The 54542-nt window shown below is 41.1% G+C and carries 44 protein-coding genes, 2 tRNA genes, 1 other RNA gene, 1 riboswitch and 2 other annotated features; of the genes, 31 read left to right on the top strand and 16 right to left on the bottom strand.

Annotated elements, in window-relative coordinates:
- The first annotated feature begins 17 nt into the window (after window positions 1-17).
- The 10 genes from N3I35_12825 to N3I35_12780 all read left to right on the top strand — a co-directional run bounded on the left by N3I35_12825 (window position 18) and on the right by N3I35_12780 (window position 23543).
- Window positions 18-10079: an SDR family NAD(P)-dependent oxidoreductase gene (locus tag N3I35_12825; protein ID MCX8130967.1), complete on the top strand. Its 10062-nt coding sequence runs from the start codon at window positions 18-20 to the stop codon at window positions 10077-10079.
- Window positions 10080-10129: 50 nt separating this feature from the next.
- Window positions 10130-16162, top strand: coding sequence for an amino acid adenylation domain-containing protein (locus N3I35_12820; GenBank protein MCX8130966.1), 6033 nt, complete (start codon window positions 10130-10132; stop codon window positions 16160-16162).
- A gap of 67 nt (window positions 16163-16229) precedes the next feature.
- Window positions 16230-17699 (top strand): MATE family efflux transporter, encoded by a 1470-nt coding sequence (locus N3I35_12815; GenBank protein ID MCX8130965.1) that lies wholly within the window; start codon window positions 16230-16232, stop codon window positions 17697-17699.
- Between the two features lie 15 nt (window positions 17700-17714).
- Complete coding sequence (locus N3I35_12810) at window positions 17715-18668, top strand: acyltransferase domain-containing protein (GenBank protein MCX8130964.1); 954 nt, start codon at window positions 17715-17717, stop codon at window positions 18666-18668.
- Between the two features lie 39 nt (window positions 18669-18707).
- Window positions 18708-19511 (top strand): electron transfer flavoprotein subunit beta/FixA family protein, encoded by an 804-nt coding sequence (locus N3I35_12805; protein MCX8130963.1) that lies wholly within the window; start codon window positions 18708-18710, stop codon window positions 19509-19511.
- Window positions 19512-19513: 2 nt separating this feature from the next.
- Complete coding sequence (locus N3I35_12800) at window positions 19514-20707, top strand: electron transfer flavoprotein subunit alpha (protein ID MCX8130962.1); 1194 nt, start codon at window positions 19514-19516, stop codon at window positions 20705-20707.
- 337 nt (window positions 20708-21044) lie between these two features.
- Window positions 21045-21713, top strand: a complete 669-nt coding sequence (locus N3I35_12795) for an MtnX-like HAD-IB family phosphatase (GenBank protein MCX8130961.1) — start codon at window positions 21045-21047, stop codon at window positions 21711-21713.
- Window positions 21694-22761 carry an iron-containing alcohol dehydrogenase family protein gene (locus N3I35_12790; protein ID MCX8130960.1) on the top strand — a complete coding sequence of 356 codons (1068 nt, stop codon included), beginning with the start codon at window positions 21694-21696 and terminating at the stop codon, window positions 22759-22761. The genes N3I35_12795 and N3I35_12790 overlap by 20 nt, the downstream gene beginning before the upstream one ends.
- Before the next feature lie 174 nt (window positions 22762-22935).
- Entirely contained in the window at window positions 22936-23205 is a 270-nt protein-coding gene (locus tag N3I35_12785; GenBank protein ID MCX8130959.1) for a spore coat protein, read from the top strand.
- Between the two features lie 35 nt (window positions 23206-23240).
- Entirely contained in the window at window positions 23241-23543 is a 303-nt protein-coding gene (locus tag N3I35_12780) for a spore coat protein (GenBank protein MCX8130958.1), read from the top strand.
- Window positions 23544-23704: 161 nt separating this feature from the next.
- Here N3I35_12780 and N3I35_12775 read toward each other — a convergent pair whose 3' ends face one another.
- The 3 genes from N3I35_12775 to N3I35_12765 all read right to left on the bottom strand — a co-directional run bounded on the left by N3I35_12775 (window position 23705) and on the right by N3I35_12765 (window position 25681).
- Window positions 23705-24166, bottom strand: a complete 462-nt coding sequence (locus N3I35_12775; GenBank protein ID MCX8130957.1) for a spore germination protein GerW family protein — start codon at window positions 24164-24166, stop codon at window positions 23705-23707.
- A gap of 32 nt (window positions 24167-24198) precedes the next feature.
- Complete coding sequence (locus N3I35_12770) at window positions 24199-24711, bottom strand: hypothetical protein (GenBank protein ID MCX8130956.1); 513 nt, start codon at window positions 24709-24711, stop codon at window positions 24199-24201.
- A gap of 124 nt (window positions 24712-24835) precedes the next feature.
- Window positions 24836-25681: an MBL fold metallo-hydrolase gene (locus tag N3I35_12765; GenBank protein ID MCX8130955.1), complete on the bottom strand. Its 846-nt coding sequence runs from the start codon at window positions 25679-25681 to the stop codon at window positions 24836-24838.
- Window positions 25682-25917: 236 nt separating this feature from the next.
- Here N3I35_12765 and N3I35_12760 point away from each other — a divergent pair, with 236 nt between their 5' ends.
- Together N3I35_12760 and N3I35_12755 are read left to right on the top strand one after the other, a co-directional pair.
- Window positions 25918-26055, top strand: a complete 138-nt coding sequence (locus N3I35_12760) for a hypothetical protein (GenBank protein MCX8130954.1) — start codon at window positions 25918-25920, stop codon at window positions 26053-26055.
- 590 nt (window positions 26056-26645) lie between these two features.
- The gene (locus tag N3I35_12755; protein MCX8130953.1) at window positions 26646-27398 is read left to right on the top strand and encodes a TMEM165/GDT1 family protein; all 753 of its coding nucleotides are present in this window, start codon (window positions 26646-26648) and stop codon (window positions 27396-27398) included.
- Between the two features lie 51 nt (window positions 27399-27449).
- Here the strand turns inward: N3I35_12755 and N3I35_12750 are convergent, their stop codons facing one another.
- The 3 genes from N3I35_12750 to N3I35_12740 all read right to left on the bottom strand — a co-directional run bounded on the left by N3I35_12750 (window position 27450) and on the right by N3I35_12740 (window position 29165).
- Window positions 27450-27692: a hypothetical protein gene (locus N3I35_12750; protein ID MCX8130952.1), complete on the bottom strand. Its 243-nt coding sequence runs from the start codon at window positions 27690-27692 to the stop codon at window positions 27450-27452.
- 165 nt (window positions 27693-27857) lie between these two features.
- Window positions 27858-28190, bottom strand: a complete 333-nt coding sequence (locus N3I35_12745; protein MCX8130951.1) for a hypothetical protein — start codon at window positions 28188-28190, stop codon at window positions 27858-27860.
- A gap of 171 nt (window positions 28191-28361) precedes the next feature.
- Window positions 28362-29165: an N-acetylmuramoyl-L-alanine amidase gene (locus N3I35_12740; protein MCX8130950.1), complete on the bottom strand. Its 804-nt coding sequence runs from the start codon at window positions 29163-29165 to the stop codon at window positions 28362-28364.
- A 541-nt stretch (window positions 29166-29706) separates the two neighbouring features.
- On the opposite strand from N3I35_12740, the gene N3I35_12735 reads away from it, so the two are divergent.
- The 3 genes from N3I35_12735 to N3I35_12725 all read left to right on the top strand — a co-directional run bounded on the left by N3I35_12735 (window position 29707) and on the right by N3I35_12725 (window position 33121).
- Entirely contained in the window at window positions 29707-29871 is a 165-nt protein-coding gene (locus N3I35_12735; GenBank protein ID MCX8130949.1) for a hypothetical protein, read from the top strand.
- Window positions 29872-30250: 379 nt separating this feature from the next.
- A riboswitch (cyclic di-AMP (ydaO/yuaA leader) is annotated at window positions 30251-30446 on the top strand.
- Window positions 30447-30661: 215 nt separating this feature from the next.
- Window positions 30662-31552 carry a 4-hydroxy-tetrahydrodipicolinate reductase gene (gene dapB, locus N3I35_12730; protein ID MCX8130948.1) on the top strand — a complete coding sequence of 297 codons (891 nt, stop codon included), beginning with the start codon at window positions 30662-30664 and terminating at the stop codon, window positions 31550-31552.
- A 133-nt stretch (window positions 31553-31685) separates the two neighbouring features.
- Window positions 31686-31743, top strand: a sequence feature (sodium ion sensor (DUF1646 type); this cis-regulatory element may regulate processes involved in with the transportation of sodium ions).
- A gap of 82 nt (window positions 31744-31825) precedes the next feature.
- Complete coding sequence (locus N3I35_12725; GenBank protein MCX8130947.1) at window positions 31826-33121, top strand: ArsB/NhaD family transporter; 1296 nt, start codon at window positions 31826-31828, stop codon at window positions 33119-33121.
- Window positions 33122-33165: 44 nt separating this feature from the next.
- Here the strand turns inward: N3I35_12725 and N3I35_12720 are convergent, their stop codons facing one another.
- The 7 genes from N3I35_12720 to N3I35_12690 form a co-directional block, all read right to left on the bottom strand.
- Complete coding sequence (locus N3I35_12720) at window positions 33166-33876, bottom strand: metallophosphatase family protein (GenBank protein MCX8130946.1); 711 nt, start codon at window positions 33874-33876, stop codon at window positions 33166-33168.
- A gap of 71 nt (window positions 33877-33947) precedes the next feature.
- Complete coding sequence (gene trxB, locus N3I35_12715) at window positions 33948-34865, bottom strand: thioredoxin-disulfide reductase (protein MCX8130945.1); 918 nt, start codon at window positions 34863-34865, stop codon at window positions 33948-33950.
- Between the two features lie 107 nt (window positions 34866-34972).
- On the bottom strand, window positions 34973-36049 hold the full coding sequence (gene arsB / locus N3I35_12710; GenBank protein MCX8130944.1) for an ACR3 family arsenite efflux transporter: 1077 nt from the start codon (window positions 36047-36049) through the stop codon (window positions 34973-34975).
- A 39-nt stretch (window positions 36050-36088) separates the two neighbouring features.
- Window positions 36089-36427 (bottom strand): metalloregulator ArsR/SmtB family transcription factor, encoded by a 339-nt coding sequence (locus N3I35_12705; protein MCX8130943.1) that lies wholly within the window; start codon window positions 36425-36427, stop codon window positions 36089-36091.
- Window positions 36428-36607: 180 nt separating this feature from the next.
- Window positions 36608-37600 (bottom strand): bifunctional glutamate--cysteine ligase GshA/glutathione synthetase GshB, encoded by a 993-nt coding sequence (gene gshAB, locus N3I35_12700; protein MCX8130942.1) that lies wholly within the window; start codon window positions 37598-37600, stop codon window positions 36608-36610.
- Window positions 37593-39080, bottom strand: coding sequence for a glutamate--cysteine ligase (gene gshA / locus N3I35_12695; protein ID MCX8130941.1), 1488 nt, complete (start codon window positions 39078-39080; stop codon window positions 37593-37595). Before gshA ends, gshAB begins: the two co-directional genes overlap by 8 nt.
- 119 nt (window positions 39081-39199) lie before the next feature.
- Complete coding sequence (locus N3I35_12690) at window positions 39200-39508, bottom strand: helix-turn-helix domain-containing protein (protein ID MCX8130940.1); 309 nt, start codon at window positions 39506-39508, stop codon at window positions 39200-39202.
- Window positions 39509-39636: 128 nt separating this feature from the next.
- Between N3I35_12690 and N3I35_12685 the strand changes: the two genes are divergently transcribed.
- From N3I35_12685 to N3I35_12670, 4 genes are read left to right on the top strand one after another with little or no spacing between them, the layout of a single operon-like run.
- The gene (locus tag N3I35_12685; protein ID MCX8130939.1) at window positions 39637-40830 is read left to right on the top strand and encodes an aspartate aminotransferase family protein; all 1194 of its coding nucleotides are present in this window, start codon (window positions 39637-39639) and stop codon (window positions 40828-40830) included.
- 12 nt (window positions 40831-40842) lie between these two features.
- Window positions 40843-41289 carry a MarR family winged helix-turn-helix transcriptional regulator gene (locus N3I35_12680; GenBank protein ID MCX8130938.1) on the top strand — a complete coding sequence of 149 codons (447 nt, stop codon included), beginning with the start codon at window positions 40843-40845 and terminating at the stop codon, window positions 41287-41289.
- A 16-nt stretch (window positions 41290-41305) separates the two neighbouring features.
- On the top strand, window positions 41306-41800 hold the full coding sequence (locus N3I35_12675; protein MCX8130937.1) for an arsinothricin resistance N-acetyltransferase ArsN1: 495 nt from the start codon (window positions 41306-41308) through the stop codon (window positions 41798-41800).
- A gap of 37 nt (window positions 41801-41837) precedes the next feature.
- Window positions 41838-42269 carry a C-GCAxxG-C-C family protein gene (locus N3I35_12670; protein ID MCX8130936.1) on the top strand — a complete coding sequence of 144 codons (432 nt, stop codon included), beginning with the start codon at window positions 41838-41840 and terminating at the stop codon, window positions 42267-42269.
- Window positions 42270-42304: 35 nt separating this feature from the next.
- Here the strand turns inward: N3I35_12670 and N3I35_12665 are convergent, their stop codons facing one another.
- Entirely contained in the window at window positions 42305-43081 is a 777-nt protein-coding gene (locus tag N3I35_12665) for a DUF6062 family protein (GenBank protein MCX8130935.1), read from the bottom strand.
- A 262-nt stretch (window positions 43082-43343) separates the two neighbouring features.
- Between N3I35_12665 and N3I35_12660 the strand changes: the two genes are divergently transcribed.
- From N3I35_12660 to ssrS, 3 genes are all read left to right on the top strand, one after another.
- Complete coding sequence (locus tag N3I35_12660) at window positions 43344-44231, top strand: 8-oxoguanine DNA glycosylase (GenBank protein MCX8130934.1); 888 nt, start codon at window positions 43344-43346, stop codon at window positions 44229-44231.
- 132 nt (window positions 44232-44363) lie between these two features.
- On the top strand, window positions 44364-44624 hold the full coding sequence (locus N3I35_12655) for a DUF3343 domain-containing protein (GenBank protein ID MCX8130933.1): 261 nt from the start codon (window positions 44364-44366) through the stop codon (window positions 44622-44624).
- Between the two features lie 129 nt (window positions 44625-44753).
- Window positions 44754-44967, top strand: a non-coding RNA gene (gene ssrS, locus N3I35_12650) — 6S RNA.
- Between the two features lie 43 nt (window positions 44968-45010).
- Here ssrS and N3I35_12645 read toward each other — a convergent pair.
- Window positions 45011-46480: a hypothetical protein gene (locus tag N3I35_12645; GenBank protein MCX8130932.1), complete on the bottom strand. Its 1470-nt coding sequence runs from the start codon at window positions 46478-46480 to the stop codon at window positions 45011-45013.
- Window positions 46481-46693: 213 nt separating this feature from the next.
- Here N3I35_12645 and N3I35_12640 point away from each other — a divergent pair, with 213 nt between their 5' ends.
- On the top strand, window positions 46694-47626 hold the full coding sequence (locus N3I35_12640; protein MCX8130931.1) for a hypothetical protein: 933 nt from the start codon (window positions 46694-46696) through the stop codon (window positions 47624-47626).
- Between the two features lie 85 nt (window positions 47627-47711).
- Here the strand turns inward: N3I35_12640 and N3I35_12635 are convergent, their stop codons facing one another.
- The gene (locus tag N3I35_12635; protein MCX8130930.1) at window positions 47712-48080 is read right to left on the bottom strand and encodes a phage holin family protein; all 369 of its coding nucleotides are present in this window, start codon (window positions 48078-48080) and stop codon (window positions 47712-47714) included.
- Window positions 48081-48354: 274 nt separating this feature from the next.
- Window positions 48355-48591, top strand: a binding site (T-box leader).
- Window positions 48592-48702: 111 nt separating this feature from the next.
- On the opposite strand from N3I35_12635, the gene cysE reads away from it, so the two are divergent.
- The 8 genes from cysE to N3I35_12595 all read left to right on the top strand — a co-directional run bounded on the left by cysE (window position 48703) and on the right by N3I35_12595 (window position 54303).
- Window positions 48703-49365 carry a serine O-acetyltransferase gene (cysE, locus tag N3I35_12630; protein ID MCX8130929.1) on the top strand — a complete coding sequence of 221 codons (663 nt, stop codon included), beginning with the start codon at window positions 48703-48705 and terminating at the stop codon, window positions 49363-49365.
- Between the two features lie 31 nt (window positions 49366-49396).
- Window positions 49397-50797 (top strand): cysteine--tRNA ligase, encoded by a 1401-nt coding sequence (cysS, locus tag N3I35_12625; GenBank protein ID MCX8130928.1) that lies wholly within the window; start codon window positions 49397-49399, stop codon window positions 50795-50797.
- A 297-nt stretch (window positions 50798-51094) separates the two neighbouring features.
- The gene (locus tag N3I35_12620) at window positions 51095-51517 is read left to right on the top strand and encodes a Mini-ribonuclease 3 (GenBank protein ID MCX8130927.1); all 423 of its coding nucleotides are present in this window, start codon (window positions 51095-51097) and stop codon (window positions 51515-51517) included.
- 130 nt (window positions 51518-51647) lie between these two features.
- Window positions 51648-52466: a 23S rRNA (guanosine(2251)-2'-O)-methyltransferase RlmB gene (gene rlmB / locus N3I35_12615; GenBank protein MCX8130926.1), complete on the top strand. Its 819-nt coding sequence runs from the start codon at window positions 51648-51650 to the stop codon at window positions 52464-52466.
- A 190-nt stretch (window positions 52467-52656) separates the two neighbouring features.
- Window positions 52657-53166 (top strand): NYN domain-containing protein, encoded by a 510-nt coding sequence (locus N3I35_12610; GenBank protein ID MCX8130925.1) that lies wholly within the window; start codon window positions 52657-52659, stop codon window positions 53164-53166.
- 192 nt (window positions 53167-53358) lie between these two features.
- Window positions 53359-54003 (top strand): RNA polymerase sporulation sigma factor SigH, encoded by a 645-nt coding sequence (gene sigH / locus N3I35_12605; GenBank protein MCX8130924.1) that lies wholly within the window; start codon window positions 53359-53361, stop codon window positions 54001-54003.
- A gap of 137 nt (window positions 54004-54140) precedes the next feature.
- A tRNA-Gly gene (locus N3I35_12600) sits at window positions 54141-54214 on the top strand.
- Window positions 54215-54227: 13 nt separating this feature from the next.
- A tRNA-Thr gene (locus tag N3I35_12595) sits at window positions 54228-54303 on the top strand.
- Window positions 54304-54542 lie beyond the last annotated feature (239 nt).

Genomic DNA, 54542 nt, shown 5'->3' with positions numbered 1-54542 from the left:
TGATACAGGACAGCAAGGTGTCCATAGTGTTGACCCAGGAAGGGCTGAAGGACAAGATACATCTGCCGGCTGCGGGACTCAGGAGGGTTAGCCTGGACAGTGAATGGAAAAAGATAGAGAATGGGGCCAAAGGGATAAAACATCTTGCAAGGGAGGTATGTCCCGGCCACCTGGCCTACGTCATATATACATCCGGAAGCACCGGAAAACCTAAAGGGGTTATGGTACTTCACAAAGGCTTGACAAACTTTCTGATATCCATGGGCAATACACCGGGACTGGTGTCACAGGATGCATTGCTTGCCATAACAACTTACTGCTTTGATATTGCAGGGCTGGAATTGTACCTGCCTTTGATAAAAGGTGCAAAAGTATATGTTTGTAATGCTGAAAAGATTAAGGATGCAGAGAAGCTTAAACAGGAAATCAAAAGACTTAGGCCAACAATAATGCAGGCAACGCCTGCTGCATGGACGATGCTTTTCAGAGCAGGCTGGAAAAATGAAGAGGGTATCAAAATTCTTTGTGGTGGGGAAGCACTTCCTGAAGCACTGAAGCATCAATTCCTTCAGAACAACTGTGACGTGTGGAACATGTTCGGACCGACAGAAACAACCATCTGGTCTACAGTCCAGCATATAAGGAAAACCGAGCCGGTCACTATAGGCAAGCCTATAGCAAATACTAAAGTTTATATACTTGACAGCCACCTGAATCCGATGCCCATAGGCATGCCGGGTGAACTTCACATTGCAGGTGACGGGCTGGCCAGAGGGTACCTGAATCAACCGGGGCTGACCGTAGAGAAATTTATAGACAATCCCTTTGAACCGGGAACAAAAATGTATAAGACAGGTGATCTGGCCCGCTGGCTCTCTGATGGAAATATTGAATTTCTTGGCAGGCTGGATTATCAGGTAAAAATCCGCGGACACCGTATTGAACTGGGGGAGATTGAAGACCAGCTTCTTTCTCATCCGGATATTGAAAACTGTGCCGTAGTTGTCAGAAATCAGGAGGACACCAAGCAGCTTATAGCATACTATGTTTTAAAAAACAGGAAATCGGAAATGGCGGACAGCGTCAGCAGCCGTACTGGACCAAACCGGCTGCGCGGCTTTCTGGAAGCCCGGCTGCCGGAATATATGATGCCCGCGTTGTTTATACCGTTGGACAAGATACCTTTAACACCAAACGGAAAAATTGACCGGAAAGAACTGATGAACCGTAAGATAGAACTGGCAAGGAATCATAAGGTAAGCGCGCCACAATCGGAAGTAGAAAAAAGTGTGTTGAAAATATGGAAAGATGTTTTGAAAGTTGAAAATATAAGTACGGAAGACGGTTTCTTTGATATAGGAGGGGACTCTGTTCTTGCGGTCACAGTAGTTCAGAGGATAAAGACGGAGCTGGACGTTGATCTTGCGGTGACCATGCTGTTTAAATACTCCAATATAAAAGAGCTCAGTGCTTATATAGCAGAGAAGAAGGGGAATGACAACAGTTTGAAATGGGAACAAAAAGAAATAACTGCGCAATTGGATATCAGAATCAAAGAAAGCAGGAAACAGAGTGATACAGGGGATTATCCCCAATATCTTGAGGATAGTGTGGCAATAATCGGAATATCATGCCAGTTCCCGGGTGCGAAAAACCATTTTGAATTCTGGGAAAATCTGCACAATGGCTCAGAAAGCGTCAGGCTGCTGTCAGAAGAGGAACTTGCTGAAACCGGGCTATCTAAAGAAATAATCAATAATTCCAATTATGTTCCTGTGCAATCGACAATTGAAGGGAAAGAATTATTTGATTCAGGCTTTTTTAATATTTCCCACAAGGATGCAGAGTTTATGGATCCACAGTTGAGACTTTTGCTGGTGCATTCATGGAAAGCTGTTGAGGATGCCGGTTATACTCCGAAGCAGATCCCTGAAACAGGTGTTTTCATGTCTGCAAGCAGCAGTTTTTATCAGGCTGCCCTGCGTGGAACAAAAACAGATGATGTACTGAAGAATTCGGATGAGTATGTATCGTGGCTTTTAGCCCAGGGTGGTACTATACCGACAATGGTTTCATATAAATTGGGATTGAAGGGGCCCAGCTTTTTTATCCATTCCAATTGTTCTTCATCTTTGGTAGGGCTTCATTCGGCTTATAAGAGTCTGAAATCCGGAGAATCGAAATATGCACTGGTAGGAGGTGCAACCATATTTCCTTCAGCCAATCTGGGATATATGCACCAGAACGGTTTGAATTTTTCCAGCGACGGACATGTCAAAACCTTTGATGCTTCAGCGGATGGAATGATAAGCGGTGAAGGAGTTGCCGTCATCATGCTGAAAAATGCCCTGGATGCCATAAGGGATGGTGATAATATCTATGCTGTACTAAGGGGAATAGGGATAAACAATGACGGGGCTGACAAGGTTGGATATTATGCTCCAAGTGTCAAAGGACAGGCTGATGTCATCCAGAAGGTGCTGAATACCACGGATATCAATCCGGAGACCATCAGCTATGTGGAAGCCCACGGAACCGGGACAAAGCTAGGAGATCCTGTTGAATTTGCTGCGCTTAGGGATGTTTACATGCAATATACTGAAAAGCGCCAGTACTGTGGGATAGGGTCGGTAAAAACAAATATAGGACATCTTGATACGGCTGCAGGGCTGGCAGGCTGCATCAAGGTCGCATTGAGCCTGTATAATAGTGAAATACCCCCATCAATAAACTATAACGAGCCGAACCCCAATATAGATCAGAAGGAATCCCCGTTTTATGTTGTGGATAAGCTGAAGAAATGGGAAACCTCTTTGCTGCCACGCAGAGCGGCATTAAGTTCCTTTGGAATCGGGGGAACCAATGCCCATGCAATTTTTGAGGAATATATCAGAGCAGGGAATCATGAGTATATTGATGAAGCAGCTTCCGGTAAAGGATATGTGATTCCTCTGGCCGCAAAGAACAGAGACCGCCTGAATGAATACGCAAGGATACTCTGTGAATTTTTAAAGGCTCCAGGGAAAAAACAACTGAATCCGGCGGAAGTTTCATACACTCTTCAGGTGGGGCGGCAGGCCATGGAAAGCAGGGCAGTCTTTTTAGTAAATTCTCTTGAGGAGCTGATACAAAAGCTGGAGAAGTTCTTGCTGGGAAAGGAAGATATCGAAGGGTGCTTTACAGGGGACTCGAAGGTATCAAACCAGACAGTACAACTATTCCGTAATGATGAGGATTGCAGGGATGTAGTTGAAAAATGGATGTCAAAAGGAGAGCTTGAGAAGCTTGCGGATATTTGGACAAAAGGGCTGCAAATCGACTGGAGTTTAATGTATTCAGGGAAAAAACCGCTTAAAATCAGTCTGCCCACATATCCCTTTGCCGGGGAACGCTTCTGGGCTCCCGATATTAATGCAAAAAAAACTGCCGGAACTTTTACCGGTATTGACAAGGCAGCTTTGATTCATCCGCTGCTGCACCGGAATACATCTGATTTTTCCGAGTATAGGTTCAGTACAAATATTACGGGACAAGAATTTTTTATTGCCGAGCACCTTGTAAAGGACCAGGCGGTATTGCCGGGCGTAACTTATCTGGAAATGGCGAGAGAGGCAGTAAGCCGTTTTGCAGGAATTCTTGCCGGACAACAGGCAGGTATTCGCATAAAGAATGTAGTATGGGTCAGACCTATTATTGCCGGTGCACAGGAAATACAGGTACATATTGGCCTGATGCCGCAGGAAGACGGAGAGATTTTCTATAAAGTATACAGCAATCCGCATGGAGATGAGATGGGAGAAGTACTGCACAGCCAGGGGATTGCAGAGTTTTATCCCATGTCAGATATGCCGGTACTGGATATTGAGGAGTTACTGGCGGGATGCAGCCAGGATGGCTTTGATACGGAAAAGTTTTATGAATCCATAAGGCAGATGGGCATTGACTATGGGCCGTGTTATCAGGGACTGCAAACCGTATATTTGGGACAGGATTATGTATTGGCCAGGCTCAGCTTGCCTGAATCGGCATCCGAAACCTGGGGGGATTATGTATTGCACCCCAGTCTTATGGATTCTGCTATACAGGCTGCGGTGGGTCTGCAAAAAGGCTCAGCGGATTTTATGTCTTCCGGACGTGAAGCGTCTGCCAAGGTGACTTTGCCTTTTGCCCTGGAGGATGTGGAAGTATATAAAGGCTGTACAAAGTCAATGTGGGCCTTCATACGCAATAGTGGGGGAAGCAGCGGAGATGGCGGAATCAGAAAGCAGGATATTGATATATGTGATGACAGCGGAAATGTATGTGTCAGGGTGATTGGTTTTTCATCGCGGGCGCTTGAGGGGGGTGAACAGCCTGGAAACATGTCAGGAACAGCTTCTGCAAAAGATGCTGCAAAGCCTTATGCAGGAACTGTCATGCTGACTCCGGTATGGGACACCTGTGTTGTCAAAAAGGGGCGGCTTTGCCCAAGGACGGAAGAGCATGTTGTGATTGTCGGAGGAACAGGTGGAGATATTACCGGAATTAAGCAGCTTTATCCCGATGCTAGTGTATTGGACATCAGTAACGATGAGTCTATCGACAGCTTTGTAAGGAAATTTGAAGCTGAGGGGTCGATCGGACATATTGTCTGGATAGTACCACGCCGCCTGAAAGGGCTTATGGATGATGTACGGATAACAGAGCAGGATGGAGGGGTTTTATGCTGTTTCAGGATGATAAAAGCACTGCTCCGGTTGGGATATGGAAGCAAACCTCTGGGATGGACAATAATTACAACTCTTGCACAGCCTGTATTTGAAGCAGAAACAATAAATCCGGCACACTCGGCTGTTTATGGTCTTGCAGGAACACTGGCCGGAGAATACAGGAACTGGAATATACGGTTGATTGATATGGATACGGATTCCCAGTGGCCGTTACAGGAAATATTTACTATCCCCTTTGACACACCCGGAAAGACCCTGGCATACAGGAAGGGGGAATGGCATGAGCAAAAGCTCGTATCTTTGCAGCAGCCTCCGGTGAAGAAGACTTTGTATACAACAGAAGGGGTGTATGTGGTAATCGGAGGAGCCGGCGGCATAGGAGAGGCATGGAGCGAATATATGATCCGTACCTACAGAGCAAAAATCATATGGATTGGCCGTAGGGAAATAGATGAAAGTATCCGGGCAAAACTGGACAGGCTGGCAGCTTTGGGATCGGCTCCCCAATACATTGCGGCGGATGCAAGAGACATCAAAGCTCTGCAGCGGGCCTATAGAGAGATTAAAAAGCAGCATGCGAAAATAAACGGAGTAATACACTCTGCCATCGTATTGAAGGACCAGAGCCTTGCAAACATGGAAGAGGAAATATTCCGGGATGTACTTGCCGCAAAGATAGATATATGTGTACGTACAGCTCAGGTTTTTAAAAACGAAGCCCTGGATTTTGCGTTATTCTTTTCCTCAGTTAATTCATTTGTTAAGTCTCCGGGACAGAGCAACTACAATTCCGGCTGTGCATACAAAGATGCATTTGCGCGCCAGCTTTCCAATGAGTGGACATGCCGTGTGAAGGTAATAAACTGGGGATTCTGGGGAAATGAGGGGGTAGTTGCCTCGAAGGAATACAAGGATAGAATGTCGGAAGCCGGCATTGATTCCATTAAAGCCCCGGAGGCGATGGAAGTTCTGGAAACTCTACTGGCGGGACCCGTAAACCAGATCGCGTTTTTAAAAATTACAAAGGCCCTTGGTGTGAAGGGGGTGGACTCCGGTGAAGTAATAAAGGTATATCCTGAAGTTGTAGAGTCAAGAATTAATTGCATATACAACCTCGTTTCGGCTTCTGAAGAGCAGGAGGGAGGTATTGGACTCACCCCTGCGGATAGTAAACATGATGACAATGAAATGACTGAAAGTATAAAGGATTCCCTGGTAAAAACCGCAGCCGAAATTCTTATGGTCAGCTCCGGTGATGTTGATATGGATGTGGATCTCAAGGAATATGGCTTTGATCACGTGAAACTGGAGGAATTTGTTGAGACACTGAACCAAAGGCTTAGTACGGGAATATCCCTCCAGGTACTTTTTGAGCACTCAACCTTGGGCAGTCTTGCAGCATACCTGAAGGAGAAAACCGGGGGTATGCCTGCGGACAGACTCCTGCAGTATGACTCAGGTACTGATGCAATAGCTGGTTCTGATATCACGGATATGTTTTCTGAACTGATGTATAAAGGCAAGGAAATGGAAGAAATGCTTTGCAGATTGTTGTGGAGCCAGCTACAGTCCTTAGGCCTCTTCCGGGAAAAGGAGTTTTTACTAAAAGGGCTCGGCTTTAAAAACGGGTTAGATGATATGTATGAAAGATGGCTCATGGAAAGCCTACAGGTTCTTTCAAGGAATGGTTATCTCATATGTGATGGAGAAAAATTCTCTGTAACTGACATGGCCCCAGCCAATATGGATGAAGCGTGGGCGGAGTGGAACGGCAGGAAGGAGGCCTGGATTAAGGATCCGGATATGAAAGCCCAGGTTATCCTGGCAGAGGCGACAATGCGAGTATTGCCGGAAATACTGACAGGAAAGAAAAAGGCAACCGATGTTATGTTTCCAAACTCCTCTATGGAATTAGTGGAGGGTGTATATAAAAGCAATGCAATTGTGGATTTTTTCAATGGAGCTGTTGCCGGTATTCTAGAAATATACATAAAAGAAAGGATCAAGGCTGATGCCCGCGCCAGGGTACGGATTATAGAAATAGGAGCAGGTACGGGCTCTACCAGTGTTAAGGTGTTTGAAAAGCTCAAGCCTTATGCCGGACATATTGAGGAATACTGTTATACAGATATATCGAAGGCCTTTCTGATACATGCAGAAAAAGAGTATGGCAGCGCGAATCCCTACCTCACCTATAAGCTTCTTAATGCAGAAATGCCTATAGACGGGCAGGGTATTGATGCCGGAGGGTATGATGTTTTAATTGCGACAAATATCCTGCACGCCACAAAAAACATACGGCATACTTTACGGAACATAAAAGCCGTATTAAGGAAAAACGGATTATTTATACTGAATGAAATAATAAGAAACAACCTTTTTTCCCATCTGACCTTTGGACTTCTGGAAGGTTGGTGGCTTTATGAAGATTCACGGCTGCGCATTCCGGGCTGTCCTTTACTGACACCCGAGACTTTCAAAGAGACATTGGAAACCGAAGGCTTCAGGAGAGTATGCTTCGCTTTCGAGGATGCATGTGAGATGGGGCAGCAGATTATTATTTCCGAGAGCAACGGGATTATACGGCAAAAACAGGGAGGAGGGCAGGCTGTGGAAACTGAACGGATTACTACTGATGCAGAAGATAGGAAAAACCATGCTGTAGTGGAAAAACAACAGAATAGTTTGAATGCTGTAAAAAATAAATCAAATACAGTCATGCAAGTGCCCGGTATAAGCGACCAAGTGATAGAAGAGCATGTGCTTATGGTAATAAGGGAGAGTGTAGCTGAGGCTGTAAAAATGGAAGAACATAAAATACAGGATGAAAGCAGCTTCTCTGAGTACGGTGTGGACTCCATAATAGCAGTTAACCTTGTGAATATGCTCAATAGGAAGCTGAACCTGACACTACAAACAACGGTGCTCTTTGATTACAACAATGTAAAACAACTGGCCGGTTATATTGCAAGAGAGAACAAAAGCGCCCTGTCAGCCATTCTGAAGGTAAGCACGCCGTCAGGTAAAGGTCTTGGGCCTTCAGGGGAAAACCCGGCGCTTGAAAACCCTAAGAAATCCATATCTATACCCGGTGAGTGGAGAAGGAAGCAGCCGGATGAACGGAAAACAAGCGCTTACAGTGCCCCTCACATAGAAAAAGTATCAGGCAGGGTGGCGAAACAGGATGGAATTGCAGTAGTCGGTATGAGCGGCCGTTTTGCAAAATCCAGGACAGTCTATGAATTGTGGGAGCATCTTGCAAAAGGTACTGATTTGATGGGAAAAGCATCCCGCTGGAATATACGGGAATATTTCAAGGGTAAGGAAGGTATATGCGAACATGGCAGCTTCCTCGAGGATATCGACCTTTTTGATCCGCTCTTTTTCAATATATCAGAGCTTGAAGCAACCTATATGGACCCCAGGCAGAGGCTTTTCCTGGAAGAATCATGGAAGGCTCTGGAAGATGCCGGTTATACAGGAGCGGTGGACGAAGGACTGCAGTGCGGCGTATATGCAGGTTGTGGACGTGGAGACTACGACCAGTTGTTTGGAGACAATCCTCCGCCTCAATCCTTCTGGGGAAACGACAGCTCGGTTATTCCTGCACGTGTTGCGTATTACCTGAATCTGAAAGGCCCGGCGGTATCCATAGATACAGCTTGTTCCAGTTCGCTGGTTGCAATTCATATTGCCTGCCAGGCATTAAGGGCTAATGAAATAAATATGGCCGTAGCCGGTGGAGTTTATATGAATTGTACTCCCGGTATATATCTGGTAGGAAACCGTGCAGGTATGCTTTCACCCACAGGATGCTGCTACGCATTTGATGACCGGGCAGACGGTTTTGTTCCCGGGGAGGGTGTCGGAGCTTTGGTATTGAAGAGACTTGAAGATGCTGTTAATGACGGTGACCATATTTACGGGGTCATACGCGGAACCGGAATAAACCAGGATGGCAGGACCAATGGTATTACTGCACCAAGCGCTGTCTCCCAGGAACGTTTGATACGCCATGTATACGATACGTTCAATATAGATCCGGAGCACATCCAGATGGTGGAAGCACACGGAACTGGCACCAAACTTGGTGATCCTATTGAATATGATGCAATAACACGTGCTTTCAGAACATATACTGATAAAAGTCAGTTTTGCGCCATAGGATCAATAAAGACAAACCTAGGGCATGCCGCCCATGCAGCAGGGGTAATCGGAGTTATTAAAATACTTTTGTCATTGAAAAATAAGCAGATTCCACCTTCTCTCCACTTTGAGAGCGGAAATGCGAATATCCGGTTTGATGATAGCCCGTTCTTTGTGAATACGGAGCTCAAGGATTGGATTGTCAGGCCGGGTTCAAAGCGTTGTGCTGCGGTAAGCTCCTTCGGATTCAGTGGAACAAATGCCCATGTTGTTATTGAAGAGGCTCCTGTACTGGACAGAGTGCATAGTGAAAAGCCGGGATACCTTATGGTACTGTCTGCAAGAACCCACGAACAACTAAAGCAACGTGCCGTGCAGTTGATTCAGTTCTGTGAGCATGAGGAGCAGGTGGATCCGGGTAATTTGAGTTTTACACTACTGGTGGGACGGAAGCATCACAATCATCGGTTGGCGTGTGTTGTCAGAAATATGGATGAGTTTATAATGCTTTTGCAAAAGTGGCTGGAAAAGAAAAACTTACCACAGGTTTATTCTTGCGAAATTGTTGAGCACAGCCGCAGGGAGCAGCCTATTTTAAGGCGTATGGGTAATCAGTGCATCAGGGAATGTGCTGACGGTACTGATACTAGCGACTTTATTGAACAGTTGTCAGCTATTGCCGAACTGTATGTTCAGGGCTATGCTCTGGAGTTTGAACAGATGTTCCCAAAGAATCAATATGTAAGAATTCCGCTGCCAGAGTATCCGTTCTCCTATAAAAAATACTGGGTTCCTGAGAAGAATAGGCCAAAAACTGTAGGCTTGCCGGCAAATAGGGATTTGCCAGAGAGTTACATTGAAAGAAGGGCAGTAAATACTACTGGAGACATTGTAAACAAGAATCAGGATGAAAGCAGCAATACAGCAGATAGTTATACAGCACCGCTCAACATGCTGGAAAAAAGAATTTCGGATATATGGAAGGAAGTACTCGGCATGGAGCATGTAGGCATTTATGATGATTTCAATGATATGGGCGGGGATTCGATTATGGCAACCCAAATTATTTCAAGGCTGGAAAAGAGCTTCCCCTTCGAAATCAACCTAAAAAACATATTTGGCGCTTCAACTGTGTCCAGTATGGCTGAAATTGTGGAAGAAGTGCTGATTGATAAGATAGAAGAGCTTCCAGAGGATATGCTGGAACAGTTGAGTCTATTGTAAAAAAGAAATCTGGTTAAGGAATATGAAAATACAAAATAGGGGGATTAAATATGTCTAAAGATGAGATACTTCAAGAACGTAAGGCCAGGCTATCTGCAGAAAAGCTGGCCCTGCTCGAAAAACTGAAGGGTTTTAAATCGGATACTGCCGCTACGGCTATACAGCCACGCCCGGGAAATGAACCTGTTCCGTTATCTTATGCACAGCAGAGACTGTGGTTTTTAGACCAACTGGTACCTAATAATCCTGCTTATAACGCGATTGTGGAATTTTGCATGTCCGGTGAAGTAGATACTGTAATACTTGAGAAATGCATCAATGAAATAATAAGCCGGCATGAAGCACTGCGTACTACTTTTAAGAGCATAAACGGGCAGGCATACCAGGAAATCTCACCAAAGCTTGAGTTGAAACTGCCTGTAGCAGACTTAAGAGAATATAGTGACAGCGAAATGGAAAAGCAGATGCAGAAGCTGAAAACAGTAGAAGGAAGACATGTTTTTGACTTGACCAAGGGGCCTCTCATACGTACTTTGTTATGCCGCTTAGACGAAAACAGGCATATACTGCTTGTGAATATCCATCACATAGTAGTTGACGGATGGTCAATTGGACTATTATTGAAAGAACTGATGACCCTGTATATGGCATTCTCGGCAGGAAAGCCTTCGCCGCTTCCGGCACTACCTATACAGTATTCCGACTTTTCCGTATGGCAGCGTAAATGGCTGCAAGGGGAGATTATCCAATCACAGCTTTCTTATTGGAAAGAAAAACTCGGCAAGGAGAGAAGTGCACTGGAATTGCCGGCTGACCGTGTAAGGCCGCCTATTCAATCCTTCAGGGGCGGGAACATAAAGTTCCGGATTCCGCCTTCAGTTACAAAACGCATTAAGGAACTGTGCGAACAGGAAAATGCAACACTTTTCATGATACTGATCACTGCATTGAAGGTATTGCTTTACAGATATACGAACCAGGAAGTCATTATGGTAGGAACACCGATAGCCAACCGCAACAGGGTTGAGGTAGAAAATCTTATCGGATTTTTTGTTAACACTATAGTGCTGAAAACCGATCTCTCCGGTAATCCGAGCTTTAGAGAATTATTGGGGAGGGTTCGTGAAGAAGCCAATGATGCGTACAAGCACCAGGACCTGCCCTTTGAAGTACTTGTGGATGAACTGCAGCCCGAACGCAATCTGAGCCAGAATCCGCTATTCCAGGTGTGTTTTGTCCTGCAGAATATTCCCATGCCTAAAAGAACAGAGGTTTCCGAATTGAAATTGTCTGTAGATGCAATAAATGAGGTACGCAACGATACCTCCAAGTTTGATCTGTGGATTGAGGTCATAGATAAAGTTGATTATCTTGATGCGGATGTGGAGTATAATTCGGATATTTTCAACGAGTCTACTGTTGCTAGAATTTTAGAAAGTTACAAAATCCTCCTGCAGGGGATAGCTTCCAATCCGGAGAAGGGGATAGCTTATCTTCCCGTAATGTCCGAAGAAGAAAAACAAAAGCTGCTGTATGAATGGAACGATACTGCAGTTGTATACCCGCAAGGGGATATGTGTCTCCATGAAATCATCGAGCGTCAGGTTGATAGGACTCCGGATGCACCTGCAGTCCTCTTCCAGGATAATAAGCTTACTTACAAGGAACTTGACCGGAAAGCAAATCAAATGGCAAGCTATCTGATTAAAAAGGGAGTGGGACCGGAGACCTTGGTGGGAATATGTATGGAGCGTTCCCTTGAACTTATTGTCAGCCTGTTGGGAATCTTAAAGGCCGGGGGAGCGTATGTTCCGCTGGATCCTTCATATCCGGCCGAGCGTCTGGCTTTTATGCTGGAAGACTCAAAGCCTCCATTAATACTGACCCAGCTGAAGCTAGCAAATACTATTTCTGCAAACAACTCTGAAGTTGTATGTATAGATGCGGATATGGAAGTATTAAGCTGTGAGAGCCAGGACGGCAGTGGCTGCAGGACGGCAAGTGGTAATCTTGCTTATATGATTTATACGTCAGGGTCTACGGGCAAGCCCAAGGGCGCTATGAATACCCATAAAGGAATAGTAAACAGACTTTTGTGGATGCAGGAGGAATATGGGCTGAATGAGACAGACCGTGTCCTTCAGAAAACCCCTTTCAGTTTTGACGTATCAGTCTGGGAATTCTTCTGGCCGTTAATAACGGGAGCTTGTATGGTGCTGGCTAAGCCTGAAGGCCATAAGGACCCTTCGTACCTTTCACGACTCATACAAAAAGAAGGAATTACAACAATCCATTTTGTTCCCTCCATGCTCCAGGTTTTTCTTGAAGAAGAGGGGATTGAAAACTGTGATACGTTAAAGCGTGTTATCAGCAGTGGCGAGGCATTGTCGTTCTCCACCCAGGAGCTCTTCCACAAACGCCTAAAGGCCGGCTTGCATAATTTGTACGGACCTACTGAAGCTGCAGTAGATGTTACCTATTGGGCGTGCCGCAGGGGAAGCGAACAGCGCATGGTACCCATAGGTCGTCCTGTTGCCAATACGCAGATTTATATTCTGGATAAGAATCTGAATCCCGTACCGACAGGTGTTCCCGGCGAATTACATATAGGCGGGATTCAGGTCGCCCGCGGATATCATAACCGCCCTGAACTGACTGAAGAAAAATTCATACCCGATCCTTTCAGTGGAGAAGAGGGAGCACGCCTTTATAAGACCGGTGACTTGGCCCGTTATTTGCCCGACGGTAATATAGAGTACGTTGGAAGGATAGATTTTCAGGTTAAAATCAGAGGTATACGTATAGAACTTGGGGAGATTGAAGCTGTCCTGGAGGAGCATCCCGGTGTGCAAAAAGCTGCCGTTGTTGTCCAGGAATATGAGCATATGCCTGACCACAAGCAACTAGTAGCTTATGTAATTTCCGATCTGCAGGAGAGGGCAGAGGAGAAAGGCCTGCCTGCAGAAAACCTGCATGATTCACAGGTATCCGAGTGGGAAACGGTATTTGACAAGGCATACAAAACCAATACTGAAAATATTGAGGCGGACTTTAATATTTCAAGCTGGAACAGCAGCTATACGGGTCTCCCGCTGCTTGCAGAGGAAATGCGTGAGTGGGTGGATGCTATAGTTGGACGCATTCTGGCATTAAAACCGGAGAAGGTATTGGAAATAGGCTGTGGTACGGGGCTGCTATTGTCCAGGATTGCCCCCCGGTGTGATAAGTATTGGGGAAGCGACATCTCGTCAATGGTTCTTGATTATGTCAGAAATAACCTGATTGAAAAGAGAAAGGATTTGTCGCATGTAAAGCTGCTGAGAAAAAATGCAGATGATTTCAGTGTATTTGATGATGAAGGGTTCAATGTAGTTGTACTCAACTCCGTTGTACAGTACTTCCCTGATGTGAACTACTTCCTGAGTGTGCTGAAGAAGGCTGTACAGATGGTTAACCATAATGGCGGAGGGGCTGTGTTTTTAGGTGATATACGCAACTTTTCCCTGCTGGAAACCTTCCATACTGATATAGAGCTTGAAAAGGCGCTGTCCTCTCTTACTATAGAACAACTAAAACAGCGGGTTTCAAAACGCATAAGGCAGGAGCAGGAGCTGCTGATTGATCCCGAGTTTTTTCTGGCACTTAAAGAACAACTGTCTGAAATATCCCATGTGGAGGTTCAATTGAAAAGAGGCAAATACCATAATGAACTGACCCGGTACAGGTATGACGTCATTCTTCATGTCGGAGGAAGTCCTGCAGCAGAGAGGGAAGCCATAAATTTTGACTGGCACAAGGAGGATATGAATATTGACAGGCTTGAAGAAATATTAAAAAATGATCCTCCCGAACTACTGCATATTACAAACATACCCAATGCAAGGAACCAATCCGTAAACAGAAAATTATCCATACTGAAAAAACTTGAGCCTGGAGAGAACGTGGAAAAGATAAGACATATATGCAGCCTGCAGGACCAGGACGAAGGTGTGGACCCTGAGACAATATGGGGTTTGTGCGACAGGCTGGATTATGGCGCTGATATTGTCTGGTGCAGTGGAGCGGCTGACGGAAGTTATGAAATTACTTTAAAGCATAAATCGGTTTTACAGCAGAATCCTGCGGTAATTGCCCAAAGCGGACTGAAAAAGAACTATCATAGACTGGACAGTTATGCAAACAATCCTTTGCTGGATAGAATTGCAAACAGACTGGTACCGGAGCTTCGCGGGTATCTGAAGGAAAAGCTGCCTGACCATATGATACCGTCAAGCTTTGTAGTAATAAAAGAGATGCCGGTAAATTCAAACGGTAAACTTGACAGAAAAGCATTGCCGGCTCCGGTTGTGGAGTTGCCGGATTCAGGAGAGAACATTATGGCGCCTGTTACTCCGGCAGAAAAGATTCTGGCTGAGGTTTGGGCTGAGGTTTTAGGTTTGGAGCGTGTTGGAACCAATAATAACTTTTTCAGTCTGGGAGGGGACTCCATCCACAGTATCAGGGTGGTAGCCAGGGCAAAGCAGAAAGGAGTCGAGATAACACCGCAGCATATGTTTAAGTACCAGACTATATCTGAACTAGCTGCTGCTTTGGAATCGGAAACCTGCACAGGTGAATTGCAAGTGCAGGATGATTTCTCCGGATTTGATTACTCAGAGAGGGACAGGAAAAAGATTAAAGAAATATTAAGCAGTGGTGATATTGAGGATGTATACCCGTTGGCTCCATTTCAGGAGCATATGCTGAACCGCTATCTCTCATCACCTGAAACAGGGCTGTTCCTTGTTCAGAACATGATGATAGTGCCTTTTTCAGGAGGATGGGATATAGATTTTTACGAAAATGTGTGGCAGGCATTGGTAGACAGGCATGAGGCGCTAAGAACCTCTTTTGTCTGGGAGGAGCTTGACAAACCGCTTCAGTTGGTACATAAAAACGTGAAGATATCACTTGCATATGAGGATTGGCGTGAGATATCCGAAGAAATGAGAGATGCGAGGCTGGAGGAGTTTTTAAAAGACGACCGTACAAGGGGAATCGAGCTCGGCAAACCAAGGGGAATACGTGTATTTATCGGACAGATGCAGGACTGCAGCCTGCTCCTCTTCAGTTTCAGCTACATGTGCCTTGATGGGTGGAGCTTTAATACAATCTTTGATGAGTTTGACAAAATATTAAATGCCTTCCTAAAAGGTCAGACCGTTAATTTGAAACAAATTAGAAAATATAAGGATTGTGTCGCTATAATACAAAAAGAAGACCTTTCACAGATAAGAGCTTTTTGGGAAAACAAGCTCAGGGATTTTGACCGGCCTACTCCTCTTGCCAGCGGTATTCCGGGAAACAAGCCTGATAATGAAAGCGGATTTGCCCGTCAGTGCATAAAAATGTCCAGGGAAACCTCGGATAAGCTCAGACAGCTGGCCAGAGAGTACCGTTTGACACTTGGTACACTGGTACAAGGCACATGGTCATTGATTCAAAGCTATTATTCACGGAGGAATGATATTGTCTACGGAATTATCATAAACGGCCGCCCTGTAGCACTGAAGGGTGTTGAAGATATGGTAGGGCCTTTCCTTAACATCATTCCGCTGCGTGTCAGGATATCCAGCAGTGATTTGCTGCTGGAATGGCTTAAAAACCTGATGGCACAGATAGTTGAACTCAGCAGATATCAGAATACTCCGCTGAGAAGGCTCCAGGAGTGGAACCTGATACCGGCTGACAGGCCCTTTGCCCAGAATTATCTTGTGTTCCAGAACGCGACAGTAGAAGAACTAAATGCAAAAACGCCAAACCACTTCTTTGTATCCAAAATGGGATTTCCTTTGAGAGTGGATCTTTATCCGGAGAGTGAGCTGGCTTTGCACATGTCTTACTACAGGAATGTTTTCAATGATGAGTCGATTTCCTGTCTGATAAGGAATTTCCAACAGGTATTGGAAGATATTCTGGTTAATCCGGTACAAAAGCGCATATCTGATATTTGCGATTTGATTGAAATGCCCCCAAAGGATTCAATCAGAAATCCCCGAGTCTTCTATGAAGGAAAACTGCGTATTGACGATATCAAGGGGTGATATAAATCAATACGTGTACGTTCTGCTGCATTATAGAGACATAAATATTTTGAAAGGGAGATAAAAAATGGAAGAGAAAAAGGATATTAATATGAATGCTGCTGCAGATACTGAAAATCAAACTATGGTGCCGGGCAGTGAAAAAACCGTAAAAAAGCAGGAGGCCATATCAGGGATTTTCGAAGGGCCTATAGCATCTACCACTTTAAAACTTAGTATTCCAATAATAATCAGCCAGTTTCTTGCCTTCGCCTATATAATAGTGGACACTGTTTTTATCTCAATGATAAACAGACAGTCAACCGCTATGATCAGCGGCACGGGCCTGGTATATCCCATTTATTCGTGTGTTATAAATCTAGCAACCGGTTTGCTGCTAGGTATCAGCTCATTGATAGCCCGGGGCATTGGTGAGAAAAATGACAAGGTAATAAATAATGCTGCGGATTCAGGACTATTTCTGGCCATAATTATAGGAGCGTTCACTCTGATTTCCGGCCTGATTTTCGGGGGGGATATGGTTCATTTCATTGCTGGTAGCCAGTTAACAGCGGAAACAATACAATATGGTATTGATTACTTCAATTTCCTGCTTCCGGGTATGGTGCTGCTGTTTTTAACACATGCGTTTGTCGGTATCTTGCAAGGGGAAGGTTCTATGAAATACCTTGGGATATCCATATTTCTGTCAACAGCATTCAATATAATACTTAATCCGGTTTTGATTTTTGTATTCGGGCTCGGAGTAAGGGGATCCGCTCTTGCAACTACATTGGCAATAGGGTTGACTGAGTTTTATTTCCTGTACTTGTTTTTAAGGAAAAAGACAGTTATACCAATCAGATGGAGGGTTTTTCAGGCAAGCATAAAACAGGTTAAAGAGATTTTGCGAATAGGTATTCCGGCCTCACTGGGACTGTTTTCAATCAGTATTTCCTCCATTGTCTTGAACAACATAGTGAGCTCCATAAGCCAGGAGGCAATGAACTCATGGGTACTGGTTACCAGGCTGGATCAGATATTGATTATTCCTGGAGCAGCCATTGCTGCAACAACAATAACCATGATAGGCCAAAATTTCGGGCGCGGTAACCTGGAGAGAGCACAGAAAATATTCAAGGTTAATCTGATGTTATGTGCTGCCATTTGTGCGGGTGTCGCACTTTTGTACTTCATTACCTCTCCTGGTATTTACAGCTTGTTTTCTTCCAGGCCTGAGGTTGTAGAAGGCTGTATAAGACAGGTAAGATTGCTGGCATTTACAACTATCTGGGTAGCGGTTTCAATGGTGGTTTCATCTACATTCCAGGCTACAGGCAGACCTATTCCGGATCTGGTTCTGGTAATTATCCGTATGGGTATAATCTCAATTCCATTATCACTGCTTTTGATACATTATGCTAAAATGGAAATGTATGGAGTATTCATAGGGGTAGGAACAGGGAATGTGATTTCATTTATCATAGCTCTCCTTTGGGGAAGAAGCTATATAAAAAAGCTGCATATAAAAGGAAAGGGAATAGGAATAGGGGCATAATCGGAGGATGAATATATGAAAAAACCTATAGTTTTTATGTTTTCGGGCCAAGGGGCGCAGTATTACAATATGGGCCGGGAGTTGTTCTTGATGGATTCAGCGTTTAGAGGCTGGATGAAGAAGCTGGATGAAATGTATCAGGACATGACAGGTGAATCCGTAATCAAAGTGTTGTATGACGAAAAAAGAATGAAGATTGAGGTTTTTAGTCGATTACGGTATACACACCCTGCGATTTTTATTTTAGAATACTCGATAGCAAAGGCTGTCATGGAGAGAGGTATTTACCCCCAATATGTTTTAGGAGCCAGCCTGGGTGAATTTGTATCGGCAGCAATTTCTGGTGTAATGAGCTGTGAGGACGCCTTGGAGTGTGTTGTAAAACAGGCGGAAGCAATGGAAAAGCACTGCGAAAACGGCGGTATGCTTGCTATAATCAATGATACCAAAATATTCGAAGAGGAACCGGTACTGTATCAGAACTCGGAGCTGGTTTCTGTAAACTATCACTCACATTTTGTAGTGTGTGGAAGCCTTAGCGGATTGGAAAAAATTGAAAGATACTTGAAAGCCAAAGTATATGTATTTCAGAGGTTGCCGGTATCATATGCCTTTCACTCGTCTATGATTGATCCTGCTGGGTTTGATTTTAAGGAGTTTATTAAAACCAAACCCTTGAGCAGCCCCCGTGTAAATTTTGTTTCATGCCTTACAGGAGGCAGGGAGGAATCTGTTGACTACGGATATTTCTGGGATGTGGTGCGGAAACCTATTAACTTTATTAGTGCTGTAAAAGAAATTGAAAAAATGGGGGAATGTATATACATTGATATGGGGCCGTCGGGTACTCTTGCGAACTTTGCAAAGTACAACCTAGGCAGTAAAAGCCTAACCGATATTTACTCCATTATTACTCCATTCAATAACGAAAAGAATCTTATTAAGCTGGTAGAGGCAGTAGTTGTATGAGCATGAAGGAGAACCGTGATTTTCGAAGGAGATGAGATTTTGAATATTATAGTGTGTGTAAAACAGGTTCCTGTAAGTACGGAAGTCAGGATGAACAGGGATACAAACACTATCATCCGGGAAGGTGTTGAGTCCACCATAAATCCTTTTGACTCATATGCAGTTGAAGAGGCACTCAGAATAAAGGAGAAGCTTGGAGGAAAGGTATCGGTACTAAGTATGGGAATTCCTTCTGCTTCAGGGATGCTAAAAGATATTATCGCACTGGGAGCGGATGAAGCTATCCTGCTGAGTGACAGAGCATTTGCCGGATCGGATACCCTTGCTACATCCTATGTACTTTCAATGGCTATAAGAAGAATTGCCGATTATGATATTGTCATATGCGGTAAACAGGCCAGCGATGGTGATACAGCTCAGGTAGGACCCAGTTTGGCAGAAAAACTTGGAATTCCCCACACAACATATGTTAAAAAGATAGAGGAAATCAGGGGTGGCTATATAAAATGTCAAAGGCTTTTTGAAGAGGGGTTTGAGATAATTGGCATGACTCTGCCTGCTGTAATTACGGTAGTAAAGGGGATCAATGAGCCGAGGATGCCTTCCATCAGAGGTGTGCTGAGGGCAAAGGCGGTAGAGGTCAAAAGGTGGACAGCGGATGATATCAATGTGGATAAGGAAAGATGCGGCTTGAAAGGATCACCTACACAGGTAGTTAAAACCTTTATTCCGAACTATGAGGTTCAGGGGGAAATGATTGAAGGAGAACCCCAAGAGCAGGTAAGGAGATTAGCTGATAGGCTTATGTCAATGCAGTTTATGAAAGTAACTAACCGGGGGTAAAAATGTATAATTTATATATCAATAAAGACAAGTGTACAGGCTGTAAGCTCTGTACATATACGTGTCCTTACGATGCAATAAGGATTAAAGAGGAAAAAGCTTCAATCCTGACTGGCTGCACACAATGCGGTGCATGTATTACGTCATGCAGGTTCGATGCGATAGATTATTACAATCATGGAAACGAAAAGCCGGCGGATATATCTGAATATGTGGGAGTCTGGGTTTTCGGGGAGATAAGGTACGGTACTGTGAGCAATGTGGTTTTAGAGCTTCTGGGAGAAGGCAGGAAGATTGCAAATGAGCTTGAGGTTAGGCTCTCTGTAGTCTTAATGGGCTATGGCATTGAAGAAACTGCGAGGGGACTTATAGCGTATGGTGCCGATGAAGTATACATGATTGACAGTCCACAACTAAGACTTTTTAATGATGAGGCGTATACGGATATTTTTGTTCAGCTTGTGCAAAGGTATAAACCGGAGATCGTACTTATCGGCGCAACAACATATGGACGTTCCATTGCTCCCAGAATTGCGTCCCGGCTTGATACAGGCCTTACTGCGGACTGCACGTCATTGGAGGTTGACCGGGAAAAAAGAGTACTGTTACAAACGAGGCCGGCCTTCGGTGGGAATATTATGGCTACGATAATATGTCCAAATCACAGGCCGCAGATGTCAACCGTAAGGCCAAAGGTTATGAAAGCGCCCAAACCCGACTTCAAAAGGGTGGGAGAAATAATTAAACCTGATGTTCTGATACCAAAGAAGCTGAAAGTCGAGATAGAGGACATAGTAAATCTATCAAACCAAATGGTAAATCTCGCAGATGCAGATATTATAGTTTCTGCAGGACGAGGTATAGGGGACAGGAAGAACCTTAGGCTTGTTGAAGAACTTGCAGAGGTTTTAGGTGCTGCAGTAGGTGCGACACGCACTATTGTCGATGCAGGGTGGATCGAATATAGCCATCAGATAGGCCAGACAGGCAAAACCGTAGGGCCCAAGGCTTATTTTGCATTTGGAATATCCGGAGCTATCCAGCACCTTGCAGGCATGTCTACTTCGGATGTGATAATAGCAGTAAATAATGACCCCGAGGCGCCTATCTTTAAAATAGCGGATTTTGGTATTGTGGGTGATGCTGTAGAAATATTGCAGGCTTTGATAAAGGAACTAAAGATCAGGGTCAGTTAATAGTGTGAAATCATCTGCTAAAGTCTGTCATGCTAGCACAACCATGCTGGAATAAGTCTGTTGAATGGGATATCCGGGAATTATTTGCCCGGATTTTTTGTTTTACATGGAAACTACTTTTTTATATTTCTAATGTGAGTAAAGTTTCTCTTTGAACTATGACTGTCGTATAAATTAGTGGTAAAATGGGAAAGGATAACAAAGTTGACTAAGGAGCAAACCGGGTTTACTAAATTTACTTGCAGGAACAGGTTAATAGCAAGCAATATAAAAAAATGATTCAACAAAAGGGAAAATGGGAAGAAATCATTCGACAGGAATGGATTGGGGGCTGAAAATGAAAAGATTCGCATTTGTATCTGATTTTGACGGAACACTGACATCAAAGGACTTTTACCATATAGTTATTGAGAAATACTTAGGTGATAAGGGAAGGGAGCTATACTTCAACTGGAAAAAGACAAGGAAAATAAACGTGGAGTTTTTAAACAAAATATTTGGTTCCACAGACTTAAGTGAAAGGGATTTGCTTGAAGAGATTCTTAAAATACCGATTGATGATAACGCTGCGGGGTTTATGAGGAAGGTAAAGGACGCTGGCGGGGACTTTTATATAGTCAGTGCAGGAACATCTTATTATATAAATATTTTATTGAATCATCTGCAAATAAAAGATGCTCATGTCATATCGATGAACGGAGTATACAAAAACGGTGGTATTGAAATAGTGCCAGACCCAAGTAGTGATCACTATTCTGAGGTTTTTGGACTGGACAAGAGGAAGGTTGTCGAAGGTTTGCGTAAAGATTACGGTTATATCTTTTTTGCAGGTGACAGCGAGCCTGATCTGGGTGCGGCAAAAGCTGCGGATACGGTATATGCAAGAGGTGAACTTAGTGAGCTTCTTGCAAGAGAAGGTATCCCGTTTATTCCTTTTACCGACTTTTATCAGATAGAAAAGGATCTCGTAGAAAAGAGGTGGTTTTATGAAGGCTCAGACACATAAAATATCTATTCCGGTAATTCTGGAAGTAGGAACAGACAAGCTGAAAGAAATGGGCCGGCTTATTACCAAGGCCGGAATTAAAAAGATTTCCTTGTTTTTAGGTGAAGGAATCAGGGAATTATTTGGGGAGATAATCTTTCAGACTTTAAAGGAGAGCCCTGATTTACGCTTGCTGGGAGATTTTGACTGCGACCGGAATTCCATGGAGTACATAATGGAAAAAGCCTTCTCTATTCCCTCTGAAACGGAAGCTATAGTGGGGATAGGTGGGGGAAAGGTACTTGACGTAGCAAAATACATTGCCTTTTTAAACGATATGCCTTTTATCAGTATTCCTACATCTACGGCCCATGACGGGTTTGCAAGCTCCGGCTGCTCCCTGTATATTAATGAACGCAGGACATCGGTTCATGCACGGATACCCTATGGCATCATTGTTGATACTGGCATAATAAAAAAATCACCTGAGAAATTCATTTATTCTGGTATAGGTGATATCGTGTCCAAAGTAACTGCTGTTTATGATTGGCAGTATGAGGAACAGCAGGGTATTACCAGGGTAGATGACCTTGCTGTTATGATAGCCAAAAAATCAGTGAACAGCATTGCAAGGATGCCTTATAGCGATATCAAAGAAGAATTTTTTATAAAGGAACTTGTGGATTCGCTTACCATGAGCGGCATTGCCATGGAGATAGCCGGCAACAGCTCACCTGCCAGCGGCAGTGAACATCTTATATCCCATGCCCTTGATAAAATGACAGATAAGCCTCAATTGCACGGGATACAAGTAGGTATCGCAACCTATATAATGAGCATTGTCCATAACCATCGTCATGAAAGAATAAGAAAATTTCTGACGGATACAGGCTTTTTCAGCTTTGTAAATACTCTTGGATTAAGTGCTGCAGACTACGAAAAAGCCATTGATACGGCACCATCTATAAAACCGAACAGAATGACCTATATACATATCCCTGAGTATAGGGAAAAGGCAAAAAAGGTTATGTATGAAGATAGCATACTCGCTCAGATATTCAATATTTAGGATAAATAACAGCCTGTAAAAGTTAATTTTACAGGCTGTAAAAATTTTAGCTGCCTTTAGAAGAGAATTACTAAAGTGCTTTTGTTTATTTACGATATTAGTTTTTTGTGAGTATTTTTATTATTTTTGAGAATAATAATGCGGGAATCAAATAAATTAAGGAGGTGTGCGAATATGCCAAATAACAGAATTGCACCACATGAAACCTTTGAACTGCACGAACTTCTGACATTTAAAAACGTGTGTGCTACCAAATCAGCAACGATGGCAGGTCTGGTAAAGGATCAGGAGTTGAAATCACTGCTTCAGACTGATTTTACTGCTGCACAGGGTCATATAAGAGAATTGCAGGGCTTGATTCAACAATCGGATCTGGGTGCTGCAATGGGGACTGCAGGAACTACAACAGGGACAACTACAGGAACCGGCACAAACATACAATAATGGGTTTATAGCAAAAATTGAGAGAGGGTGAATAAATGACAAATATGATACAGAATATGGCTGGAATGGGTAATATGACTGAACAGGTAATAGCTACAGATTTTTTGCTTGCTTCAAAAACAGCGATAAAGAGCTATGCCATGGCTCTTTCTGAAACTGCATCACCACAGGTAAGAGATGTATTACGCAGACAGTTGGATGTGGCAATAGGAACACATGAAAGAATCACAAACTATATGATGGATAAAGGTTATTATCATGCATATAACCCTCAGGAGCAAATAAGGGTGGATATGAAAGCAGCAGATAATGTTTTGAATATGCAGCAGCAAGGGTAAGCGGAATATCTTGATATAAAAGCATGAAGCAGCTTCTAACAATTTTGGTTAGAGGCTGCTTGCTATATATTTCATATTTTCAGATTATAAGAGAAGGTAAATAACCCACTCAATAAAATATTTTAGAGTGGGCTATTTGTTAGATGAGATCTCCTATTCCGCTACTGCTGCCCCTGTTGTCCTTGTTGTCCTTGCTGCCCTTGCTGCCCTTGCTGCCCCTGCTTGTTCTGCCCCATATTCATCAGCATCTGAGGTATTTTATCCATCATCTGTCCCATATTAGCTTTTTGATCTACAGGAAGAAGTGATACATTATCCTTATCAATTACTACAATAGCATCGGTACTTATTCTTGCTCCAAGACCAAGAGCACCCATTCCTGCATTCATTCCGGCTCCCTGGGAAGCACCTGACTGGTTTGCTCCGGTATTATTCTGCTGATTTTTTGCTGCTGAATTACCACTACCGTAGCCAAGTGTTACGGACATTATAGGGACTAATGTTTTATCACCATAAGTTACAGGTTTGCCCATGACACCTTCTTTTTTTGTGAAATCTTCGAGATTGTTAAAAAGCGTATCAAGATTCTGTGTAAATGTCTGTCCTTGCTGTTGTTGATCCATTATTTTTCTCCTCCCCTATTTTTTATGAATAATTAATCGCCAGAACTGTTTTTATGCGTTCTGTAAAGGTTCAAAAGTGCCGAACCCAGGTTTACTTTAGCAGTTGCATCAACATAAATATAGTCATTGTCTGCAACAAAATCCGGGTTTTGATTAACTGAATCTATATTTATGAATTGTGAAGCTATATTTATGGCTCCACAAGCAACCCCTGTGATGAATGGATCTCTGAAGCCGTATGAAACGCTAACATTGGCATCAGTAGTCTTAACCTGCCTTATCAGTTCCAGTTTGTTTGCTCTAATCTTTGATTTACCCACTCCCAATTCTCTTTTCATTATGTTCCTATTAAGCAGATAGACTGAAAGCATCAGTTTGGGGCCTTCATTTGTAATTACTGCCTTTAAAAAAGGGTATAGCCACAGTAGTGTCAGGTTTATATTCTCCTTATCGGAATTGAATGTAAAAATAATTCTGAGAGCAGTTATAAACAACAAAATAACGAGGAATATTACGACTGCCAATAAGGTTAAAACTATGTTCATGGAAAATACCTCCATGCTCAAGAATCGTTTGATATATGTCTTAAATAGTTTAACCAGTCAAAAACTAAATATAGTTTTTAATTTGTTCATATATATCCATTTACAGGCAAACAAGCTTTGCGGGTTAAAGTTCGATCTGCATTCCTGTATGCATATAGCTTATTCTGTCCTGCATTACTTCTTTCAGGATTTTATAAGCCTTATCACCTGTGCAATGAGCAGTATATGTTTTTTCTATATTATAGGAATTCATCATTTTCCCCAATTTGATTATGTAATCTTTAGGTTCTCCAAGTATGCTTTTAAAAGGAAATCCCATTAGATGAAAGCCTCCGATGACAGCTTGAACAGGCATTGAGGGAAAATGCTGTTTTACAGTATCTATCATGTTTGTTATCCCATTATGACTGCAACCGGTTAGTATTACTAGTTTTCCTCCGTTATTAACGGCTAATATCTGCTCATGGTCGAAACTATCCCTCTGAAAGCTGTTATTAATCTTAACCAGAAGTTTTTCGGCTGATTTCCCCAAGGGTATATTACGGGAAGTAACGCCGGAAAATAGGTAGACATCCTTTGTAATTTCCAAAAAACTGTCTACATATTTTAATCTGTCTCCGTGTTTATGGAATACCTCCTTTGGAACGCTTATGTATTCTTTTACGAAAAGCATTTTAAAATAAAAATCCTGACGGGCGTTTTTACTTATGTATACTTTTGCTTTTTTATTCATATCGAGAAACTCTTTAAGTCCTCCACAGTGATCGTTATGGGCGTGGGACAGTATTACTGTATCAACCTTCTCGAGGTTTAATCCCATTTTTTCAGCATTTTCTATAAACCGGCCTGAATACCCTGTATCAAATAGTATGGTTTCATTTCCTTTCTCAATATACATAGAAAGCCCATGCTCGTTTTTAAGAGCACTGTTTTCGGCTTTCTGATTTTCTATTAGCATACTTATACGCATATTATTCATCTCCATATCTATGACATTATTGTATGAACATATATTCATATGTATTTTACCTGTAAATGCGTAATTTGTCAACATAACACCTTAACTAATACTGGTTGCATCATGTGTGAATTAGTGTCAGGCATAAACATCTGCTTATAAATTTTAGATCATATATAGTAACACTTAGAAATAAGGGCGAATATCATGCTATTGATAAGAATATGTTTATGAAAGGAATGGTTTTAATGTCAAACAAGGGATTTATTGGTGGCTTATTCGATAATGACGAATTGCTTTGGTTCATAATTCTTTTCCTGCTGCTCTTCTATTGCAACTATAATCATGGATATGGTACTGGTCCTGTAGCGGGTGCTGCTTGCTGATAGACAATTTATTAAAAAGGTAATGAAAAGGGCTGAAGAGAGAGGAAGCGGCTTTGGCTGCTGATGTATAGCAAAGAGGGGGATAACACCTCCTCTTTGTTTTGCATTATGCTGCAATATTTGCAACAATAGTATTATAATCTATAGAAGGAAAAAGTCATAATACATGAATAAGTTTATTAAGGGGTTGACAAATTTGTTTTACTTGGTATAAGATATTTTTGTTAAGAGGGAGTAGTTTTAATTACAAAGTCAACATACTGGTGAGGCTGTGCCAAACCTGGCTTTGTAGCCGGATAAGGAATTTGGAAGAACTGAATTATTTCAGGGTATTCTGATTACAGGTAGCGAGACTTTTAGCATAATCCGTTTATGGGGTTGTGTTTGAGTCTTTTTTTATTGTCTAGGAAAGTCCATTTTTGTTATTATTTTAGATTCTTGAAGCGGTTAAAGATAAAGCTTTTGTGAGATAATGCAATAGATTTCCTGGACGATGGAATTTCGAATTTATGCGCGTGCCAGCTTTTCATCAATACTTCGGAAGAGCACAAGTGCAAACAAAAGAAAATTAATGTGAAGGGACTGATTGCATGTATTCTACTTTAATTGCATTTCTTTTTTCGGTAGGGGCAGTTACTCTGGCTGAGATGGGGGATAAAACCCAGCTTTTGGCTATGGCGTTTGCCACTCGTTACAAGGCCTCCAAGGTATTAATCGGGGTTTTTATAGCTACGGTGTTTAATCATGCACTTGCCGTTGCTGTAGGAAATTTTATCACAAGATTCCATTCGATTGAGATATGGATACAAGGTGTGGCGGCTCTTTCGTTTATCTTTTTCGGTCTATGGACAATACGTGGAGATAAACTGGAAGGTGAGGAGAACAGGCCTTCAAGATTTGGGGCGGTTATGACCGTGACCATTGCGTTTTTCATTGCAGAACTCGGTGATAAGACTCAGCTTGCAACAATAGCGCTTGCAACAAAATTTCCAAACGATCCGGTGGGGATACTGATGGGAACAACTACAGGTATGCTCATAGCGGATGCAATTGGTATCTGCATTGGTGTGGTCATGTGCAAGAAAATACCGGAAAGAACTATTAAACTTATTTCGGCAGGTGCTTTTATATTATTCGGTTTTATCGGCTGTTTTCAAGTTTCGACAGGGGAATTGGGAATCAGTATACCGGCAACATTGGGGATACTGTCGGTGCTGGCGGTTGTTACCGGAATAGCAGCTTATTACATACTTAAAGGTAGTTCAGTAAAGGACTCCGGGAATAACGAAGTAACGGAATATTGCAGGATGAAAAACAGAAACCCCTTGCCTGACAAGGAATAGCGTAATTCTATGTAGGAGGATTGGCCAGAAGAACCAATCCTTTCTGTTTGCTTATGCGAGTTCCACCGTTCCACCAACAGATCTTATGGAATTCATTATTCCCATCAGGTCAACGCCGGAGCACTTTCCACCCAGGAAGGGCAATCTGATTATTACACAGATACCACTTGGGGAGGATAGCTCTATCAGGTTTAACAGGTTAATAACTGCTCCTGCAGGGATGAAAATCCTAAGAACAGTTCCCGGCAATTGAGGACATGGCTGTGAATGAGTATTGCAGTTTTCTTTTGACATATATCACACCTCCATCTGCTTTATATTATCAGTCTATGAATAATACAAAGAATTGTTACCATAAAGAGTTGTAAATCAATTATTTCTTTTGCAAAATGAAGATGGACTAATAGATAAGGAATCAATAAAAAAACTCACGTTAAGTGAGCCTTTTTGGATCTTGCATCAATACATTTCTACCGTGCCTCCTGCTTCTTGTATGGAGTTAATAATTTTAGACAGTTCCGATGATACAAGCTTAGAAAAACCTCCACCCTCTATGAAAGGCAGTCTTGCTTCAAGGCTGACTCCACTAGGGGAAATCAATTCAATTATGTTTAGAAGCTCCACTTCTGTACCGGCAGGAAGTGATATATGTAAAACACTTCCGGATGAAGCGCTATCAGCTGATGGAGGGCTTATTTTGGAGGTATCATACCTGGTTTTCCCTTTTCTTTTTTTGCCTGAAATCAGATAGAAGCGTTGCATGTTATCTTCCAGTGCTTCCCTATACGTCATTGTCATATCCCCCTTTATGTTTTATACTATTTGCTTGCGTCAGGCCTACAGGCCGCTAAGTAATTAAGCGGCACTATAAAACTGTTCTTTTTTTAAGAACAATTTTATTATATGTAGCACAGCATTCAAATGTTAACATAATTGAATTGTCCAGGATATGTGAATAGATTATTATTTTCCAAGTACCATCCATTTGCCGGAAGCATCTTTTCCTGCTCCCATTTCCTCCAATGCTTTTAGTACGGCAGCCTCTAAGGCTTCAGCAGTCTTCTGCCTGAATGTTTCGGTAGATAGTTTTTCCCTGTCTGAACTGTTGGAAATGTAGCCGATCTCTGCAATAACTGCAGGCATGCTTGTCCTCCGCAAAACTGCCAGCTCGGGCCTGTAGATGATACCGTTATCATAGGTTTTAAGCTTATCGACAAGCTCGTTCTGAATGATTCTTGCCAGCTTCTTATCTGTCATTGTATCAAATCTATGATTGGCTGCAGCTGCATAAAGTGTTTCCGTCCCCTTGTATTTGGGGTTTCCGGGCATTCTGTTATTATGTATACTGATGAATAACGCAGCATTCAGAGTGTTCGCCAACTCAGCTCTTTCTCTAAGCCCTATAAATTCATCCTTTTCTCTTGTGTATGCTATCCTGATGCCGTGCTTTTTTAGAAGAGGGCCAAGCCTGAGAGCTATACTCAAATTTATATTTTTTTCTTTGACACTTCCATAGTATGTCCCCCAGTCTTCTCCCCCATGCCCTGCGTCTATAACTATTACTACTTCCATTGGCTCAGCTTTTTTTTCAGGGCTGACCTGTGGGGCCTTGTCTTCAGACGGGGATACCTCTGAAATTCCGGCAGTTTTCGCAGCGTTGCATGAGGACAGTATACCTAAAAGTACTATTGTCATCAGAACAAATAGTAAGACCGGGAAGTATTCCGATAATTGTTTTTTCGCATATGTATTCCTGTTTAAAAACATATATTCACCATGTATTTATGAAATTTATTGAGAAATATAAAAAGACTGCTTATGTAACATTATACTGTTGGATAAAGGCATGTAACCTGTGTGCCGGTCTGCTATCCCAACTAGTATAATTATATATAAAAGCAGTCTTAAGTCCAATTGTATATTATTACATTAGATAATTATATCTGTATATTACTAAATCTATTGGTAATCCATGCTTTGACAGAGATTAACCATATTTTCGGTTCACGATTGGTATGTTTGAATTGATACCTGCCATTAAATTTTAGCAGTTAATAATTCTTAATCGTTGCATGCGGGTCCACGGCATCCCCAGAACAGTAAAAGGAACAGGATAATAAACCATAGAACTTCATCATTGTCAAATACTCCGCCTAAAAAACCTTTGTTTCCCATAAAAATACCTCCTTAATCTAGTCTCAATATGTATTTTATTCGAGAGCTAAGTATTGTGTTACACCTAATGAAGTTTGCAGTCAAAGTATTTATTTCTTTAAATCACAAAGAATATTTATAGGAGGTGATTTTGATGTCAGACAGGGGAACGAGCAATTCACCCAATACTAGGAATCCACAGCGGCCTTCGAGTAAACCGTCGAGATTAGATCAGTATGCAGATAATGTATTTGATGTAAATAAAGACAAGAGTGAAGGTGTGACATCTAGAAAGGAAAAGCGCAAATGGATGAAGTAGGGCAGTCAGGGAGTATTTCCCTGACTGGTTTCAAAAGAAGAATTCATTTCAAAAGTGGAGGAACTCATCTCTCGTGGAGATGGGCCTTTTAGTATAGCGGTTGCAGATATTGATAATTTTGAGAATATTAATTAGATTTATGGGTATCCTATTGGCGATGAAGTTATTAAAAAGTTGATTTCAGTGTATAGCCAGAATTTGGCGGACATAGACTAAATAACTAGACACGGGGATGAATTGAACATACTTCTTGTAAAAAGGGCTCTGAGAGAAGTTTTAAGGGAAGCACTTGATGATTTATTCAAGAAATATGGCAGATGAGCATATAATTTAGTATATGCATCATATAGCTGGGAACAATTAATATAAACTGAATATAATATAAACTGCGCTGAATCTGTAAAGAGCGGGAGAACCAGACAGTTCCGGACTGACAGTTGGAATTGTTTCAGCGAATAATATTCGCTACATTGGGGTGAATGACGATTTTGTCCATAGGACAGTATATCGTTTAGGGTCAACTCTTTCGATCCGAATCCGTCAGCTAATCTCGTAAGCGTTGGAGGAGAAGGTGATTGATATGCTTTATTGATTATACCCTTTTACAGGTATACGTTTTTTGCATATAAGCCATAGAGACTTCTCTGTGGCTTTAATTATGCATAATAATAAGATATGATAATTAAATTTATGCATTGTGCAGGAAAAACTTAAGAATGATTGCCGGCAGTATAGGATATACATCTTATATTAAGATGACACTAACCTATTATTATTTGGAGGTTTTGATATGATCAAGGTATGTTTGATAGGATTGGGCAAGACTGGGAAGGAGATAGCAAAAACTCTTCTGAATCAGGAAAATATAGAGCTTGTATCTGTGATTTGCAGTTCTGGAAGCCTCAAAACAGGGAAAGATCTGGGTGAAATACTAGGTTGTAAAGACACAGGTCTGGTTGTTCAGGGGCCTGATAACATAGAGCAAACAGTTTTTAGAACAAAGCCTGATGTGGTAGTGGATTTTTCAAAACCAGAGGCAACTATCAGAAATGCAAAGCTGTTTTCTAAAATGAAGGTCAATATTGTCATAGGAACAACGGGTTTTTCTAAAATTGCTCTTCAAAAACTTTTTGTCCTTACACGCAGATACCATAATGGAATTGTGTACGCACCAAACATCACGTTAGGAGTAAATGTGCTTATGCTTCTGACTAATCTCGCTTCCAACATTTTGAACAATTATGATTTTCAGATAACAGAGGTCCATCATAAAAACAAAAAAGATGCACCTTCAGGTACTGCTCTGAAAATTGCAAAGGAAATAGAAAAGGGATTAAAGTTTTCCGGGACAACAGATGTAAAAACCGATATTCCTATCAATGCTGTCCGTGCAGGCGGTGTTGTAGGAAAGCATGAAGTGATGATAGTGGGAGAGGATGACAAGATTGAAATATCTCATGAATCATTTTCGAGGCAGGCATTTGCCAAGGGAACAATACATGCTGTCAAATTTGTTTATGGCAAAACAGGGTATTTTGAAATGAATGATGTACTTGATTTAAAAAGGGTATTGAATGATTATGTAGAGAAAGAGAATCATGTTCTTAATAAAAGGTATCTATACTATAAAAGGAACATGAGCGGTCAGGAAGTATCATTATATAGTGAAACAGGTTTTTAGTATGAAGAGATCAGATACAGGGGGATGAAATGAAACTTGTTATGAATGTGGAAGGATATGAAAAAGTATAGAATAATCATTGATTTACTTTTCTATATCGAATATAATAATATAAGATTTTAATAATGTGACCGGTTGGGCGGATTGGATTTATCCGTTTTCAAGAGTTTTGGCTTCTGGGGTGGGAAGCTCATGTAAATGAGCATTCCGCCTTTTTTGGTGTGTGCATCTTTTTATGATGCTTGATAATACTATTTTTGGAGGTAAATATTAATGAAGGATTTGAATCTTATTTTATCTTTAGTGATATTCATTGTAACGTATATTCTGATTATCCTAGAAAAGGTAGACCGTACTGTTGTGGCTTTACTAGGTGCGTCACTGATGGTTCTGACCAAGATAATCACACAGGAACATGCTTTTAAGGAAATTGATTTTAATACTTTGGGACTTCTTATAAGTATGATGGTCATAGTAATGATAATGAAAAAGACTGGTCTGTTCGAATATCTTGCCATACGAACTGTTAAAGTTGCAAAGGGAGAGCCTTTAAGGATATTGATACTTTTATCGATAATAACAGGCGTACTTTCAGCGATGCTGGATAATGTCACTACCATACTTCTGGTGCTTCCTGTAACAATAAGTATTGCAAAGGATTTGCGTTTGAATCCTATTCCTTACATCATTGCAGAGATATTTGCTTCTAATGTAGGTGGAACGGCAACTCTTGTAGGAGATCCGCCCAACATAATGATTGGGGGCTCGGTCGGCCTCAGTTTCATGGACTTTATCATAAATGATGCAGTTATTGCTATTCCTCTGCTGCTATTGACCACTTACATCTTTGCTTTGATATATAGAAAGAAACTGGTTACAAATAATGATGCGAAGCAAAAGATAATGTCTATGGATGAAAATGAAGCAATAAAAGATAGAGGGTTAATGACAAAAAGTTTAGCAGTACTGGGGCTTACAATTCTGGGATTTGTACTTCATGGTACGTTGCATCTGGAATCGGCTACCATAGCCATTGCGGGAGCAGTATTACTGCTGCTTTTGACCAGTGTAGGGACAAATGCAAAGGTTAAGGTCAGCAGTATTCTTGAGGAAGTGGAATGGAAAACAATATTCTTTTTTGTAGGACTGTTTATACTTGTAGGTGGCATTAGGGAAACAGGAGTTATTAAGATGCTGGCAGAAGGAGTGCTGGATATAACGGAAGGTGATTTGATGCTTACAGCTTTAGCTATACTTTGGGTGTCTGCCATAGCATCGGCATTTGTCGATAATATTCCGTTTGTAGCAACAATGATTCCTATGATAAAAGATATAGGTGCAATATCCGGAATGAATATAGCACCCCTCTGGTGGGCACTATCCCTAGGGGCATGTCTGGGTGGAAACGGAACAATTGTCGGAGCCAGTGCAAATGTAATTGCAATAGGAATGGCTGAAGATGCGGGACATAAAATTACCTTCGGTAAATTCTTTAAAGTGGCTTTCCCCGTGATGCTCCTTACTATCGTCATAAGCTCTGTATACTTGTTCTTCAGATATTTGATATGACATAATGCGATAGTAAAAGACCCGGCTAACCGCCGGGTACTTTACTATCCTTTTCTTAGCAGACAGGCAAATTCATCCGGCAGCAGTCCGGTATTTTCGATAGCTGTTGCAGTTTTCTCGTAATCATAGGGTACTTCTACAATGTCAACGTTTATGTCAGTGTCATTGATATTTAAAATCACATATGTTGCATTAGGATTACCGTGTTTTGGCTTTCCTGCCGATCCTGAATTTACTATGTGCTTTCCGTTTATTACGTTATAGTATGGCTTGTGAGTGTGCCCGCATATCAGAATGTCTTCTTCCAGTTCTTTTGTGACTTCCTTCACCTCATCCGACTCTTCAAATAGGTATTCATTAATCTTCCGGGGGCTGCCGTGCACCAGACAAATGCTGTACTCACCGGCTTTCAGCGTTACCTTTCCTGGCAGCTCTTTCAGGTATTTTCTGTTCTTTTCGGTTATTGTTTTGTTTGTAAACATAACAGACATTCCTGCCAGCTCCAGCTGCTTTTCATCCTTATAGTCACATCCGCACACCAGCTCGCTGTTCCCTATGGCCTTATCATAGTTGCCCTGTACAGAAAGAATATTGTTGGCCCTTATCATATCTATCACTTCATTTGGAAATGGGGCATACCCTACCATATCGCCTGTACAGAGTATCAGGTCAACATCCTTCTTTTTTATGTCTTCTATGACACTTTCCAGTGCATATATATTGCTGTGAATATCCCCAATTACCGCAAATTTCATATGTGTCTCCTCCTTGAATAAAATTTCCAAGAGTAATCTGGTGATCATATGTATTGCAGAAATACATGTGATTACCAGGTATTATCACTTATATAGCGCTCTGCCGAATAGGCGGCTGTCGCACCATCGGAGGCGGCTGTTATCACCTGCCGCAGCGGCTTTTCTCTTATATCCCCTGCCGCAAATACACCAAATATATTGGTCTGCATATTTTCATCGGTTACAATGTATCCCCACTGGTTCAATTCTACCTTTCCTTTTACAAGATTGGTACTGGGGATGTTTCCAACGGCAACAAACAAGCCATCAACCTGAACATCAAAGACTTCATCTGTTCTCAGATTCCTTAGTTGTAGCCCTTCAACACTGAATTTACCGTATATATCTTCAATTACAGAATTCCAGATAAATTCCACTTTACTGTTTGTAAACATAGCATTTTGCAGGACTTTTGCAGCCCTAAGAGTATCTCTTCTATGGATAAGGTATACCTTCGAACAGAATCTGGATAGATACAGGGCGTCTTCGGCAGCAGTATCTCCGCCTCCTACAACTGCCACTGTCATATTCTTAAAGAATGCGCCGTCACAAGTTGCACAGTAGGATACTCCAGAGCCTGTCAGCCGTTTTTCACCAGGAAGCCCCAAAAGCCGCGGGTAGGCTCCCATGCACAGGATAACAGCTTTGCACTGGTAAAGGGCATTGCTGGTCTTGATGGTTTTTGTAACTGTATCCAAAACCGTATCAATAACATCTTCATATATTATTTTTACCCCGAAATGTTTAGCCTGATCTTCCATGTGCATTGCAAGCTCAGCCCCTGATATCGGTTCCTTAAACCCCGGGTAGTTTTCCATCTGGCTGGTTGTTGCCATTTGTCCGCCCGGGAATTTTTTTTCTATGAGTAATGTATCAAGCCCAGCTCTTGATGAATATATAGCAGAAGTAAGTCCTGCGGGGCCGCCGCCGATTATGATTACATCATACATAATATATACCTCTTAAATAAATTTTATTATTTTTCCATATTACATTTCTGCTTATATAAGCCATAGGCACTTAAGTATATGGAGGAAAATATATTTTCAGTCTGACATCATGGTTTGCTTGGCAGCTCATCTTCCTTGAAATATTTGCGTCTAAATATCAAAGCAGCATTAACTAAAGCTATCATGACAGGAACTTCGATCAGTGGGCCTATTACGGCTGCAAAGGCTTGATCGGAGCCTATACCGAATACGGCGACAGCTACTGCAATAGCAAGCTCAAAATTATTACTTGCTGCAGTAAAGGAGAGTGATACTGTCCGGTCGTATTTAAAACCGCCCTTGTAAGACATGTAAAAACTGACAAAAAACATGACGGCAAAGTATATCAGTAAAGGAATGGCAATCCGAACAACATGGCCTGGAAGCGCTACTATGAGCTGCCCCTTCAGAACAAACATTACAACGATGGTATACAGCAGTGCAATCAGTGCCAGAGGTGATATTTTTGGTATGAATACCTTTTCATACCAGTCCTTGCTTATAGCGGCGATCAGACTGAAACGTGTAACAAACCCTGCCGCAAAAGGAATTCCCAGGTAGATCAATACGCTTTGAGCAACACTCCATATTGTCACCTTTTCCAAACCTTCCACTTTCCAATCCAACCCTAGAATTCCAGGTATGAATTTTACAAAAAGGTAAATAAAGAAGGAATAGAAAAGTATCTGGAATATGGAATTAAGCGCAACTAAAGCGGCACAGTATTCATTGTCTCCCTTTGCAAGTGTATTCCATACAATTACCATTGCTATACATCGAGCCAGGCCTATAATGATAAGGCCGACTGCATAGCCCGGAAAATCCGGAAGTAAGAGTACAGCCAGTACAAACATCAGGACCGGCCCGATTATCCAGTTTTGTATGAGTGAAAAGGTGAAAACTTTTTTATCTTTTGTTACTTTGCCTATTTCTTCATACTTTACTTTCGCAAGAGGCGGATACATCATGATTATGAGTCCTATTGCTATAGGCCATGAAATGGTACCGGTACTCATACCTTCCAATGATTCTGCAAGGTCAGGGAACAGATAGCCGCTTGCAATACCTATTGCCATTGCAAGGAATATCCATAATGTCAAGTATCTGTCCAGGAATGAGAGTCTGTCTTTATTTTCTATCTGCATAAATTTAGGCTCCTTTCGATTTTTTGCAGCACTTTGTAGTCAGGTGCAATGAGTTTTTCTGTTCCGTATCCAGTCATCCAGGCGCTGCAAGTCTTTTAAAAATTGGTCCAGGCTTCTCAAATTATCAAATACCAGATTATCAAGAAACTTGTTTTCGGTATCTCTTATCAAAGAGTAGTATACCCACTGGGCATGTTTTCTGTCTGTTACCAAACCTGCATTCTTTAGGTATGTCAGGTGTCTTGATGCTTTGGCTTGTGTAATCTGCAAGGTTTCCATTATATCACATACACACAGCTCCTTTTCATACAGTAGATTCAGTATCCTTAGCCGGGTTACGTCAGATAGGCACTTTAAAACGTTTAAGAGATTTTTCATTGGTAAACCCTTCCTTGACATTCTGATATATTCTTGTATTCGTATAAGCGATTATACTATTATTATATACAACATGAGCAACAAATAAAACTGTATTGTGCTAATTTTGTGTTAATTTCTGGTTAATGAGAAAAGCTACCCGCGAATCCGGCGGGTAGCCCGAAAGTATCGTAGTTTTCTTCAAACCTTAAATCCCAGCAAATCCAATACCTTTTTCTCTACATGCCTGTTTTTGCCCTGGTATGGGAAATTGTGAATATGCAGCGCGGGATTGAAATTCAGTTCAATGACACTGTGGTTTTTACCGTCAGGTTCTTTATATATATCTTTAATGATGATATCAGCACCGCAAATTTTTGCTCCTACAGATTTTGCCGAGTTAATGGCAATTGTCTTATAGGCATCCATAATCTCATCCGTATAGTCGATGCTGTCACCACCGGTACTTATGTTGGAATTTTCACGGAGGTATACTGTCTCTCCGGGGGCGGGGATATACCTGATGTCCTTCTCCTGAAGTCTTAAATATTCCTTTTCCACATCCCCAAGGTTTATTTTTTCCAGTGGTGTTACATAACCTTTTCCCCTCAGGGGATCTTTATTTTTTACGTGTACCAGGTCCTCGACGGTATGCACGCCGTCACCTGTTACATTGGCAGGCACTCTGTGCAATATGGCTGAAACCTCATCGCCAATGACCAGGAATCTAAACTCCCTGCCGGGAATAAACTCTTCTATAAGGATAGAGCTGTCATACTTCAATGCTTGCACGACAGAATTTTGATAGTTTTCCTGTGAATGGAGATTTTTCAAGATAACAACCCCCTTGCCGAAGTTGGTTGATTTGGGCTTTATTACTACATCCTTGCCGATGAAGCGGGGAAATCCGTTCATGGCATCCTGCAATGATTCTGCAGTAATTCCATCAGGTACACTAATACCGTTTTCTTTTAAGATAAGCTTTGTTACTTCCTTGTTTTCCATTATCAGAGGAGCAATATATGTATCAGCAGATGTTCTGGTGGCTTGCTTTACATATTCACTCTTACCTTCCTTGCTTAACCTGATGAAATTATCACTCCGGTCCAGTACTTTAACGTTGATTCCCCGGGATATCGCCTCCTTTATGAGTATTTGTGTGGAAAGCTCCAGAGTTTCGTAATCTTTACTTATCACTTGTCTTACCTCCCAATATTTTTTTAGGCTGTTTGTTTATTATTGCTCTCCGGATACCGAAATCCAGATAGCTTTCATTGTTTTTCCTTGTTTCCGTATATATTTGTGCTGATGGAAGCAGCGAGGGATCAATGATCTTTTTGTGTTCTTTTTCAATGCATGCTTCGTATGTATGGCCTCCCATGCCTTGATCCATCATTAAAGCAATAGCTCTCAGTTTTCTGAATATATCAGTGCTCCACTTTTTTATTGTAATTTTACTATTATTGTATTTGTAAAGTATTAATCCGGGCTTTCTACCGGATAGTGCTACTATATGGTGGTTTTTGTTGACCTTTTCCAGCTCTGTATGTGAGAGTGGCTTACTCTGTTCAAATAAGCAGAACAGCATGAATACCTGTAGAAAATATAGCTGATTTAAACTGATGCCGGTTCTTTCAAAGGGATTCAGGTCAAGAATCCTGACCTCCAGATACTTCACTCCGTTTTTTTTCAGGGAATTTAGTTGTGAGTCTCCATTACGGACAATCTGTTTGGGGCGTATGGATGAATAAAACTCACTTTCCTTTTGCAGTATGTAGTCGTTTAGCTGAAGCTGTTGTCCGTTTCTGAATACACCCAGCATCGAAAATTTTTCACTTTTGGTAGCCATCAATTTGCGGATACCGTGACTATATTCCTCAAGGCTGTTGTAGTACCCTGTGTAATTATCGGGTGTAGCGTTTGAATAGCCAAACCTGCTTACCCGCAGGGAAGTCGAATACTGTTCGTATCGGTCTTCTGAGATACAGCATTCGGGGCAGCATTTTGATATTTTCTCAAGCTCTTTATCTAATGTCGAGTAAAAAGTGGGGTGAGCAGAAGGGGATGCTCCAAAAAGATATATTAACAGCCACCTGTACCTGAGATAATTCCTGATCAAGGCAAAATACAGCATGTTTTTAAAAGTTTGTTTCTGCACACCTTTGCCTGTTTGTTCATACAGATAATCAAACATTTTGTCACCGAGAGAAAAGTTGTAATGAATCCCGGAAATCATCTGCATTTTTTTTCCGTACCGCAATGCAAGTCCGGTTCTGTATATTTCTTTTTCTTTTCCTTCAGCGGTATTGCTGAATCTTGCAATGGGGATTTTGTCTTCATCTGGAAGTCTGGGAGGCATACTGAGGGGCCAGAGCAATTCATCGCCGATTTGATTTTCAGCTACGTTTTGCAATCTTTCCAGGTACTCGTATGTCTTTTCTACGGAATCAAAAGGCGGTGTTATTAGTTCCAGCTGACTTTCAGAGAAGTCTGTAGTTATTTCCGAATTTTCAAGTTTATCTCCGAATGCCGGAGGATGGGCTGTTAGTGCAAGATCACCTGATACTGTGACTCTCTGTGACTCCTTTTCCAGGCCCCAATTCCCATCCAGCAGCAGTTTGCTTTTATCATCGGATGCAAATAATTCGGATAATTGTGTGAAATTCCAATTCATAATACCCTCCTAGCTATTTGTTATTCCAATAGTTTTACAACAATCGAACAATTATGCTAAAAAAATATGCTGCAAATAATCTATTGTTTCATAACAATCGAACAATTTTGGCAAAAAAATCACTTTAAAAAATCTCTTATGGCCTGCACTGCGTTCATGTTGATTTTACACACAAAGCACTGTCCATTTCGGGTATAGGAAATAAGACCCGCATTTTGCAGTTCCTTAAAATGGTGCGATATGGTGGAACGTGACAGGGACATGGAACAGCATGCTTTTGTAAAGCATTTTTCTATACCTCCGATACAGGTATAGTCACCATTATTACCGTTGTCAGATTCACACCAATCATATAAAAGCCTGAAAAGATTCAGTCTCTGTTCGCTTGATAGTGCTTTGAATATCTTTACTAAATCGGTTGCTTCCATAGTTCTATAGTAATCGAACAATCAAAAAGTGTCAAGGCGTAATTTAATTACAAAATAACAGTTGCAATATACAACAGTTTAATGTTACAATAATTGCAATATATAATTAATGCAGCTGGAGGGAAATTATGCAAAAAACTGATGAATTACTCGCGAATGCAAAAAATCATATACTATATACTGCTGCCAGACCCGATAAAGTAATGGAACATGGAGAAGGAATGTATTTGTGGGATACTGATGGCAAATGTTATCTGGATTTTATCGGAGGGTGGGCGGTAAATTGTCTCGGACATAGTCCTGAGGCTATTTCAAAAGCATTGGCAAAGCAAGCATCTGTTCTGGTAAATGCAAGTCCTACATTCTATAATAAGCCCATGATAGAGTTTGCAACACTGCTTACAGAAAACTCTTGCTTTGACAGGGTGTTCTTTCTGAGCAGCGGAGCAGAGGCTAATGAAAGTGCGATTAAGCTTGCAAGGAAGTACGGGGCAAAACACCTTAATGGCGCATACGAGATTATTACTACTGTGAATGGCTTCCACGGACGTACTTTGGCGACCATGTCGGCAACGGGGAAGCAGGCATGGAAAGATTTGTTTGCTCCAAAGATACCGGGTTTTGTCCACGTCGGGTTCAATGATATTGAAGCCATAAAAGCAGCGATAACTCCCCTGACTTGTGCTGTTATGCTTGAACCTGTCCAGGGTGAGGGTGGAGTAAATCCCGCTGATGAAGCATACATAAGAGAATTAAGAAAAATTTGCGACGAAAAGGGTATCCTGCTGATTTTTGATGAGATTCAGACCGGTATAGGAAGGCTTGGAAACCTTTTTGCTTACGAACAGTATGGCGTTGAGCCGGATATAATGACACTTGCTAAAGGAATAGGAGGGGGATTCCCCTTGTCTGCAATGTTGACAAAGGAAAAGTATAATATTTTTGAAGCAGGGGATCAAGGAGGGACTTACTCCGGACAGCCATTAGCCATGACCGTAGGCTACGCGGTAGTAAGTGAAGTCATAAGGAGGAATTTGCCCGCTGAAGCAAAAGAAAAGGGCCAGTATATAATCAAAAAACTCAATGAGATTAAAGATGTATATGGTATAAAAAATATACGGGGAAAGGGTTTGCTGATAGGTTTTGACCTTCCCGGGGAAAATGGTCAGGATATGGTGCGTGAGTGTTTGGCGGAAGGGCTTATTGTCAATTCGCCCAAGCCTTCCACTATGAGGCTGATACCCCCATTGATTGTAGAGTTCACGCATATAGATGAGATGATGGATATATTGTGCAGAGTATTGGATAAGGTAATCAGGTAGGAGGAATGGCAGATGAAGACACCTGTAAATGAGAAGGTTCTCAGGGAAGCGCTAAGAATTCTTGTAAGAAAGCTGGGCATATTGGAAAAAAGTGAATTTACCAGTTGCGAAATAACACTGGCCCAATGTCATGCAATAGTTGAAATGGGAAGGACAGAGAAGATTTCTCTTAATGAACTGGCAGAGACTTTAAACCTTGATAACAGTACCATGAGCCGTACAGTGAACAACCTGGTAAATAATGGACTGGCTGTGAGGGAAACGGACCCTGAAGACAGAAGGTATGTGACAATCAAGCTTACGGAAAAAGGGCAGGAGTTGTTTATGAGTATTGAAGAAAGTATGGAAGTGTATTATAAGAGAATTTTTACTGCCATACCGGAGGATGACAGGCAGAAGGTATTGGAGAGTATGGATATACTGCTCCGTGCAATAAATGAAAGCAAATGCTGTGAATAAAAGGGTGGTGGGTTAAATGGCTTATCTTGCGCGAACAGCAGAGAAAACAGATATTCCCGCAATAACTGATATATATAACCAGGGAATTCAGGACAGGGTAGCAACTTTCGAAACAGCGTTAAGTACGGTAGAGGAAAGAGTGCACTGGCTGCTTGAAAGAAGTGAAAAACACAAGGTGCTCGTTATTGGGAACGGATCCGGCGAGGTTTACGGTTGGGCATCTTTGAATGTATATAATTCAAAGTGTTGTTACAGCGGGACTGCCGATGTGTCTATATATATCCGGAGGGATATGAGAGGAAAGGGCCTGGGAAAGCTTCTGATGAACTCTCTTATAAAAGAAGCCGTAAAACAGGGATTTCATAAACTGATTTTGATGGCACTTGCTTCTAATGAAATGGGAAAGAGGTTGTATGTTAAGTCGGGCTTCAGGGAAGTAGGGGTTTTTGAAAAGCATGGACAGCTTGATGGCATGTGGCTGGATGTTGTCATTATGGAAAAGTTGCTGTAATAAGAATCTTGATATTTAGAAAAGGTAGGTTATGGGTATGGGCAGAGCGGAAAATGCAGTTGAGTATTTTTCAAAAGGTTTTAACTGTTCTCAGGCAGTGTTATCTGCTTATTGTGAGGAATTTGGACTGGATATGGATACTGCTATGAAGGTTTCATGCGCTTTTGGCAGTGGGATGAAGATGGGAGAAACTTGTGGAGCTGTGACGGGTGCGCTTATGGTAATCGGGCTCAAGTTTGGGCAGGCAAAGGAAAATGACTGGGAATCCAAGGAAAAGACTTATGCTATGGTAAGGGAATTTATAAAAAGATACAAGGAAATAAATAACTCGGTGATTTGCAGAGAACTTCTGAATTGTGATATAAGTACTGAGGAAGGAATGAAGGAAGCAAGGGAGAAGGAGTATTTCCGGTGTATTTGTCCAAGGCTGGTCAGTGATGCTGTGAAAACTCTGGAAAGTATGCTGTAAAAACAAGGTATGCGGTGCTTGTCCGCATACCTCGTTTATTTTAAATCGCAATAGCCTGTTATCTTTTGAATGCTTCTCGGTACGGCATCTCTGGAGTTTCCCCATGGTTCGTCGTTATAACGGTAATCAAACTTTTTAGTAAACCAGTTTACTTCACTTTGAACCCGTTCCATGTTTTCAAGCTGTATTTTTATAAGATTTTCTGTAAAGATGGCCATTTCTTTTGTATTAAGATACTTTTTTGTACCTTCCAGAAGGACTCTCGTATGCTTCAGGCAAAACCCCTTTTTTGAGTTGAACAGAGCTTTGAAATCTTCTTCCTTGAACCATAAATACAGTATTACATCAACGTACCTATCCAACGTAAAGTTCAGCTTGTTACATACTGCACATCTGTTTTCGAGATTGGATAATTCACTAATAAGCTGGTCTACCAGTTTTTCTGTTTCAGTCTGTTTGGAAGAGATCTTGTTGGATAGGTTTTTTACCAGGGATATTTCCGAGTCTTTTTTTAGCGCACCTGATTTGGACTCATACATCTTTTTGAGTTTTTTGTTTTGTTCTGTGAGGTGAGTATCAAGAATCAGTCCCAAACCATGCCTTTTGGATTGCTTCGCATAAAGAAGCTCGAAATGTTTTCTGCAAAAACCGTTTTCATTAGTCTCTATCCTGCCTTCGGGTTCCATCAGGGATGGTCCTAAAACATATTCCACATATTCATCTTCGAGTTTCCTCTCAAGAACGCATACAGGGCATTCACATTCTTCACGGAAGGCTTCTGTCACAGGTATTGTATATATTCTCTCTTTCATAGCGTATTTCCTATTCTTGATTTATTATTTAGTCAGGTGTTAATTTGCTGAATTTTATTGCAAGTAGTTTTATTTTTTATTAATTATAGCAGAAAAAACAGGGAATATATATAGTAAGTTAGCAGGGGCGCATTTTTTTGATATGGCCCGGATTTTTCCAATGGCTTATGGTACGATACTAAGAGCCTTTAAATTTGACAGATGGTGGTTAGATACGCCATAGATGTTTACTATGCAGTGCTGGCTGGGGAGATGATGATTATTGGATTATAAGGGATATAAGGTGACAGAAGAGAAGGACAGGCTTATTGTGGAAGGTACAAGGGACTTTAACCCTGTGCATATATTTGAATGCGGGCAATGCTTCAGATGGATGAAAGAAGCAGACGGCAGCTATACGGGAGTTGCCAGGGACAAGGTAGTCAATGTAAGCTTTGATGGAGGGACGCTGATTATCAACAACTCAAGCTTACAGGACTTTACGGATATATGGTATGATTATTTTGACCTGGAAAGGGATTATTCCGCTGTCAAAGAGTGTTTGGGCAAGGACGATATAATGAGGGAAGCTATAAAATTTGGTTACGGCATAAGGCTTTTAAGGCAGGATATATGGGAAACACTTATCTCATTCATCATATCTGCAAATAATATGATACCCAGGATCATGAGAACGGTTTCTGCTATTGCAAAGGTATATGGCAATGAGCTGGTTTATAATGGCAAATCCTACTTCTCCTTTCCGGATGTGAAGGCTCTCTCGGGTTCAAGCGTAGAGGATCTTGAATTCTGTAAAGGTGGCTTCAGGTGCAAGTATATAGTAAATACATCCCGTATGGTGATGAATGGTGAAGTGAATCTGACGGAACTTAAAGATATGACCGCTGATGCCGGTAGAAGCGAGTTGACAAGATTTCCGGGGGTAGGAAACAAGGTAGCTGACTGTACGCTGCTTTTCAGTGGAACCAGGTATGATGTGTTTCCTACAGATGTATGGGTTAAGAGGGTTATGGAAGAGCTGTATTTTAAAAGGGAGGCCAGTTTCAGAGAAATACAGGCATTTGCAGCGGATTATTTCGGCGGATTATCCGGTTTTGCACAACAGTATCTTTTTTATTATGCCAGAGAAAATAAAATAGGTGTAAAATAAATATAAATACAATCAAACAAATTATGTAACACCCTAACTTTTCTTTCAGTATGATGTTATTGAAAGATGCAGGACGCTGAACGGCTGCCTGTGATTTCAGACAGCATATGCATGCTAAGGGAGAGTGGATTTATGTACTGCTTGGCATTGTTTGATTCAGGTAATTACGCTTTTAGGTTATGCAAGATACTGGAGACAAAAGGTTATGTATTTGAGGTTATTTCGACACCATGTCAGATAGCAAAAGGAGGATGCGGATATAGTCTGAAATTTCCCATTGAATACTTGGATATTATCGTAAGTGAAGCTGTATCCAGCAGGATGTACATAAGGGAAGTCTATAAGATAATACCTATGTTTTCAAAAAACAAGTACGAGAAGATGTATATTTGATTCATTTTTTAAGTATAACGGAGTATTTTGGAGTTTATTTCAAATATATTCTTTAAAAGTGTTTTAAACATCTTCAGGTTTATTGAAAAAAAACAAAAAGTGATGATATAATAAGTGATACAGAGATGATAAATCCTGAAATGCACGGATAAGCCTATTATTTTGAACCTACATCAGACATAAGGGAGTCCGGAGTTTGTAAACAGATATCAGGCCTCAAGCTAATTCCGACATTCGAGCTTAAACGAATGCAACGGCAGAGGAAGGTTGATGTGTACAGCAGGGCACCCACCTAGCTAAGGCTAGGTGTCAAAATATAGGTGAACGGCATTTTGGGGCTAACACTTTTAGAGAGTTCTCACAGTAGAGCTCTCTTTGTTTATGTATTAAAATTTTTTCAGCCTGAATACTCTTCCTGAGCCTTCTTTTTTCTTGTTATTTTTTTTGTTTTCTTCAGAAGAAGCATGGAGGTTGACTGTATCAGAAAGAAGACTGTTTTTCTGCTCTTCATACGATATATTGCCGTAATTATTTCCCGTTTTTAAATTGCTTATTTTCTCATAGTAGTCATCGAACTTTCTGAATACCTGCTTAAGCTGATTTACTTCATTTTCAAGCATATTAAGCTTCAGTGAGTTTTTTATCATTTCTTTTTCCATGCTCTGCTGAAGTGCTTTTAGCTTTGTTATGCCTTCATCCGTATTTATGTTTGCCTCCTTGAGTTCATCGACACTTCCTTTTAATAATTTTAGTCCGTCAAGGAGCATAGTGCGCAAGTCTTCAGCAGACATATCCGAAACCGTACTTTGCGGTTCCTGATAGAATGCCAGCCGGTACCCGTTGATCAAAGTTCCCGGTATTCTGGGGGCAATAATTTTTTCCACCTTGGGTGAAATGTTTGATTTATAGGAAAGGCATACAAGTTGCCTGCCGGCTGGAAATTGGTATCTGGATGCTTTTGTCCAGCTTTTGCCGGTGTCATCCGAGGTACAATGGTAAATAGTATCATCTCTGACCCAGAATATTATCAGTTTGCTTCCGGTAAGAATCAATGATGCATTTTCAAAGGGATAGGACGAACTGTGTATTATTATTTCGTTGGACCAAATGTTTTTATCCGGAAGCTTCTGTTGATAGACTAAATCCAGTTGTTTGGCTGAACGCCGTTGATAACACAGATGGATTATATTCTTATCATCAGTGATGACGCAGGGGGATTCTGTATTTCCGTTATATCTGGTTATGGGAGTGAAGTCGCTCCAGCTTTTTTGCATGAAGTTATATTTCTTATATCCTGTCTGAAAATAATTTCCGTCCGATGACTGATAGAACACATAAATATTTCCCGAAGCATCATACGTCGATGAATAGGGAATATCACTTTCTGCTACATAATCAATCACTTTAGGTGTATTTATATTTCCGCTGCTTAAAATCTGATGTGCCAGAATAACTGATGTATTGTGTCTAAGGGTATACAAAATATGGACAGTGCCCTTAAAAGGTATAAGTGATAAATGTTTATCATAACAACTTGGGTTTTTGCTATTTAATACGGGGTAAATTTTGCTGTCTCCATCTGAAACCAGGATGTATACCAGGTTCCCCTGAAAATTTTGAGCTATAAGATGAATATAACCTTCAACATCCATATCCGCATAAAAAAGGTGATGCACATTTCCCTGTATCAGGTTCGATTCCGTCCATGAATTCCGTTTGTTTAAAGTGCTGCAACAGATGCCGGATCTGTCATCATAGTAAAAATTCCAGACCTTTCCCGATGATTGCCTGAATATATATTGTGTTTTATTTGGGTTATACATTTTGCTCAACCTTTCTATATTAATGCGAAGCAAGCCTGGAAGAACCCCCTTAACTCTATCCTTCACCCTCGCATTACATTTATATGATTTTAAAATAGATTTTATCTTTTGTTTGGGTTAATAATTCAAAAATAAAAATTATTAAATTCCATCGTGCGTTGTATCACAAAAAACAGTAATAACATATTATGTAATTGACAGTGAATTTAAAACACAATAGAGAACATGAAGAAAGGGGATGTGAGTATGGGTCACGAGCATGACAAAGTTGTTGCCGGTCTGATTTGCGAAAGAGATCTTTGCAAAATCAGGGAAGCTGTTTGCATACAGGTAGAAAAAGTATTCGACTCCTGTAGAGAAAAAGACTGTATAGAAAACGCAAGAGTTTTATTCAGAAATACTGACTGCATAAGGAGAATAATACATAGGGCTATCAATGTAAAGGCCAGAAGAGCCGAAGTAGTGGATGTATACGCTGATATTGAACCTGTACCTTTTAAGAGGGGGTTTTATACAGTTGACATTAAGTACTTTATCAGGGTTACTCTTGACTTCTTTGTACCGAGAAGAAACGGTGGAACAAGAGTTATTACAAAAAACGGCTTGGTTTTATATGATAAGAAAGTTATACTTTTCGGTTCCGAAGGTAGTGTAAAAATCTTTAAAGCTCACTATGTAGAAGGCGGTATTGATGATCCTGTCAGATCAAGATTGCAACAGGATAATCTGCCGATTTCCAAAGTGGAAGTTGCAGAACCTATTGCCTTAAACGCAAGGATTGAGGAAATCTGTGAAAAATTTGATGACCACTGCTGCTGTGTAGACCAGATGCCAAGGAATGTTGCCGATTTGTTTGATGATGACGACGATGATGTAGATGACATAGAAGGTATATTGGATGATGATTTTGCACGCAGAAGAGTTGTCGTTACACTTGGATTATTCTCCATTATTAAGCTGGTTAGATTTGTGCAGCTTGTAATACCGGCATTTGATTACTGTGTACCAAATAAAGAGTGCGTAGCTGCTACTGAAGAAAACCCATGTGAATTATTTGAGACAATCGAGTTCCCTGTGGATGAATTCTTCCCTCCTCAGATTTTTGATTTTCCGGGCGCACTAGAAGCACAGCAGGATATGCACGAAGGAATGGACAATCATCATCACCATGGACACTAAAAACGTGAAATCTTAGTATTGCAATATTTGCTAAGGCAAAAAGGGATAGCTCTCACTATCCCTTTTTATTCATTTGATATATCGGTCACATAGCTTTGCCTGGAATAATTGCATCGACTATACCGTATACCAGTGCGCCAATGATTGCGCCCCATATAGATACATCAAAACCTGCAACGAGCGCTGAAGTTAAGTATATTATTACGGCTGCCATAATAAAACCGGTAATACCTCTGCCGAAAGGAGATGCATTCAGTCCAAGTAGCCTGGATGCTAAATAATCCAGTCCCGCTAGTACAGCAGATGCTATAATAAGTGACCAGATGTTGGATATTCTGAATCCGGGTGTTAAAGCTGCCGTAATAGCTAGTACTATAGCTCCTACAAGTAATCTTATTATGAAGTGGGTTGCACCGGATGCGGCGGTTCTTGTTCCATTGTATTGATCAGCCATTTAATCACATCCTTTCAAAGTTGGCCTAGAGTAAAGGATTGTAATATAGGTAGAATTACAATCTTCATTCAAATATATTATTGATTTTTTAACAGATGTTTATTCAGGTATATGATATGAATAAAAGTTACATTATTTCAAAACTTTTTTAGGTTGAAAATATACAAATTGATTTATTAATCATAAAAACGGGTAAAATATATATTACATAATTGCTTAAATTATTATTTACTTAAAATGTTTTATTTGTTAAAATTAAAGAAATTATATAGTGATAAAGGTAATGAATGGGTAGAGTATCTTGGATACACCTTAAGAGAGGGACTGCCAAAAGGCTGAAAGCAGTTTCAGGTATGTATATAAGGGAAGTGCACCCATGAATCTGAAGCTGAACATATAAAGTAGGCTTTCACGGAGAAGCACCGTTATGCAGAGTACAATAAAAGAATTATTGTCATTAAGAAGGATGTCCTTGAATTAGAGTGGAACCGCGATTAACCCCGCCTCTATAATATATATTTATAGAAGTGGGTTTTATTTTTTTGCAGGTTAAGGGTCAAAGCTGAACTTAATTTTTATCCCTCACAAGGGAGTAGTCAAAATGTTTTTGCGGAGGTGGGTCATGTTTAAAGAACTTTTATACGATGCCAGGTCAATTGCAGAGAGGGATCCTGCTGCAAAGGGAACTCTTGAGGTAATGTTGCTGTATCCGGGATTTCATGCGATATTCTTTCATCGTTTTGCCCACTGGTTTTACAATAAGAAAATGTCTTTTTTAGCAAGACTTGTATCACAGATTTCCAGATTTATTACCGGAATAGAGATACATCCCGGAGCTGTAATCGGAAGAGGACTCTTTATTGACCACGGTATGGGAGTAGTTATTGGAGAAACAGCTGAGATCGGTGACAACTGCACTATTTATCATGGTGCTACTCTCGGAGGAACCGGGAAGGATAAAGGGAAAAGACACCCTACTATCGGTAATAATGTTTTGATCAGTGCAGGGGTGAAAATTCTCGGACCATTCAAGGTCGGGGATAATTCAAGAATAGGAGCAAACTCAGTTGTGCTAAGTGAGGTAGAGCCCAATACTACAGTTGTGGGGGTTCCTGGAAGGGCAGTAAGGAGAGGCAATGTAAGAATAGCACCATCTATAGAACTGGATCAGATACACAACCCGGATCCGGTTGCTCAGGAATTATGCAAGCTGCTTATGAGGCTTGAACATCTGGAAAACACAGTAAATGAAAAGGCTGTCTGCAAAAGCGAAGACCGGCAATAGGATCAGGAAGACGGAAGGGGATTTATTTTAGATGAAACTTTACAATACATTGACAAGAAAAAAGGAAGAATTTATACCTACAGACAAGAATGAAGTCAGAATGTATTCTTGCGGGCCTACAGTCTACAACTTTTTTCACATTGGAAATGCAAGACCGTTTATCATATTCGATACATTGAGAAGATACCTGTCCTATAAAGGATATGGTGTTAAGTTTGTACAGAACTTTACTGATATAGATGACAAGATGATAAAGAGAGCAAATGAGGAAGGAATAACGGTAAAGGAACTGGCGGACAGGTTTATAAAAGAATACTTTGTGGATGCAAAAGGACTTGGGATAGGAGAAGCCACAGAACACCCAAAAGCTACTGAGAATATAGATGCTATCATTCAGTTGATTAAGACTCTGGAAGAGAAAGGCTTTGCATATGCAGTAGACGGGGATGTATATTTCAGTACTAAAAAGTTTAGGGACTATGGAAAACTGTCGCATCACAATCTGGAGGAGCTCGAGCTGGGTTCCAGAATAGATGTGGATGATAGAAAACAAGACCCTATGGATTTTGCGCTGTGGAAGGCTCAAAAACCTGGAGAACCTGCGTGGGACAGCCCGTGGGGGAAAGGCAGGCCAGGCTGGCATATTGAATGCTCAGCTATGGCTAATAAATATCTTGGTGAGACAATAGACATTCACAGTGGCGGTCAGGATTTGATATTTCCTCACCATGAAAATGAGATTGCACAGAGCGAAGCTGCAAGCGGTAAGCCTTTCGCGAGGTACTGGATACACAATGGTTTTATCAATGTAAATAATGAGAAAATGTCAAAGTCTGCAGGCAATTTTTTTACTGTAAGAGATATCGCAGAAAAATTTGATTATGAGGTAATCAGGTTCTTTATGCTTTTAGCACACTACAGAAGTCCCATAAATTTCAGTGCCGAGCTTTTGGAACAGGCAAGAAACGGGCTTGAGAGAATATATAACTGTCTGAATAACTTGCAACACTTGAAGGCTCATGCGGCAGATGCTGAAATGACACAAAGCGAAAGGGAATTCAGTTCCGTACTGCTTAGTCTGAAACAAAAGTTTACTGCTGCAATGGATGATGATTTGAATACCGCAGATGGTATTGCGGCAATCTTTGACATAGTAAGGGAAGTGAATTCAAATATAACTTCGGTGTCAAATCCTTCCGAAGCTATTATTGACTTCAGCTATTCACTTATTATGGAACTTACCGGTGTTTTGGGTATAGCTCAGAAAAAAGAGAGCAGCCTTGAAAGTGAAGTAGAAGACCTGATCAGTCAAAGACAGCAGGCAAGGAAGGAAAAGAACTGGAAGCTGGCAGATGAAATCAGAGATAGGCTTAAAGAAATGGGTATAATCCTTGAAGATACACCGCAGGGGGTAAAGTGGAAAAGAGCATAGTCATGCTGTGGGATATATAAAATAGCTGAAACTAATGGTTTGCCAGATATAGCAAATTGATCAAAGGGGATTGTACGACGACAATCCCCTTTTTTGATTTTTGTAGCGGCTGTTCAATCTATAAATTTTACGAAAACCACACAAGCGGTTAAGTTAGCCTAAAGTTAGAAGAAAGTCGAACAACCGTAAATGTTTACTTGTCCTTTTTCATGGTATATAATATGAAAATAGTAAAAAACTATTGCTGTTTATAGCTGGAATAAAATAATTACAAATATTATAAGGTTGATAATCTTAATGCTGAATGATTTTTTCAAAAGTGTGTCGGATGGGTTTAAGACAATTGAAAAGGATGCAGGCCAGTATAACCCCTTGGTACTTGCATATATAGGGGATGCCGTATATGAGGTGTTTGTGCGCACTTTGCTGGTAAGTAAGAGCAATGCGCCGGTACACAAGCTTCATAAATATTCTATTGAGTATGTAAAGGCGAAAGCACAGTCAGATATAGTACATAAACTTCTGGAACACTTGACTCAGGAAGAACAGGATATTGTAAGACGGGGAAGAAATGCAAAATCCGGAACCATACCTAAAAACGCTGATGTTACAGAATACAAATATGCCACAGGATTTGAGTCGCTTATAGGGTATTTATATCTGAAAAAGGATATTAGCCGGTTAATGCAGATTCTGAGCTTGTCTGTTTCGGATAAGTAAGTTTGGACTATTCTGTTGTATAGTTCCAATTTTTTTGTTAACCGTAACCAGGGAAATGACTGGTTATTTTTATGCTTGCAGTGGGCATGATAAATGTAAAGTGTAATATATAATAAAGGAAGTGTATCGGATGCCATATAAAAAAGAGAGAATGCCTAACAGGGAGGGCATAAGACAAAATACAGGTTTTAAGCCTGAAAGAGAAGAAGTAAATGAGGGACTGGATAAGCTTGAGGGACGGAACTCTGTAATGGAGGCATTAAGGTCGGAACGTTCCATAAATAAGATTTTTGTTGCCAAAGGAGAAAGGGAAGGGTCAATAAAGCAGATTATAGCTCTGGCAAAAGAAAAAGGTATAGTTCTTCAGGAGGTAGATAGGGTCAAGCTTGACAATTTATCCCAGACACATTCGCATCAGGGGGTTATTGCTTTTGTAGCAGTAAAGGAATATGTAGAAGTGGATGATATTTTGAAAATTGCTGAAGAGAGAGGAGAACCTCCTTTCATAGTTTTGCTGGATGAAATTACCGACCCTCATAATCTTGGGTCTATATTAAGAACAGCTGATGCTGTAGGAGCGCATGGAGTAGTGATACCAAAAAGAAGGTCGATAGGACTAACTGCTACAGTTTCAAAAGCTTCAGCAGGTGCTGTCGAGTATGTGCCTGTTGCCCGTGTAACTAACCTTGCTCAGACTATTGATTACCTTAAAAAGCAAAATATATGGGTTGTGGGTACAGATGTATCAGGTGAAAAGCCTTTCTTCAAGAATGATTTGAAAGGCGCTATTGCACTGGTTATAGGCAGTGAGGGAGAAGGTATGGGAAAGCTTGTCAGTGAGAAATGTGATTTTATTGTAAATATTCCTATGAAAGGCCGGATATCCTCGCTGAATGCAGCTGTAGCAGGGGCTGTTGTCATGTTTGAGGTGCTCAGGCAGAGAGGCTGATAAAAAGGTTCATACATAACTAAAAAAGGCAGCTTTTTCAGACTAAGTAAATTCAGCCAGGATTTATTGTTGGAAATTAGCTTTAAAACGATTATAATACAGATATGTCAGTTATCACATAATTGGGAACCAAGTAATAAGACTGCAGGATGAGGACTTGGTTCTTTATTTTTGTTAGGAAGATGGGTTCATGGAGTATTTAGTTATTGACGGCTACAACGTAATAAATGCTTGGAGCGATCTGTTTGATCCCAGTGCAGACTCCCTGGAGGATTGCAGACTCAAGCTGCTTGATATCCTGTCAAATTATCAAGGCTATAAAAAGAATAATATAGTGGTTGTCTTTGACGCTCATCTTGTAAAAGGAAGTCAGGAGAAAAAGGAAAATTATGATAACCTGACAGTTATATATACAAAAGAGAATGAAACTGCCGATAACTATATAGAGAAGTTTGTATACAACTTGGGAAATATTCATACCATCAGAGTTGTAACGGCAGATTATCTGGAACAGACTATGATTCTGCGCAAGGGCGGTATAAGGGTTTTGCCAAGAGAATTGAGATCAGAACTGCGCCAGGCGGGAAATAATCTTAAGGTAAACATAACAAATGCAGGTGCTAAAGATAATACCATAATGTCAAACCTAAAGCCGGAACTGCTTGAAAAGCTTGAAAAGATGCGAAGGAGTAAGTTTTAGCTTGACACATCACGTCCTCTTAAATATAATTATGGATGTGTAGCCTTTTCCGGGCTTGCGATATGCTTTTTTGGCCTTATTGTTACGGATGTACTTGCTTATTGATACAAATTTCCTTAATGCTGGTATTTGGATTATTATAAACTTTTAACAAATTTGATTGATTACTGAGATGTATAAGGGGGCGTTATTTTGAAGTCAAATGCACAAGCTGGAGTGCCGCATACCTTTACTACAATGCTTGATGAGGAAATAATTGAGGATGCAAGGTCTGGTAATAGTAGAGCCCTCGAATATCTTATCAATAAGTATAAAAGCTTCGTCCGTGCTAAAGCAAGAACTTATTTTCTTATAGGAGCCGATAGGGAAGATATCATTCAGGAAGGAATGATAGGTCTTTATAAAGCCATAAGGGATTTCCGCGAGGACAAGCTCTCATCCTTCCGTGCTTTTGCCGAACTTTGTATAACCAGGCAAATCATTACTGCAATAAAGACAGCAACAAGACAAAAACATATTCCGCTAAATTCGTATGTTTCTTTAAATAAACCCATTTTTGATGAAGAGTCGGACCGTACTCTTATGGATGTTATAAGCGAGGAAAGTATTACCGACCCTGAGGAAATGATTATAAACCGCGAAGAGTTCAACGGCATCGAAGTAAAGATGGGGGAAATACTAAGCGAACTGGAGTGGGAAGTGCTATCGCTGTATCTTCAAGGGAAATCCTACCAAGAGATAGCCGAGGAACTGGACAGGCATGTAAAATCTATCGACAACGCGCTACAGAGAGTAAAACGTAAATTGGAGAAATATCTTGAAGAAGGAAAAGTTTAATTTGATTTAATGAGGGTATTAAGTACTGGACTTATAAAGTTATTTGTGCTATAATTCCTTTCGTTGCGGATATTGGTGGGTATAAATGTAGCAGACATTGCAGATGATAATTGTTGGATAAGGTATCCGTTAGACTTGCGGGTGTAATTCAATGGTAGAATATCAGCTTCCCAAGCTGACTGCGTGGGTTCGATTCCCATCACCCGCTCCAACTTCATATTTGTGCCCTCATAGCTCAGTCGGCAGAGCGCATCCATGGTAAGGATGAGGTCACCAGTTCGATTCTGGTTGAGGGCTCCAGTGAAATTAAGGGTTTCAAGACTTCGGTCTTGAGGCCTTTTTTGTTTTTACCCTTACAGAATAATTTACATATCTTAATTATGCTGACCTTGCCCCATTGACCTGCTCCCCTAAAAGGATACCATTCACAAAGTTAGTCCGGATGATATAATTAATATTATCCGGGAGGAAAGAACGATGAAAAAAAGGTTTACAGAGGAGCAGATCATAGCAATTCTTAAGCAGCAAGAGAAGGGGGC

The organism is Clostridia bacterium (assembly GCA_026414765.1).
Classification (GTDB): Bacteria; Bacillota; Clostridia; order Acetivibrionales; family DSM-27016; genus SKW86.
Note: the sequence above shows the minus strand (reverse complement) of the source record. Positions and strands in the feature narration are given on the sequence as shown.

Excerpts from the sequence above, each read along its gene's own strand:
- N3I35_12675 (MCX8130937.1), top strand. The coding sequence starts at position 41,306 with ATGGCTTATCTTGCGCGAACAGCAGAGAAAACAGATATTCCCGCAATA.
- N3I35_12635 (MCX8130930.1), bottom strand. The coding sequence starts at position 48,080 with ATGGCTGATCAATACAATGGAACAAGAACCGCCGCATCCGGTGCAACC.
- N3I35_12740 (MCX8130950.1), bottom strand. The coding sequence starts at position 29,165 with ATGTTTTTAAACAGGAATACATATGCGAAAAAACAATTATCGGAATAC.
- N3I35_12785 (MCX8130959.1), top strand. The coding sequence starts at position 22,936 with ATGCCAAATAACAGAATTGCACCACATGAAACCTTTGAACTGCACGAA.
- dapB (MCX8130948.1), top strand. The coding sequence starts at position 30,662 with ATGATCAAGGTATGTTTGATAGGATTGGGCAAGACTGGGAAGGAGATA.
- N3I35_12640 (MCX8130931.1), top strand. The coding sequence starts at position 46,694 with ATGGGTCACGAGCATGACAAAGTTGTTGCCGGTCTGATTTGCGAAAGA.
- N3I35_12610 (MCX8130925.1), top strand. The coding sequence starts at position 52,657 with ATGGAGTATTTAGTTATTGACGGCTACAACGTAATAAATGCTTGGAGC.
- gshA (MCX8130941.1), bottom strand. The coding sequence starts at position 39,080 with ATGAATTGGAATTTCACACAATTATCCGAATTATTTGCATCCGATGAT.
- N3I35_12750 (MCX8130952.1), bottom strand. The coding sequence starts at position 27,692 with ATGTCAAAAGAAAACTGCAATACTCATTCACAGCCATGTCCTCAATTG.
- trxB (MCX8130945.1), bottom strand. The coding sequence starts at position 34,865 with ATGTATGATGTAATCATAATCGGCGGCGGCCCCGCAGGACTTACTTCT.
- rlmB (MCX8130926.1), top strand. The coding sequence starts at position 51,648 with ATGCCATATAAAAAAGAGAGAATGCCTAACAGGGAGGGCATAAGACAA.
- N3I35_12670 (MCX8130936.1), top strand. The coding sequence starts at position 41,838 with ATGGGCAGAGCGGAAAATGCAGTTGAGTATTTTTCAAAAGGTTTTAAC.
- N3I35_12735 (MCX8130949.1), top strand. The coding sequence starts at position 29,707 with ATGTCAGACAGGGGAACGAGCAATTCACCCAATACTAGGAATCCACAG.
- N3I35_12780 (MCX8130958.1), top strand. The coding sequence starts at position 23,241 with ATGACAAATATGATACAGAATATGGCTGGAATGGGTAATATGACTGAA.
- arsB (MCX8130944.1), bottom strand. The coding sequence starts at position 36,049 with ATGCAGATAGAAAATAAAGACAGACTCTCATTCCTGGACAGATACTTG.
- N3I35_12620 (MCX8130927.1), top strand. The coding sequence starts at position 51,095 with ATGCTGAATGATTTTTTCAAAAGTGTGTCGGATGGGTTTAAGACAATT.
- N3I35_12820 (MCX8130966.1), top strand. The coding sequence starts at position 10,130 with ATGTCTAAAGATGAGATACTTCAAGAACGTAAGGCCAGGCTATCTGCA.
- N3I35_12765 (MCX8130955.1), bottom strand. The coding sequence starts at position 25,681 with ATGCGTATAAGTATGCTAATAGAAAATCAGAAAGCCGAAAACAGTGCT.
- N3I35_12665 (MCX8130935.1), bottom strand. The coding sequence starts at position 43,081 with ATGAAAGAGAGAATATATACAATACCTGTGACAGAAGCCTTCCGTGAA.
- N3I35_12795 (MCX8130961.1), top strand. The coding sequence starts at position 21,045 with ATGAAAAGATTCGCATTTGTATCTGATTTTGACGGAACACTGACATCA.
- N3I35_12680 (MCX8130938.1), top strand. The coding sequence starts at position 40,843 with ATGAAGACACCTGTAAATGAGAAGGTTCTCAGGGAAGCGCTAAGAATT.
- N3I35_12685 (MCX8130939.1), top strand. The coding sequence starts at position 39,637 with ATGCAAAAAACTGATGAATTACTCGCGAATGCAAAAAATCATATACTA.
- N3I35_12815 (MCX8130965.1), top strand. The coding sequence starts at position 16,230 with ATGGAAGAGAAAAAGGATATTAATATGAATGCTGCTGCAGATACTGAA.
- N3I35_12705 (MCX8130943.1), bottom strand. The coding sequence starts at position 36,427 with ATGAAAAATCTCTTAAACGTTTTAAAGTGCCTATCTGACGTAACCCGG.
- N3I35_12690 (MCX8130940.1), bottom strand. The coding sequence starts at position 39,508 with ATGGAAGCAACCGATTTAGTAAAGATATTCAAAGCACTATCAAGCGAA.
- N3I35_12755 (MCX8130953.1), top strand. The coding sequence starts at position 26,646 with ATGTATTCTACTTTAATTGCATTTCTTTTTTCGGTAGGGGCAGTTACT.
- cysE (MCX8130929.1), top strand. The coding sequence starts at position 48,703 with ATGTTTAAAGAACTTTTATACGATGCCAGGTCAATTGCAGAGAGGGAT.
- N3I35_12800 (MCX8130962.1), top strand. The coding sequence starts at position 19,514 with ATGTATAATTTATATATCAATAAAGACAAGTGTACAGGCTGTAAGCTC.
- N3I35_12655 (MCX8130933.1), top strand. The coding sequence starts at position 44,364 with ATGTACTGCTTGGCATTGTTTGATTCAGGTAATTACGCTTTTAGGTTA.
- N3I35_12770 (MCX8130956.1), bottom strand. The coding sequence starts at position 24,711 with ATGAACATAGTTTTAACCTTATTGGCAGTCGTAATATTCCTCGTTATT.
- N3I35_12760 (MCX8130954.1), top strand. The coding sequence starts at position 25,918 with ATGTCAAACAAGGGATTTATTGGTGGCTTATTCGATAATGACGAATTG.
- N3I35_12790 (MCX8130960.1), top strand. The coding sequence starts at position 21,694 with ATGAAGGCTCAGACACATAAAATATCTATTCCGGTAATTCTGGAAGTA.
- cysS (MCX8130928.1), top strand. The coding sequence starts at position 49,397 with ATGAAACTTTACAATACATTGACAAGAAAAAAGGAAGAATTTATACCT.
- N3I35_12745 (MCX8130951.1), bottom strand. The coding sequence starts at position 28,190 with ATGACGTATAGGGAAGCACTGGAAGATAACATGCAACGCTTCTATCTG.
- N3I35_12720 (MCX8130946.1), bottom strand. The coding sequence starts at position 33,876 with ATGAAATTTGCGGTAATTGGGGATATTCACAGCAATATATATGCACTG.
- N3I35_12775 (MCX8130957.1), bottom strand. The coding sequence starts at position 24,166 with ATGGATCAACAACAGCAAGGACAGACATTTACACAGAATCTTGATACG.
- N3I35_12810 (MCX8130964.1), top strand. The coding sequence starts at position 17,715 with ATGAAAAAACCTATAGTTTTTATGTTTTCGGGCCAAGGGGCGCAGTAT.
- N3I35_12725 (MCX8130947.1), top strand. The coding sequence starts at position 31,826 with ATGAAGGATTTGAATCTTATTTTATCTTTAGTGATATTCATTGTAACG.